Source organism: Cytobacillus horneckiae, from assembly GCF_002835735.1.
GTDB lineage: Bacteria > Bacillota > Bacilli > Bacillales > Cytobacillaceae > Cytobacillus > Cytobacillus horneckiae.
On sequence record NZ_PISD01000058.1, the window covers coordinates 1 to 51,222 of the forward strand.

Genomic DNA, 51,222 nt, shown 5'->3' on the forward strand with positions numbered 1-51,222 from the left:
TAAATGCGCGTTATTCACCTGAAGCACTTTCTTATTCTCTGGTTCAGAGGAATAAATGCGCGTTATCCACCTAAATCTTATACGAATGCTCCGCTTCCGGCTAATAAAAATAAATTTAATCATACTGAAGCAGAAGAAAAGTCACCAATGCAGCACATGTGCTTTGATTACTTCTGTAGATTTACATTCTTATAGCTTAATAGTATTAAAAAAATCCCCTGTAAGCTTGTAAATACCTTTATATTCATCAAAATGAGTGAACTTGCCTAAAAAGCAATGGGGTGCTCCTTTATCTTGCTCTCTTTCAAGTAGTTTAAAATAGTTATTATTAACTTAAAAACAATTTTTATAGAATTCCATATATAATATTGATTAATTTAATTCTAATTTAGCTTCATAACTTCAACATAAACTCCTCTCCATTTAATATTATTTCTCTTTAAAATTTTCATAAATATTGTTGAATTCCTATTCAGTTACAGCATAAAACTGCAACTTTTCATTAGTCGTCCAAAACGACAGGTCAAAACCACTGGCACCTTCATGAAAATTGCCTTCCAACTTAGTTTTTTTACCATCCACAGTAGTGAAGAGCTCTACCATAAGTCCATCTGTTATTCCGTTCAAATCATAACTGGTTTCTTCATACGAATTGTTTCCACGTCCTTTGTTAGTCATCATAAGAAGAGTACCTGCCACTTCACCCTCGAGAGTGGCTTCATTGATTGTCAGGAGCAACTGATAAGAATCGTTCGCTCTGGAGTATAGAAATCCATATATACTATTTAGGTCAGAGAAAAGCTTTTTTAAACGGTTTTTCTCTTTTTCTTCCATTTGATCGATGGCGATTTGCAGCTCTTGCTGCATCGTTTTTTCATTCTTATTGAGCTCTTCTTCATTAACCGCCTTGAATACTTTGTTACCCTCTTCTCCTTGTTTTTGTATGAAAAGATCTTCTCCAGAAATCCAAGCGTCTAACAAGATGATATCGCTACCCTTATTCACCTTAAACTCATACCCTTTTTCAGTTGATTTTCCAGTCAGGTAATATGTTTTTTCTTCTATAAACGGTATTTCTCCCCTCACTTCCATGATTTTCTGTCGATAAAATTTACCCTCCACCTTTCCATTTCGACTAGTTAGTTCGAACCAATTAAGGGTGCCTTTATCACTGTATACAAATGCGTCAAACTTGTTTAGCGGATTCTTTCTTTCTTTCATTTCTGATGCAGCCCACAAAAATGCTATACCAAGCAGCACCCCAATTACAGCTGCCACTCCCATATATGTTAATTTCTTCAATAGGTTTTCCTCCTATACTTTTATTCAAAGAATATAAGTGATTGTGGCTTGCTTCATGGGAATAAACGCTATTTATCCCGCTAGTTTAACCCCTTTGCAAAATAGGAAAAAGCAAAAATAATTCCAACTCGTGAGATAAAAATTTGTAAATGCTATACTAATAGTAATCCATACAGGAAGGAGCATTACACATGTGCTGCTCATGTTGTCCGGTTGTTGAAAAACACCTTATCTAAGAAGAAAAATATTAGATAAGGAGATTTAATATGCTTATTCAAAAGGAAATGATTAAAACTGTTAAAAATAAATGTTCTCATGATTATTCAATCTTAGCTTGCATGATGTATGGCTCCTTTACTAAAGGAGAAGGAGATCAGTATTCAGATGTTGAGTTTTATATATTTATTGCCGACGATGTCATCAATCATTTTAACTCAAGGCATTGGATATCTGAAATAGCGCCTATTGATATGCTGTTTTCCAATGAATATGGAACAGAAGTAGCAATTTTTTCTAATATCGTACGTGGAGAATTTCATTTCCTTCCTGTATCAGAAATAGGAATAATAAAAACCTTCAAATCTACAGGCGTTTTTCCAGATACTAAGTCTATGCATATTTATGATTCTACTGGACAGTTAAAACCTTTACTTGAATATTTAGGTGGAACTGGCCCTGATAGAATGACGAATGAAAATGTGAACTTCGCTTTTAATAATTTTGTAAATGCTTGGCTGATGGGTGTAAACGTAATGAAAAGAGGAGAGTTAGCACGCTCATTAGAGTTATTAACATCTGTTCAAAAGAATGTACTGCAATTAATAAGGGTAAAAGAAAAAACAGTTGAACGTTGGTTAAATAGCACGAAAAATCTTGAGCAGGATATAAGTAAGGAAGCTTATAATGACTATGTCTTATTAACGGCAAAATTAGATGCGAACGAAATAAGGCATGCTTATATCAATGCTTTAAAAGTAGTCGAAAAGCTGTACAATTTATTGGTTACATCATACGCAACCGATATAAATAAAGAGATGATAAGTAAACTTTACCACCATCTAAAGAGTTAACTTACGGATGAAGAAGTACACAGTATCTATGCTGTGTACTTCTTCCTATTAAATCTCACTCAGCTATCCCAGTATGCCAGCTAAATTTCATTTATTATATAGTTAACATAAACAAAAAGAGCGATTACTAAGCTTATTAATTAACATCTTACATATTTACGTTTGAAACCAAGCTTCCCTCTATCAATTTCTTTTTGGATACTTTCGAAAGCGTTTAGGAAACTGCTTTTTTTCTTGTCCCGTTTGACTTCTACGATACCTATTTCCTTTGCAGTCTCTGCTGCCTTATCATGCAGCGGTAAATAAGAAATCGCTACAGTATATAGAAAATTATTCATAGCAGATTTCGTACGTTCTGGAGAATCATGAATCGTATTTTTTACAAGATCAAGCATATTGGAGATCTTGCTTTCGGAAAATTCATTGTCTTTGCGATTTCCTAAAAGCCAGCAGTAGCAACTCCAGCCCGCTGACATTCTCAGCTCGTCACCGCTTGCAATCCATTTATCAGCCACGTCTTGTGCAATATCTGTCTCTGATAAAGTTACTGCCACCACATAATCGGAGAGCATATAAAAATACGCTCCATCCATCCAACGATCAAAATCCGACTCAGTCATCGCTTTTGGGTCTGCAATAATGCCGGCAAAGTACATTGCATCGTAGTTACCTGTTGCATAAAGCTCTTCGGCTAAAGGCTGATTTATTTTTATTTTCCTTGCGATTGGCTTCATCGCACCTGTAGCTACGCCAAAAAGCGGCTCATGCGCACCATTGGATATGTAGATTTTTTTAGTTCGTTCCTTACTGAGGGCTTCAAGCTCCTGCATTACTGTTTCGAAATCCATCGTTTTGCACTTCCTTCATTAATATTAAGACCCATTATTAATAACTAGTTTATATTCTTTATCCAAGCTTCCATATTTTCTCGTTTTTCTTTTTCGAGTTTATGTACCATAAGTATAAAATAAAAAATGTGACAGCTCAAATTGATTAAAGCATTGCACGAGTCGGTCAACTAAGAAATCTTGAACAAACTGCTATTAATATGCAGGCGATAACGGCAAAACTAAATCTTCGCTAAGTCAATGGAACCCTCTATCGTCTTATTTATCAGCGTTGTTTGTATGTGACTTTTTCAATATAAAAGGGAGGGTCCTAAATCCCCTCCCAAAATTCATCGTAATCGACCAAAATAATAGATATTTTTTCAAATTCATTTTAATTTTAACCACTAGCTAACCCAATGCGCTGATCAATGTCGATTCTATGATTGAATACGTAAAATCGGTTTAATCGCTTCACCTGTTTTCGAAGCTTCAAAAGCTGCGTTTATGTCGTTAAAGTCATAAAATGTGATCAATTTGTCGAAAGGAAATTGTCCCGCTTTGTAGTATTCTACTAATTGTGGGATGAAAACATTTGGAACAGCATCGCCTTCGATAACGCCCATCATTGTTTTTCCTTCTGCCATTAAATCGTTATGCACATCGAAACTCATTTCTGGAGTGACCCCAACTATTGCTGCAACTCCCAATGGTCGCAATGCTTGTAAACTTTGACGGACAACTTGCGGTACACCAGTTGTATCTACAGCATATTTTGTCCCGCCATTAGTTAATGATTTAATTTCATTTACGACATCGACTTTGGTACCGTTGAATATATGTGTGGCGCCTAATTCTAATGCTAATTGTAACCGTGAATCATGAACGTCTACTGCAATAATTGTTTTACAGCCGACAATTTTCGCAGCCATAATTGCACTTAACCCGACAGCTCCGGCACCATAAATAACAATAGTAGAACCGAATTCAGGTCTCATTTTATTTAGAACAGTGCCTGCACCAGTTTGGATACCGCATCCAAGTGGGCCAAGTAAGGCTAAATCTACATCTTTATCCACTTTCACAACATTTCTCTCATGAGCAATTGCAAATGTGCCAAATGAAGATTGGCCGAAGAATGTTGATAATTCTTGACCGTCTAATGATAAGCGGTGTGTATAATCATCATGTACACCGCCGAAGTTTAAGTCATTAAATGTATCACATACGGTTGGATGCCCAGTTAAACAATTTTCACATCGGCCACAATGAGCAAATGATAATACTACATGGTCGCCTTTTGTTAAATGCGTTACACTTGAACCTACCGCTTCGACAATCCCCGCTCCTTCATGGCCAAGTACAGCTGGCAGCGGTGCAATCGCTGCATCCCGAGCGACAGCATCTGTATGGCATACCCCTGTTGCCACGATTTTAATTCGTACTTCATTTGCCTTTGGCTCTGCTAAATCCACTTCCTTTATAACAAATTCTTGTCCTTGACCAAGCGTTACTGCTGCCTCAATCTTCATATAATCCTACCCCTTTGTGACATATTTACTAAGAACACCATAATCGTAATTCTTTTTAAAACGGGGTACAATATTGTAAAAAGAATATACTTATTCCTTTTTACACATAAGAAGTGTGGTGAATGAAGTGCAATTATTACAATTACAATATTTTTTAGCAGTGGCAAAGACAGAGCATATGTCTAAAGCGGCGCTTAGCCTCAATATTACGCAATCTTCATTAAGTAAAATGATTCGGCGTTTAGAGGACGAGCTTGGTGTACCTCTTTTTATTAGACGCGGCAAATCTATTCATTTAAGCGAATATGGGCGTTATTTTGCTAAAGAAGCTGAAAAAGTGATTCATATATTAGAAAATGCACATGAGACCATTCAAGAAATGGCAGGCATTGAAGGAGAACAAGTCACTGTAAGCGTGATGAGTTCAACGATCTTACCACCTGTATTTCGCAACTTTTATAAACGCCGACCAAATGCGCGCATTCACCAAACGATATTACCAGACGTGATTGCCAAAGAAAAATTAATAAAAGGTGAAATTGACTTGAGTATTTCCAATACACCAATCACTGGTGAAAATATTGAGTGGCTGCCCGTTGTCAAAGAAAATTTGGATTTAATTGTTCCAAAGAGTCATTGGCTTTCCCAATATGATGCAATAGACTTGATTGAGGCAAAAAACGAAAGATTTATAAGCTATAAATCCGGCTTAGAGTCCATAAGTAATTACGAACAATGCTGCCTGCTTGCAGGTTTCCAGCCCAATATCGTATTTGAAGGAACGGAATTATCGATCGTGCTACAGCTCGTCAATGAAGGGGAGGGCATTACATTTTATCCTCAGTTTTCTTTTCTTGGAGAACAACTACCCAATACAAAAAGAATCGAGATAATATCACCTGAATGCTATCAAATGGTAGGATTTGCATGGATGAAAAATCGCGAGTATCCATACGTTGTTAAACAATTCCGTCAGCATATGATTCAGCAATTTACAGAGATTCAACAATTGAATATAACCTCAGAACAGCACAAGTAATGATAGAAGCGGTCAAAGACCTAACTTCCTCGATAAAGGGAGTATGAAAAGAGTTGTTGAACAAAAAAATCACCTTTCAGCAAACTAAAAAGTGATTAATTAGTAGAACTATACTATATTACAGATTTAATTTAATTAATATTGTGCTTTCTGAAACTGCCGCCCTTCACTTCTGCTACATCATATACTGTAATAAAGGCTGCTTCGTCAATTTCATTGATGATTTCTTTAATTTTGCTTTCTTCTAACCGGTTAATAACACAGGTGATTTCCTTAAACTTTTGATGGGAGTATCCTCCGTATACTTCGTTATAGGTTGCACTTCTTCCTAAACGATCCCTTATCGTCTCTACCATTAATTCTGGTTCGGTTGTAATGATCTTAAAGGTTTTCGAGCCGCTTAATCCTTCTTCCACAATATGAATCACTTTAGAAGCAATAAAATATGCAATGGCAGAAAGGATAGCCCCTTGTAAGCCGAAAACAGTTGAGACAAATATGAATACAAACATGTTTAAAAATAGAATGAGATCACTTGTCCCAAAAGGTAATTTGCGAGATAACAATACGGCTAACATATCAATTCCATCTAATGCCCCGCCATTACGTAATGCTAAGCCCATCCCAAAGCCAAGGATAATCCCGCCAACAACTGTAACTAGCAAAGTATCTCCTTCAATAATCGTCGGAATATGGTGCATAAGGCTTGTACTAATGGCAAGGGAGGCTATTCCGATAATCGAATAAATTGCGAAGCTCTTACCAATTTGCCGGTAACCAAGCCAGACAAATGGTATGTTAATCACCGCAATTAAAACGCCGAGTGGTATGCCAAATAGCTGTGAACCTACGATGCTAATTCCTGTCACACCTCCATCAGATACATTGTTTGGAATTAATACTGCTTCTAATCCATATGCTGCTATAAATCCCCCAATAATAATCAATAACCCTCGTAAAATCATTTTCAATTTATTAGGCTTATACTTTTTGATTGTACTCATATTATTCCTCTCTTCAACCCTTTGTAAGATAGCTTTTGTTACTAATTGGATAATCAAATTTCTCCTTGTTGAATCCGGTTAATTAACTTTTCTAGCCAATAAATTTTATCATCTATACTTTTGGAAAAATAACTACCCAAAAATTTCATCAGCTTCTCATTATCTTTATCTTTCGCAATTTTACTTTCAAAGCGCTTTGCAGTACCCCAGCGAACTTTTATATTTTCCACCTTTCTTTCTAGTATTTCCACGACCTTATCACGATTCACATACTTGAGTGTCGCTATGCCTATTACCATCTCATTAATACTATCTGCATCTTCAAATAGCTGATAGATTTTATTAGATAGTTCTTGACGGCCTTCATCCGTAATCGCATATACTTGCTTATCAGGGCGGTTTTCTTCTTTTATGATTTCGACGGCCTCAATTAAACCTTTTTTTGCTAATGAATCAAAATGATAGTACAGTTTACTTTCTGTTAAACCGCCTAGCTCATCCAATGGAATCGGCTTTGAAAGCTGTTTTTTTAATTTATAGGGATAATTATTATCCTCCATTAGCTTGCTTAAAATAAAAATTTGAATGGACATTCTTTATGCTCCTTCAAGAAGAATTACTCCTTACGTATAGCAAAACTAAGCTGAGACTTCAGCTGCATTTTTAATACTTTCAGGATCTTTCTGGTGCCTAATCATCTACTTCAACTTCTGAAATGGGCCTATGCATAAAAGTGACAATTGAGATTAATGAATAATGCAGCTACCTTCATACTCAAAACAAAGTACTCAAATTTAACTATTTTATAGTTTATTTTATTGTTTTGTTGAAGTCAATTAATAAATTTTCAAAATGTGGCAGGCGGTATGCCTTAGGAGAGAAACAAAAGCCCCCTGTTAAGCAGATTAATAGGGAGCAATTTTACTATATTTCTCTAGCAATCATTACGCTCGTATAGGTTTATTATTCTAAGAAACCAAATAAAGGTAGCAATACGAACTGCTCGCTGAACCCGTTTCAGTTTGTTAAATTTACTGCTATTTAAAATTAAACATATTTTCTATTTCTTCACTTGCCTTTGGCAATTCCATCCCTTTTTCCCAAATCAGTATATTATCTTTTGGCGTCCCGTAATATATCTTTTTTATTTCCTCGTTACGACTTATTTCTTGGTCCTTAATATCAATAAAATCATACCCTTTTTCCAATGTATATGGCGGTTGAGACTCTTCCTTAATTATCGGCCGTAAAGGAGTAATAAAAAAGTTTCCTTCCTTGTCCATATCGTATTTCAATCTATTCAAACGATAACCATCAGTTAGTTCGGCATCATATACGATTTTCCCATCTTTCAATTCACTAACGTTCTTTATCTCCACCATCTCAGTTGGAACGGTAGTGATATTCCAATGGAATAAACCGAAATACCCCAAAACGATAAGAGAAATCGATAACGCACTAATGATTACTCCTTTTATAAAAGATTTGAATTTTGAACGTTTCCATAACTTAGACATACTTTTTATAACGTTACTATCTATTTTATTTTTTTCAAATTCCTTTTTCGGAATGTTCATATCAAGACTCATTCTATCCAATTCTTTTTTGCAGCTACCACACTCTTTAAGATGCTCGTCAACCATTTTCCTGGTCTCTCCGCTACATACATTATCATGATATAAAGGAAGCATATCTTTGATAATATTACATGATATTTTTTTCACTTCTATTCCCCCTCTAACATACTTAGTATTTTTTGTTTAGATCGGTGAAATGTGACTCTAGCCCAGCTCTCCGTCTTTCCGAATAGCTGGCTTATTTGTTTAAAGGATAATTCCCCAAATACTCTAAGTGTAAATACCTCTTTATACGGTTCATCTAAGCAATGCAAGACTTTATGAATACGGAAAGTTTCTTCTTTATTTAAAATCATTATTTCAATACTATTCTTACTTACTTGTTCTTCTATATCTTCTGTATCATAACGTCTTTGTTTATTTTGGTAGGTGAAGTATGTATTTTTGGCTATTTGGCAAAGCCATACATTTATCTTGCAATGCCCGTTAAATTTATCAATACTTTTTAAAGCTTTAAAGAACGTCTCCTGTGTTATTTCTTCTGCAATTCTTTCGTTTCGGCTTATCGATAATACAAAAGAATAAACTTCTCTAAAATATTGCTTGTATATACGCTCAAACTCTGCCACATTTCGACCTCCTTTCATATGTAAGACTAAGTTAAAGAGATTTCGTTACAAAAAATTTAACATTCACCTTGGAAAGTATCACTCATTTAATTATACTTCGTTCAAACAGCCTGTCTCGTTTCTTAAACATAATAAATAGGCATTCCTTATATAAAAGGAATGCCCCAGAGTGACTTCGAAAGTAATCATAAGAAAATGAAGTTAGATTTGGAGAGGTATCCGCTCGAACCGATAAAAAGCGAGCGGTAAGCCTCGGAAAATCCCAAACTTTTCTTTTATATTTTGAAAATGACCTAATACCTTACTTACTTCTGCGCTCAATGAGGTTAATCCCTACTCCCATCGCCACTACGCCAATCAACAGCATAAACAATAGAGACATCATAACATCTTGTAGGCCGGCATCATAGAATATTACAGACATGATTGCCTCCATGGCATGTGCTAATGGAAATAGATCGGCAACAAACAATAACACAGGATTTGTAATCGTTCCTGGCATCATATAAGCACCGCTGATGAGCGGAATGAGCGGAATTAATGAAGGATAGATGGCGTAAAATTGCTCTGGCGTCCTTACAAAGCCAGTAATTAACATGGCAATACTAATCATGCTAAATGTAAAGAAGGCAGCAATCATCATTACCAACCAAAGATTATCGCCTACTTCATAATTCATTACATACTTAAACAGCAGCAGTACGACTATAATTTGAAACATAGTTATTAGAAAGCTATATAACACATAACCGCAATACATGCTTGTTTTCTTCATTGGTGACAAAATCATCCGATCCCAAATACCAGAAACCTTGTCATTTGTTACATTGTTCACCTTTAGCCCAAGAATAAACATCGAAATCAAGAAGGTAAAAGCGAACAATAGCTGGGTGCTCATGTTATACTTAGGAACTTGTTCACTATCGAGTCCTTGCGTTTCTAGCTGAAAAGGTGCATCCGCTAAATAGCTCTCGATTTCGCTTCGAACATCTCCTTCTCCTCGTGTTTCCGCAATTGCACTAATTTGTGCCTCCCGTTGAAATACTTTTTCAACATGTTGTTGAACATACGAAACGCTCGGTAGTTCACTTGTGGCGACCAATCTGTAATCCGTTTCCATTAACATTACTGCCACATCCATATTCCCATCTTTTACATTTTCCCGTGCTTTCTCCGGATCAACAATTTCAAATTTAAAGGAGTTATCGACATTCAACAACGATTCCCACTTTTTCTCGATTTCTGACGCATTCTCTTCCTCACTAAAAATAGCCACAGTTGTTGGCGAATAAACACCTCCAGCAAATAAAAGGGTAGCGAGAATACTTCCAGCGATAAATAATAAAATAAATAACGGGCTTCGTTTATCTTTACAAAATTGCACCCATAATACTGAATTCACTTCGCTTTCCCCCTTTGCGGAAACAAGACGAAACCAATCAAAGTAAATAGTAAGAAAAACCCTGTCAATAAAATACTTGGCTTCGCTATAGATGATAGCTCCTCAAATTGTATCCATTCCGTTAACATCACTAAAAATAGACCATTTGGTGTCCATTCGCCAATCTGTTGCAGCCAATCGGGTAGCATATAAATTGGCACAAAATTCCCTCCGATAATTCCAAACAGTAAAATAACCAACATGAAAATACCATTAGCCGCATCAATATCAGTCACCCTTAGTGAGATGGCTGTAAAAACAGCAGCTAAGCCTGACAGCGCCAGCGACAGCAAGAGTACCATTGTTATGAGGCCAATCCAAAAGGTCATGGAACGATTCGGAAATACATCGAGGATAAAATGGGATACGATAATTACAAAAATAATCTGCAGCAAGACTAAACAAATCGTCGACACCATTTTCCCGATTAAAAATTGCATTGGATGACTATTCGTCAATAAGATTCGGTTGAATACTTGTTCCCTAATTTCTACACCTGTTTTCGTTGCAGCTGTAGCTACTAGAAATAAGGCAAACAACACCCCCATTGTAACCGTAAAATATTGGGTCATTGTAAAAGTTTCACCCGCGCCTATTTCTTCAAAACCGCCTTCAGGCAGCTTCACTTCTACCTCTGAAGTACCTGCTATTTCCTGTATTGCAAACTGATAATTTAAATGATCAATAAATCCGTGAATGATAGAGTATAACGTGCTGCTGTTATTCGTTTCTTTCTCCAGCTTATATTCCAATGAAGTAGCTGGCGATCCTCCGATAAAGGCCGCATATAAACTATCTGCAGTAAACCCATCAGGTATGATAAGAATAGCGTCCAGGTCTCCATCTTTGACTTTATCTACTGCCTCGGACTCTTCAAGCTTATGAACCGTCACCCAGTCTTTCAAATCTTCACTTTCTAAAAATTCGAACAATAGTTGAACCGGATGTACATCATTTGCTTGCTTAACTAATGCCTTTGCTTCCTGATCCCCTATTGAGGCTTCATTAACCAATTTTTCGTTCAACTGTACCATTGCCTCTGCTTCGTCATCCTGATTGACGACAGCTAACTGTAAATCCAAGGATGACTGCCCATCATTACTAAACAAACCAGCAAATGCAAAATTCAACACTAAGACTAAAATGATAGGCAGTATAAGTACGGTAGCAATCTCCTTCCGATCGCGCCAAAAAATTAACAAATCCTTTTTTATAAAGCTTCGCATCACTACACCTCCTTAATTTCGCAGCGTACGGCCGGTTAATTGAAGGAATACATCCTCCAAACTAGGCGTCTCAGTATGAAAATTAATCAATTGTAGATGATGCTGTTCAGCAAGATGAACGAGCTTACTAATCAAATTACTTCCTTTCGTCGCGATAATTTTCAATTGCAAATGAGATGCCTCTACCTTACGAACCCCTTCAATTGTCTTAACTTGCTCAACAAAGGTTTCGTCCAGCTTATTTAACTCCACTTTTATCGTATCCTCGGTTGACAAAATGCTAAGCAACTCAGCTTTTGTTCCTGCTGCAATAATTTTGCCGTGATCCATAATATATAATCGATCACAGAGCTGTTCAACCTCTTCCATATAGTGGCTAGTGTAAAGAATCGTCGTTCCATCCTTTTGATTTAACATGCGTACAGTTTCCAAAATATGATTTCTTGATTGCGGATCAATGCCGACAGTAGGCTCATCTAATATTAAAATTTTCGGCTGGTGCAATAAAGCTGCTGCAATATTAAGCCGTCGCTTCATACCGCCAGAATAGGTCTTTACTAAGTCCTTTTGGCGGGCTTCCAAGCCGACAAATTCTAAAGCTTGTTGGATGCCTTTTTCTAATTCCTTCCCTGTCATTTTATAAATCGCACCAAAAAATTTAAGGTTCTCATATGCAGATAGCTCCTGATATAGCGCTAATTCCTGCGGAACTACACCTGAAATCCTTCTAATTTCTCCAGGTTTATCGATTGTGTTAACGCCATTCAGTTTTATTTCACCGCTTGTAGGCTTTATCAACGTTGATATCATTGAAATTGTTGTAGATTTCCCTGCGCCATTTGGACCTAATAACCCGACTGATTCACCGTTGTTAAGATATAGATTAACATCCTGCACAACCTTCTTACCCTTGAATGACTTGCTTAAATTTATTGTTTCAAGCATATATTTGCCTCCTTTATTCTTCGATTTCTTATATGCATCTTAAAATAAAAAAACCAAAGTCACTACTGACAATGGTCACTCTGCAATCGCACTGTTATTACTTTAGTCATTTTTTTATTCTTATACGAGACGATGGCGTATCGCATAAATGGCTAATTGTGTCCGATCCCTTAATTCCAATTTATCTAAAATGTGGCTTGTTTGATTTTTGACAGTACCTACCGAAAGGCCTAATCGCTCTGCCACTTCCTTATTGTTCAGTCCTTCGCCAATACACTTTAATATCGCTCTTTCCCTTGGTGTTAACGTCGGGTTAATTTGCTTTTCTTCTTGGTTTTCCTTTTGAAGTAAAACCGGCATTACTTTCGCTGCCACCTGATCTTCCAGAGAAAGGCCGCCGCTCAATGCGCTTTTAATCGAACGTATAAGCGATTCTGTATCTCCATTCTTCAGCATATAACCACTTACACCTAACTTTAGCGCGTCAAGCACATATTGATTATCGTCAAAAGTTGTGAGCATAAGAATTCTCATATGAGGATAACGCGAGCGCAGTATTTTCGCTGCTTCAATTCCGTCCATTTCCGGCATGCGAATATCTAAAATTGCCACATCAAAAAACTGTTTCTCACATAAACTGACCGCTTTCTTACCATTATCAGCTTCGCCTGTTACTTTCATTTCATCATCAGTTTCAATCATTGCCTTTAAGCCTTGGCGGACCATCACCTGATCTTCTGCAAGCAACACCTTTATCATACTCCCCACTCCGATCTGTTAATACTATCATGCCTCGCACGACAAATTGGTGCTCATCATAATCGATTTCCAATAAACCGCCTACTTTTTCTAAACGATCTCGCATCGCTTTCAATCCATATCCTTCTTGAAAAAAGGAATCAACCTTAGTAAAGTTAATCACTTCAAAGCGAAAAATACTCCCGCCAGGCGATTCAAATATCACTTGCGCCTCTCTTGTAGCACTATGCTTCATAATATTCGTCAATGCCTCTTGTACCGCCCGATAGATTGCAAAGGATTGCTCGCCTGTTAAAGGAGCCGCAAACGCTCCATGCTTGACAGAAAAATTAACTTTCATAAAGCTTTCCATTTCTAATTTACGAATAAGCCGGATTACGCCTTGCAGTCCGCCTACTTCTCTTTGCTTAAAGGACTTCACTGCCTGCCTTGTTTCCTCTAAGCTTTGCTCGGCAAGCTCTTTTAGATTTTCAATCATTTCTTTGTCCTTCTCAGCTGCAGTTAAGCGAAAAGCCTCAAATTGCATGAGCAATGCTGTAAGTTTATGACCAACTGAATCATGGATTTCATGACCAATCAGCATCCTCTCATCCAGCCTTGCTTGTTCTTCCTCAATAACAAGCTGCCTTTTCATCCTTCTGTATTCGTCCAGCAAGATATCATTGTTTATTCGTGCAGCTTTCTCCCGCGTATATATGACTTGATAATGCAACAATGCGATAGTCAATAAAAGATAATAAAGACCGCACCAAGCTAATTGTGAAGCAGTAAGAGTCGTTGCCAACACAATTGCAGCAGCGGCTCCTAGCTGAACGCCTATCACAATCAAACTTTTTAATCGGGAAAGATAAAAAACTGCTTCAGCTATTATTAACGATTGGATTAAAATTACATATGGATTCAACAAATTGTCTATAGGATAAAAGATAATGGTTGTTATAAGCGCTTGTATACAAAATAAAATTGTTTGGATTAACGGTTTTTCTGTTAAAAGGGGAAGAAGAAACAATATGATAAAAAAGATACTCATACTAATCAGCCGGCTTTCGTTTAGCTCCGGCGGCAATTCAAAAAAAGCAAATGTCCAAATAATACATTGAATCCCAAGCCAAATAAAATACGTTTTTTTCATATATATACTCCTTATAATACTCAGGAAATAATATCCATCCTCTACTCAAAAATTATACTATGATTCACTGAGCCATGCACCTTGATTAGGCCCACTTAACAATTAAAGTCCGTTGTGATTTTTGAGATGGAATCTCGAATTTTCTCAAACCTAAATGGTAAAATTCATTAAATCAGTATGTAGAGATATTGGTCAATTTATTGTGGCCAAAAATATATGCTGTTTGTATGGATATGTGTCATCCTATTGGTAACACTTGTAGCCAATCCAATTGTTATTAGACTCGTTCAAAAATAATTAATTAAAAGCCCGTACAGCCGATTTTTTTTCAATCAGTCGGCTTTTTGTATGCAACGTTATACATATGTACACCACTCGAATAATTCTTTATTGGTCCCACTGCCCGTTAGTCCAATAAAAAGGCTGATCTTGCTGTTGATTGATCACTATTATTTCTACTCATAAGCCGAACAACAGTAGCTGATAGTAGAAGAAGGAGATTGCGCAAACTAAGTGGGTGGTTAAAATTCTTATAGATTGGATGGTTCATCAAATTAAAAATTACATTATAATAATTTTTGATAAGCTTAATCTAAAGCTTTAAAAATGTGACTATACGTAAACTAGTAACCAGAGATTATTACATAAGGAGTTGATGATATGACATGGACTGTTGTTTTTTCGTTAGTGATTGGAATTGTTATTAAAATGATAATGAGCCCTCCAAGTGCAGTTGTGGCATGGATTACAAGTAAATTTGCTCTTCATGCAAAACTAAATCCAACAGATGTTAAACTAACATATAACGGAAATCACTTAGATGAGGAAGAAAAAATAAAATTTATTGACTATTTTAATGAAGCTACGTTTTTAAGAAAAAATCATATATTTCCGGGGAATGAAAAATTATTTCTGCATCCAGAGACTAATGTGACTCCAGTTGTAATGAACGTAAGTAAAGGCAAAACAAATATTAATATCTATGTTTATCGTTACGATGACCACCTTGATATAGTCAAGCAGCATAAGAAGAAAGTTGTTTCTTATAGTGTTCGTTCGGATAAGCTTTCTACATCTACTAAAGTGTTTAGTGTAAACGCAATATAAGAAATGTATAAAAATGAAACAAACCTAATCCCCGGTTATTAAACCAAGGGGGTTTTTATTTTTAAAAACGGGGAATGTCTGTGAATCAGTGCCGGTTTAAGCAAATTCATGCAGCAATATCCCGATTCCATAAATCCTCTCTGATAAAACAAGACGAACGCCCTGTGTTCATTCCTATTCCGCTTAAGTTCTACACTTTTGTATATTCAAATAATGCTTCACTCCTTTTTTATCTTCTTTGAATGATTATTCCATTAAATTTCAATTAAGTCCTTCTTTAACTCTGTTTTTTTGTATTATAAAAAAACGATTTTTCCAATGAAAAATCGTCTACCGTTCTATATATTAGAAATTTGAAAAACATCGATAACCTATATGAGGAATCGCCATCTATTCACAAAAACCTCTACCTATTATTTGAGGGAATTTAGTGCATTACTAAACCTCCTAATACCTTCATTTATTGCATCTTCCTGCTCTCTGGCAAAAGTAAATCGCGCAAATAGTTTTTTCGAACCCATCATAGACCCTGGAACATAGATGACTCCTTGACTTATGGATTGTTCCAATAGTTTTATTTCATCAATATTGCTATTTATTTTACACCAAATATGGATTCCTCCTTGAGGAATATTAAACTCTACCTGATCATCTAGAAAATAATCAAGGCTCGAAACGATTTGATTTCTCCTCTTTTCTAATTCCCTTATAAGATTCTTTATATGTGAATCGAAATGTTTTGATTCTAAAAAATCATTAGCAATCCATTGAGTATAACTGGAATGCCCAAAATCGACTTGTTGCTTTGCATCCGATAATCTTTCTATTACCGAGATAGGGCCTATAATCCACCCAATTCTTAAACCTGAAGCAACTATCTTTGATAAAGAACTTATATATAATACATTGCCATTATTATCCATAGACTTTAATGTTGGCACTTCCTTTCCATTAAAGGAAGTTAAGCTATATGGATCATCTTCTACAACAGGAATTCCATTTTCCGATGATATTTCTAATATTGCTTTCAGCTGGTCCCTTCTTAGGGAATCACCTGTAGGATTTTGAAAAGCTGGGTTTAAAAAAATCATTTTTATGCGATGTTTTTTATGTAATTCCAGTAACTCACTTGGATTAACCCTCTTATTCCCTACTGATAAATAGAAAATTTTTAACCCTGCTGACTTAAATATTGGCAGGCTATAATGATAAGATGGATCTTCTATCACTACTGAATCACCAGGTCTTAATAAGCATTGAACAATCAGGTGTAAAGCTTGCTGAGCACCAGAAGTAATTAGAATAGACGAAGGGCTCGTTTTAATATTGCGAAATTCCTTAACATGCTTTGTAATAGAGATTCTTAATGCTTCACTTCCTTGAGGATGATCATAGCCTAGTCTACCAATAAAAGACTGTGTATTGGTAATCTCTCTTAGTACTTTAATAGGGAACAGGTCTTCGGATAACTCACCACTCGCTAAATTTATCATTTTTTGCTTTTCCATCTCTTTGCGTATTCTTTGTGCAACAGGTAAGTTAGGTAAAAAGGAACCTGCCTCAATATATCCGTTCCAACTAGGGATCCTCTTTTTAGTTATTCCCCATATATCTTTACTTATGGTAGTACCACTTCCCCGATCTTGTTGTATAAGGCCATTTGATTCTAGTTCGTCATAAGCTGCTACAACAGTACTCCTATTAACATTAAGTTCTTTAGCTAAGAATCTTTCAGAGGGGAGTTTTTTATCCGACGGAAAGGTACCATCAGCAATACCATTTTCAATATAATCCGCTATTTGTTTGTAAATAGGTTTTTTAGATTTACGATCAATACTCCAAGCCATTTTATACATTCCTTTTTAGCATTAATTTTATTAGCTACCCAAATTTCCTAATAATTACAATTTAAATAATATAATACTAAAAAAATACGGTACTCCTAATATAGGAAAACCGTATTTTTTGCTAAATAAATTTAAAAGATACTAATTTATATATAAAGTGTATTTAACAAAAATGATTAAATTTCAAGTGTTGTTAGAGGTTTATTTACGCCTTATCAACATTTATTTTAATTTCTGGTGAAGTCTTTGTTAAATCATCATCTTTTACTGTAGCCTTCAAATAATATTCCCCACTTTTTGGAAACATGGTTTGGATTCGATAGGTACCATTCTTCAGGTTCATAGCACTAGCTTCTGTATAATTCTTACTACCTTTTTGCTTAATTTCAAAGTAGACTTCATCTGCATCTTTTAACTCTTCATAATCCTTTGTAATATTAGCATCAATAAGAATAGCTCGCTCTGGTAACAATACATCTTGAACCGGTTTTATATCAAATTCAATTGAACCTTCATCGTAACTAACATCTTTCAATATATTTATTGAAAATGCAGAAATCATCAAAAAAGTCAATCCAATTATAAATACAATTTTCTTTTTCATTATTCATCCTCCTAAAAATTATTATATAAATAAAGGTATTTTTTTTATTTCCATTTTGTAATCTCTGGATTAGAGGCTACAATTTTATTGTAATAGTTTTTGATTTTAATCATCCATCCAATTACTGATTTTTTTAACCATCCAATTTTACCTTACACCAATCTGCTCCTTTAGTTACAAAAAAAGCTGCCTATTGGCAACTAGATTAACACAACCTTTAGCTTAGTTAGCAAGAACAGATTACTCAATCCTTAAACTTTTTCTCGCTTATAAAACCAAATATTAAACTATATTATTAATTGTAAATAACTTCCTTTTCTTTTTTCTCTTCATAATTACCTCTAGTACTTTTTTTGTATCTGAATGCAATTAATTAATCTGAAGAAAAAATAAAAGCTACATTTAGATTGACATATTTTCAAGGCTTTTATAATTGGATGGTTAAAAATTCAATAAATTGGACGGTTCCCTCACCTTCTATATCTTCTAATATAAAGGTAGCTCAATAGCTCTTTTATAAAAGGTTTAAATGGATTAAGTAAGCAAAATTTCCTTGGAAATTCACATAAGGTGTTTGCATGAATAGTGTTCTAAGAAAACAGAAAGATGAGAAGGATTACTTCTTCTTAGAAATCTAAATTATCGAAATATGTCAGTTGGAATAATTGCAACGTTATTCATTATAACAGGACCAACTGTTCTTATATTGGAAACATTATCAAACGGAAACTTTACTATTAAACAGTCTGATGAATAATTAGATTTTATTTAGTATTGTAATATATTAATAACAATTAGAAAGACATTAGCTTTTACTGACAGAAAGTATTTTTATTTTAATATCTGGAGGGATTTTCTATGAATCAATATTTTTTATTAAATAAAAGCTTTATTAATGGCGAGTGGGTTGAAGGAGAAACTGGTCGTATATTTAACGATTTAAACCCATTTGATGATACTGTAGTTGCCAAAATTTCAATTGCTTCAAAAGCACAATTAGATTCTGCATTCGAAGCAGCAAGTGAATCACAAAAAGAATGGGCAAAAAATGCCGAGCTTCGTAAATCTATTATTGAAAACGTAATTGTTTACTTTAAAAAGCACCAAGAAGAAATTGTTGATGTATTAGTTTCGGAAACTGGCAGTAGTGTACTAAAAGGTAATGTAGAGGTTAATTTTGTTATTGCTGATTTAGAAGAATCATTAAAAATAGTTGACAAAGTAGGCACAGTGAAAACAGTTGAGTCAGCTATTCCTGATAAATTGAATCATGTTTATCGCTTACCACTTGGCGTCATTGCATCTATTTCGCCTTTCAACTTCCCACTATATTTATCTATGCGTACTATTGCGCCAGCTTTAGCATTAGGGAACACTGTTGTGCATAAAGCAGATCTTCAAACTGGTATCTCAGGCGGCTCTATTATTGCAAAAGCTTTAGAAGAAGCTGGCGTTCCGGTAGGTGTGTTCAATTCTATTCTTACTGATATACGTGAAATCGGAGATACAATGATTACTAATCCGCATTCAAAACTAATTAGCTTCACAGGCTCAACTGGTGTTGGTAAACATATCGGGAAGGTTGCTGGTGAATTGTTGAAACGTACCGCATTAGAATTAGGTGGAAATAACCCATTCGTTGTCTTGAAAGATGCAGACGTTGACCAAGCAGTGAATGCAGCAATCATGGGTAAATACTTACACCAAGGTCAAATTTGTATGAGCATTAACCGTATAATCGTCCATGAAGATTTATATGAAGCGTTCGCTAGTAAGTTTGTAGAACGTGCAAAACAAATAACATATGGTAATCCAAAAGATCCATCCACAGTTATCGGCCCTCTTATTAACCATGCACAAATGCAAAAAGTATTAGGCTTTATCGAGGAAGCAAAAGCGGATGGTGTGGAAATGTTATTAGAGGGTAAACGTGAAGGCAATGTTCTAACACCATTCATCTTCGGTAATGTCGATAATGCAAGTAGTTTAGCACGAAGAGAATTCTTTTCACCAGTTGTGCCACTCATTAAAGCGTCCACTGATGAAGAAGCGATTCAAATTGCCAATGATACGGAATATGGTTTAAGTTCTGCTGTCTTCACAAGTGATTTAGCACTTGGTGAAGAAGTGGCAGTACAAATTGAAGCTGGTATGACACATGTAAATGACCAAACGGTTAATTGCTTGCCTAATATTCCATTTGGCGGTATGAAAGGCAGTGGAATCGGCCGTTTTGGTAATCCATGGATTGTCGATGAATTTACTCAGGCAAAATGGGTGTCCGTTCAAGTAAAACCAATGAAATATCCTTTCTAAATTGCTGGTCGCGGTCTTTTAAAACAATGTAAGTGAATAAACAAAAAGAAGCCACAAAAGTATAAATATTGGGGCTTCTTTTTGTTTTATTCCTTACTTTCGGTATTAAGATTATTGTAGTTTCCCAAACTCAGAGAATTATTGTTAACAGAATTGTAAATTTATCATTATTCATTACAGTCGCCAGCTCTCATCAAATTCGTAGAAATGATCATTTTCAAAAGAGAATAAAGGTATTTTTTCAGAGGATTATTTATTATTGCGATAGCTCATTACAGAGAATCAAAGAAGAGTTTTATGATTATTATTTAAAGAAATGAATGCGTGCTCCTGTATTCGTTCTTTGTAGGATGCAAATGTGATAAATAAAAGAAAGTCACAGTGCTATACCGTTAGATAGCGACGTGACTTTCGAAAGTATTAATTTCGGATTAGATAGTCGAATGCACCTAATGCTGCATTTGCACCTGATCCCATAGAAATGATGATTTGTTTATACGGACTATTCGTGCAGTCACCTGCAGCAAACACTCCTGGGATATTAGTTGCGCCGTGACTATCGACAACGATTTCTCCCATTCTAGTCCGTTTAATTGTTTCACCTAGCCAACTCGTATTTGGAACAAGACCGATTTGAATAAACACACCTTGTAATTCAACATGATGTTCTTCTTCTGTTTCACGATCTAGATAGGTAATCCCGTTAACTTTGTCAGTACCGGTAATTTCTTTTGTCTGAGCATTTTTGATAACCGTTACATTTGGCAGACTATAGAGGCGGTCCTGCAGAACTGAATCAGCTCTTAGCTGTGATCCAAACTCAAGAACTGTTACATGCTTCACAATGCCTGCTAGGTCAATGGCAGCTTCAACACCGGAATTACCGCCCCCGATAACTGCTATATCTTTTCCTTCAAACAATGGACCATCACAATGAGGACAGTAGGCTACACCTTTATTCTTAAACTCGTTTTCTCCAGGAACGCCAACATTACGCCATCGAGCACCAGTTGATAGAATGACAGTTTTGCTCTTTAGAACAGCACCGTTCTCCAGTTCAATTTCAATAAAGTCTTTCTTTTCTAAGCTCTTGGCCCGCTGTAGATTCATTACATCCACATCGTATTCTTTCACATGCTCTTCAAGGCTTGCTGCAAGCTTAGGACCTTCTGTATATTTCGTACCAATAAAGTTCTCGATGCCCAAAGTATCCATAATTTGACCACCAAAGCGTTCAGCTACAATACCAGTACGAATTCCTTTACGTGCCGAATAGATGGCTGCACTTGCACCAGCGGGCCCACCGCCAACAACAAGTACATCAAATGGTTCTTTACCAGAAAGCTCTGAAGCATCTGTCGTATTCCCCATTTTCGCGAGAATTTCTTCCATAGTCATGCGGCCGCTGCCAAATATTTCTCCATTAAGGAAAACAGTCGGTACAGCCATGATATTCTTGCTTTCGACTTCTTCTTTGAAAGCCGCACCATCAATCATCGTATGGGTAATGCCAGGGTTGAGAACACTCATTATGTTCAACGCCTGTACAACATCAGGACAGTTATGGCAAGTTAGGCTGACGAATGTTTCAAAGTGATACTCGCCTTGGATGCCTTTTACTTGACCGATAACCTTTTGATCAACTTTTGGAGCTCTGCCGCTCGCTTGGAGCAAGGCTAACACTAATGAAGTAAATTCATGTCCAAGAGGGATACCGGCAAAAGTGATGCCAGTTTCTTCACCGACACGATTCACACTAAAGCTTGGTGTTCTTTGTAATGAAGTTGTTTCTACTTTGATTTTAGATGACATGGTTGCTAGCTCATCAACTAGAGCTAGCATATCTTTAGATAAGTCATCAGTTCCTGTACTAACTTTAAGTAGGACATCATTCTCCATCAGTTGAAGATACTGATGAAGTTGTGCTTTAATATCTGCATCTAGTATCATGGATAGCACTCCTTAAATCTTCCCAACAAGATCAAGGTTTGGCTTAAGTGTAGCAGAACCTTCTTTCCATTTTGCAGGGCAAACTTCCCCTGGATTGTTGCGAACATATTGTGCTGCCTTAATTTTGTTAATTAGAGTGCTAGCGTCACGGCCAATACCATCTGCATTAATTTCAACAGCTTGGATAATTCCATCTGGATCAATGATAAAAGTACCGCGATCTGCTTGACCTAATTCTTCAATTAACACGTCGAAGTTGCGGGAAATGATATGAGAAGGGTCACCAATCATTGTATAAGTGATTTTACCAATTGCTTCTGATGTATCATGCCATGCTTTATGTGTGAAGTGGGAATCTCTTGAAACAGAAAATACTTCAACACCTAGTTCTTGAAGAGCGGGATATTGATCTTGAAGATCTTCAAGTTCAGTTGGGCAAACGAAGGTAAAGTCTGCTGGATAAAAACAAACTACACTCCAGTGACCTTTAAAATCTGCTTCTGATACTTCTAAAAAATCGCCATTTCTGTAAGCCTGTGCTTTGAATGGTTGTACTTCTTTTCCAATTAGAGACATGATGAAAATTCCTCCTGAATGATGATGTTTTTAATCATAGATGTGTATCCGGTGGAAACCGTCTTTATTTATCTATAATTATTACTAATTTACACTTATTATTATATAACTGTTATTATATTTGTCAAATGAAATATTATAATTATTTTAATTAAATAATAGATATTAAATTGTTTATATAATTATAAAAAGGGTCGGCTTTCTTTTGAAAATAATGATGTTAGATGGCGTAAATATTGAATAGTTAGAGGAAAGTGTATAAATAACTTTCGGCCTAAGACAGAAATGATCCAACCGAATGTAAATTGAGTAATTGAGAATTTGTGAGGTAATTGAAAAATATTTTAAATAGTAGCAACAATCTAAGCCTTGAAAGACAATAATATGGTTTGAAAAGGAACAACAGCAAGGAAACTAGGAGCGCAAAAGAAATACTAAAGCAACAGAAGGATTTACGGACTTTTCATGATGAGTGAAAGGAGCTTTCTCCGAGGAAAATTATAAAGAATCATTGGATGCTTGGTGAATTTTACATAGTCTCAAAATGTTGATATACCTCTTCCTGATAAGTTTTTTTATAATAAGCAACACCGTCGACACCCGCTTTTTTGACTTCTCTTGTCATTGCAATTGATGATTCTGTTTGAATATAGCCTGTACTTGCTATCACTTTACAACGACTTTTTACCCGTATAACAACAAATTTAATAAATGATCACTTTTCTTCTTTCGATAAAGTTGAAGAATCTCCAGTAGTTCCTCCGTTTACAAGAACTAAATATCTAACTACTTCCAAACAAAATTTTAAAATTAGCTATGTATATTAAAAGATACTGCATCTTTTATATAGTCTAGCGATCCACTTGTTTTATTTTTTTCACATCCACTGGAACGTACTAAACTTTTATAACTGGATGGTTAAAAATTCGATAGATTGGACGGTTCCCTCACCTACTATATCTTCTAATATAAAGATAGCTCAATAGTAATTTTAAAGGTTTTTAATAGCTTAAATTTCGAGAAATATCCCGGAAATTCACAATGGGTGTTTGCATGAATAATGTTCTAAAAAACGAGAAATGCGGGAAAGATTCTCTTCTTTTTAGAGATTTAAATTATAGAAATATGTCAGCTAGTATAATAGCAGCGATATTCTTTATAAAATGATCAACTGCTCTTATTTTGGAAACATCCTCAAACCGAAACTTTACTATTGAACAGTATGTTCTTTGGATATTTGCAGTTAATGTTTTTGGAGGTGGATCCGTAAGCGGTTATATTATTATGTTTTTTTACCAAATTTAGTATAAGTCGTATTCACAGATATTTTATTGCTATAAATAGGGAGGGTTTTTTAGATGTTATTTGAGGATCCAGTATTCATGAGTCGAATGCTTACATCACTTACATTATCTTTTCATATTTTTTATGCGACGGTCGGTGTCGGGATTCCTCTAATGATCATGATATTCCAGTGGGTTGGAATTAAAAAAAATGACGTGCATTATATGCTAATGGCTCGTAGAATTGCGAAGGGATTTGTCGTAACGGTTGCTGTCGGAGTAGTCACAGGTACAGCCATCGGTCTGCAATTATCCTTATTATGGCCGAACTTTATGAAGTTGGCAGGAAACATCATTGCCCTTCCACTTCTTATGGAAGTTTTTGCATTCTTTTTTGAAGCGATTTTTCTAGGAATTTACTTATATACTTGGGATCGTTTTGATAATCAGAAAAAACATTTATTACTTCTTATCCCAGTGGCAATTGGTGGTGCGATGTCCGCCACCTTTATTACGATGGTTAACTCATTTATGAATTCTCCAAGTGGTTTTGAGCTTATTAATGGCGAATTTGTCAATGTGAATCCTATTGCGGCAATGTTTACCGTTGCTATGCCTACAAAGGTTACTCATGTGTTAGCGACAGCATATATGACCGTGGCCTTTGTCCTTGCGGCGATTGCTGCTTTCCGTCTTTTACAGGGAGCCAATAAGACGTATCATAAAAAATCACTAACCTTATTAATGAAAATTGGATTTGTTTTTACCTTGGCTACCGCTTTGATTGGGGACTTATCTGGAAAATATTTAGCAGAGTATCAACCAGAAAAATTAGCGGCTGCTGAATGGCATTTTGAAACGACAACCGAAGCACCACTTAATTTCTGGGGCGTTCTTGATGAAAGTAACGAAGTGAAATATGCTTTAGAAATCCCATATGCCTTAAGCATTTTAGCACATGGGGATCCTTCGTCCGAGGTCATTGGATTGGACCAATTCACAGAAGAAGTTGAGCCACCACTTGTGATTCATTATTTCTTTGACACAATGGTCACGATTGGTGTCTTCATGTTAGGTCTCTCCTTTATTTATTGGGTAGCAACTTGGAGAAAATGGACCTTTATTCAACAAAAATGGTTTCGTTGGTTAATTGTGTCAGGTGGCCCTCTCTCCTTTCTTGCGATACAAGCTGGATGGTGGATGGCAGAAGTTGGTCGTCAACCATGGATATTAAGAGGGATCATGACCGTTGATCAAGCAGCTACTACAAGTGATTATGTAGGATTAATGTTTATTCTATTCGCTCTTCTCTATCTAGTTTTAGGAATTGGTACGATTGTCGTTTTAACAAAGATGTTCCGTCATAACCCGATTGAAAAAGACCTAGAGCGTTACTCAGGAGGTAAGTCATCATGAGCTTAGAGATTATTGGCATTTCCGTTCTTTGGTTGTTTTTATTTGGATACGTCATTGTTGGTTCAATTGATTACGGTGCAGGTTTCTTTAACGCCTATAGTATTTTAACCGGCAAACAGCATGTTGTTTCTAAAATCATACAGCGGTACTTATCACCGGTCTGGGAAGTAACGAATGTTTTCTTTGTCTTTTTCTTTGTAGGAATTGTCGGCTTTTTTCCAGAATCAGCTTACTACTTCGGAACAATCTTATTAATCCCTGCTAGCATCGCTATCATTTTGCTAGCAATCCGGGGATCGTATTATGCTTTTGAGGCCTATGGAAAAAAAGGGCACAGACGTTACGCGTTTATGTATGGGGCTTCAGGAATTCTGATCCCCGCTTCCCTTTCGATTGTTTTAACAATCTCAGAAGGTGGATTTGTTTCAATGGAAACGGGCAATCCCACACTAAATTATTCAGCGCTATTTACGAGTCCATTAACTTGGTCCATTGTTGTGTTGAGTATCATTTCCGTCCTGTATATTTCCGCCGTGTTCTTAACTTGGTATGCGAATGAAACAGGAGATAAAAAAGCCACTTCTCTTATGAGAAAATATGCTCTCATATGGACAATCCCATTAATTGTTGCTGCTTCTGGTATTATAATGGAGCTACGAGGACATAACGCAGATCACTTCACACGTATTCTCGACTTATGGTGGATGTTTGCCATTTCCTTTCTTTTTTGGCTCGGAACCGTTTGGTTGTTATGGAAAAAGAGAAATTATGCGATGGCTTTATGGTTATTAATTGGGCAATTTGCATTTGCATTCTTTGGATATGGTATTGCTCATTATCCTTATATCCTGTATCCGTATGTTACGATTTATGATGGCTTTACAAATGATGCAATGGCTATATCCTTAATTATTGCCTTTGTGCTTGGAATGATGCTACTCATCCCTTCCTTGTACTTGCTCTTACGCCTATTCTTATTTGATAAAAAATATATAAAAGGAAAAAGGGAGTGATTAAACGATGTTAAACGACTTTTTAATAATTGTTGCTCCGTTTTTAGTCCTATGCGCAGCGATAGGTGTATCGTTTTATATCGCTTTGAAATAACTCCTATCAAGAAATAACGAAGAAGCTGTACCAAACGGGTCATAAAGATGACACTGGCTGGTACAGCTTCTTTTTCCTATCTAATGGTCAAAGAGAAGGTATGGACTTTAACCCCTTTTCTCCATGGAGTGACCCAAAAAGTTAACACTGTAGACTGAGATTAATATTATCCTAGACTAGTCCTTTTAATTTTTGCTTCATTCGTTCGCTGCTATCGTATTATAAATAAGTATTTTCGATCTGTAACCTGCCTGTAGCTCTACTAGTTTTTCATCTGTATTTTTATTTCAGGTATTGTGGTTTAGCCTTTTTTTGGCAAACAAAGGCTTCTCCACCTATTTATTAAAATTGTTCTCCCAACGTTGTACAGTATAAGGAGAAGGTAAGTACAATGAATTGCAGTAGTAAAATAAGATGCCCCAGCAGCTTCTGTACGATATATTAATATCTCAATTCACATGAGTTCCTACCCCCTTCACCTGTCTATCCCCACAACAAATGCGGCAACCTCATGATAAGAGAAAAAATAGAGTTGATATGCTAATAACTTCTATTTCCTTGCCTTCATCAAAAAAGCACCCCAATCATTGAGGTGCCGTTCATCGCTATCGGGTCTCATTAGCCTGTTTGAGGTTGATGTTTTTTAGACCGTCCTTTTTTTGTTCTATTAAAACTACACCTAATATAGTCAGCTGTAGAAAAACTCATTTCAAAATAAAAATGGAAAGATTAGCGATTCTCCTAGGCTTCCCACTCGCCTTACCTCTCCAAATCCAACTAAATTTTCTGGATACAACCTAATATAGTGTCCTTGTTACGATGTAAAGATTTCCTTTTCTAAATCTTTCATTTGTTTAAAATAGCCATTTCTCTTCATTAATTCTTCATAACTTCCACGTTCAATCATTTTTCCATGGTCCATGACGATGATTTGATCCATTTTTTCTAAGCCGGTCAGTCGATGACTAATCAATACAATGGTCGCTGCTGCTGCTTTTTCAAAAATACGAGTAAACATTCTCTCTTCAGTAATTGCATCCATGGACGAGGTTGGTTCATCCAATAGCCAAATATGGGCTTCCTTTAACAATAAACGTGCAAGCGCCAATCGTTGTTTTTCTCCACCAGACAAGTTTGCTCCTTTTTCTTGAACCACGTCCTCTAACGTTAAATGTGACAGCTGTACGTTTTGTAAGGCTTGTATTAATTCTTTATCACTCGCATTTATATCTGCTATTTCTAAATTATCTCTAATCGTTCCAAAGAAAAAGTCATTGGATTGTAATGAAACATTAGCATTCTTCCATATGTCTTCTTCTTTGATTTGTTGAAAATCGATTCCATTAAAAGTCACGTTTCCTTTATTTATCGGCTGCAGTTTTAATAAAACTTGTAAAATCGTTGTTTTGCCTGAACCACTGGCCCCAACAATCGCTGTTTTTGAACCAGATGGCAAGTCAAAAGTAACTCCCTCAAGGGCTGGGCGCGCTTCTTCCATATGTTTAAAAGACACATCTGTCACTTGAATAGATGGTGCCCGATTAATATTCCAGTTAATGAATGTTTTTCCTTCTTGCACCTGCTCATGCTTCCACACATTGACTAACCGTTTAGCCGATTGGCTACTCTGTTGCAAAAAATGAGGTACGAGCGCCATAGGCGCCGTTTGTTCAAATACAGTTAATGCAATCATAAAGAGCATCGCTAATAATATTCCTTCTATATTCTCTTGAGTCACCTGGTAACCAGCATAAGCTAAAACCACAACAGAGGCCAATAAAGACAAAAAACCAAGAACCGATTCATTAAATAATTGTATTTTATGAGCCTTTTTCTGTTCCGTTTCATAGGTTTGTACCGTCTTTATGATTTCACTACGCCGATTTAAAGCTTGCTGATGCACTTTTAAATCTTTATAGCCATAGAGAAACTCTGTAAACTCAGAGGATAAATCCCCTCGAGTTTGACGAATTTTTTGATCGATAAGACTTTGACTCTGTAAAAATAAGCTAGGAATAATAATCGTCAAAAGTAACATTCCTACTAAAATAATCATCGCTGTACCGATAGAAAAAAACGTCGTAAAAATAATCGTGGCGATAAAAACTGTAGCTGTAACTATCGGTGGATAAAGAACACGTAAGAGAAAGTTTTGCAGGGATTCGACATCCCCGACAATTCGAGCTAACAAATCACCACTGCGGTAATGCTGCAATATCGTGGAGGCGAGTGGTTCGATTTTTTGATAAACATACTCTCGAATATTACTTAACATCGTAAAGGTAGCACGATGCGAAAAGTAACGTTCTCCATACCGACTAAGAGCAGAAGTAATCCCGAGTAACTTAACAATCGAAACAATAATCATTAGTGTATAAATAGGTGGTACAAAAGCGGCTTGTGATATCAAATAGCCACTAGCCGAAAAAAGCCCAACGGCTGTCATTCCAGCCAAAAATCCGAAGACAATCGATAAAAGGATATCTCGTTTTTCCTGAAGCATTAACAATATAACCGTACCTAATGGTCGCATCAAGCCGTCCCCCCTTGTTGCACTTCAACCATTTGCCGATACATCACATCTTGCTGCCACAACTCTTCATGAGTTCCGATAGCTCGGATTGCCCCTTGCTCTACTAAAACAATTTTATCGGCAGAACGAATCGTGTAGAGTCTGTGAGCAACGGTAATAATGGTTGATTGTTCTGATAGCTTTTCCATCGATGTTTGTAAGATTCTCTCTGTTTGTAAATCCAGTCCGGTAGTCGGTTCATCAAATATGACAATGGCTGGCTTTTTTAAAAAAGCTCGAGCCATTAAGACTCGTTGTTTTTCTCCACCAGAAAGACCACGTCCTCCTTCACCAATTTTTGTATCGAGACCATTTGGTAATGATTGAATCCATTCATCTATTCCAGCTTCCTTAACAGCCATTTTTATTTGTGCGTGCTCATGCTTTTGACCAGAGCCTAAAGCAATATTTTCTGCAATCGTCCCTGAAAATAAATAGGCATCTTGCGTAATATAACTTATTTTGTCAAACCATGATTTCTCTGACACCTGTTCTCTCGGTATTTCATCAATAACATATAATCCATTTTTCATTGGAAATAAGCCAGAAAGAACATTCAACAAAGTAGATTTTCCAGCTCCTGTAGGACCAATAATAGCCACTTTCTCAAAAGGAAGAATTGTAATAGACATAGGCTTTGACTGAAAAGCTCCACCCTCATAACCAAAGGTAGCCTCATGTAACTCCAGCTTCGGTGGTGAATCTTTTTCAATTATTTTGGATCCCCATTTCACTCGTTCTCGTTTTTCGTCTAATAGTTCTTCTAGTTTTTTTGCTGCACCCATACTTGCTTTTCCAGAATGAAAGGCTGAGCCGAGTTCTTTTAATTTATTAAAAAACTCAGGAGCTAATATGAGCATTAAAAAACCCGTAGTAAACGTTGTATCTTGAATGATAATCATTCTAATCGCTACTTCTAAAGCAATCAATCCAATACTGAGCATCGAGATAAACTCCAACGCTAATGAATTAGTGAAGGCAACTTTTAGTACTTCCATGGTCGCATCTCTAAAGCTTAAACTACTATTTTTAATTCGCTCTCTTTGTTTTTCCGCTCTTCCAAACAGCTTTAACGTTTGCAAACCTTGTAATGTATCTAAAAAAGCACCTGAAAAAGCAGCCATTTTAGTTAATTGTTCTTTTGATTTATCCCCTGTTCTCACTCCAATGATGATCATAAAAATCGGAATAAAGGGTGCGGTGATTAAAATGATCAGCCCAGTTGACCAATGCTCCATAAAAATAACCGTTAAAATGACAACTGGAATAATCAAAGATTGTATCATTTGAGGAATGTATTGGCTAAAATAACGATCGATTTCGTCTACGGTATCTAAAAAATAACTCGTTCTTTCACCAGATTGTATCTTTTCATTGGAAATGACAGGGCGATTTGTCAAATGATCCAATAACTGAGTACGTAGCTTTATTTTGACATCCGTCGCGATAGATAATCCTATTTTATTAATAAAGGAACGAAAAATGATTCGAATCCATAAGGCAAATACCAATATGCCTATTAAATAAATAACATCAGCAAATTGTACACCTTGCAAAAAAATCCCATCAATAATTGCCACAATTAAATAGGCTTGAGCAAGAATAGCAATAGACACCCCAAATGCTAATACAGACATGTGGAGGAGATTTTTTCTATATAATAAAATTATTTTCTTTAACATTATGAATCGCCTTCTTTTAAATTCACTATTTATTGTCATTTCCTATAATTAATTTGCAATTTACAGCTTCATATAAACTGCTGCAAAATAGTTAGAAAGCCGATTCCTCACGATGAAGAAACCAGCTTTTGTTTTAAATATAAAATAGTTTTTCCACTCAATGCTTTACTGCTTATCCCTGTATACATTCAGTAAATGAGGCTTATAGCTTTCTTTAGCGATGCATCCTTATCGATAGCTTGTATTACAGCAGCCTTGACTAATCCCAATAAGCTTTCTAGCAATAAGTCAGCGTTAATAAGTTGTTGCGTTGCCATTATTCTTAAAGATTTTAACTGCAGAACTAGTACCAATTCTTGATGCCCCTGCTTCGATCATAGCTTTTATATCAGCAACATTCCGGACACCTCCGGATGCTTTAACTCCAACAGATTCGCCAACCGTCTTTCTCATTAAGGCTACATCTTCAACCGTTGCTCCGTATAAAGAAAAACCTGTTGAAGTCTTGACAAAATCTGCACCGGCTTTGACTGATAACTCACATGCTCGAATCTTTTCACCTTCCGTTAAAAGACTGGTCTCAATTATTACCTTTACTAAAGCCTTTCCTTTGGCTGCTTCCACAACACTGCGAATGTCCTGCTCTACTAGAAGGTCATTTCTATCTCTTAAAGCACCTATATTAATAACAGTGTCCACCTCTACTGCACCATTTTCAATCGCATTTTTTGTTTCAAATGCTTTTGTTTCAGGTGTATTCGCACCTAATGGAAAACCGATGACTGTACAAACATTAACCCCCGAACTTTGTAATTGCTTTGCTGAGAGCCGTACCCATGTAGGATTTACACACACTGAGGCAAATCCATACTGCTTTGCCTCATCACATAATTTTATCATTTCTTTTTCCTTAGTAATTTGTGAAAGTAAGGTATGATCAATCAATTTAGTCAATTCCATTGGTTTATCTCCTTTAAATTTTTTGGATAAATTAATGAGGTATTCCTATTGGCTCCTCATAAAAAAGTGAGGCTTTATCATCTTGTAATCTGCAACTTGCATACCAAGTAATTTGCCTGCTATATTCTTCCCAAGTTGTTGAAATGCAGCATCTTTAGATGTTAAAAATCAAAGTTGTAATAGATGATTAAAGCCTTCCTTAGATAGATTTTTGCCTATAAAAAAGGAACCAAACTCGCCAAATCGGGCACTCACTTCATCAAAGCGCATTTCATAAATTAGTTTTTTAAAATGAACAGGATTGTTTGCAAATAGTGCCACTCCCCATTCAAAATCGTCGAACCCAACCGATCCCAAGATGATTTGTTTAACTTTCCCAGCATATTTCCGTCCTATCAAACTATGACTTCTCATCATTTGATTACGTTCATCAGGCGGCAACATATACCAGTTATCTTCACCTTCTCGAAGTTTATTCATAGGATAAAAACATAGATAATCAGCATCAGGAACATTTGGATACAGCCGGCTCCTTATCTCTGGCCGGCTATACGGATCTTCTCCCTTTGGCAGATAGTTACTAAGCTCCACTATAGAAATGTAAGATGTTGATGGAATGGTGTATTCTGCGAATTTCGTTTTATTAAAAGCCATTTCAATTTGAATTAGCTCATGCATGTTTGGACGAAGAAACATGAACATTAAATCAGCTTTATGCCCGATAATTTGAAAAAGAGCATGACTTCCTTCCGACTTAGCTTCAATGTCTGCCCATTTTCTCCACAAAGCAAATATCTCTTCCAGAGATTCCTCGCGCTCATTGGGAGATAAGGTTTTCCATCCTTTCCAATCAATCTTGTAAAAAACATTTAAACAGTACCATCCTTCAAGGGTTTCTGCTGCATAGGTCATCATGTCACTCTCCTATTTTTAAGTCTTGTACACCCCGGTAAATATATTCAAATAAACCATCTAAATCTTCTTTCTCAATACTGGAAAAGGCCACTCTTAAATCAGTTGAATTCATTGCAATTGTTCCTACCCCATACTGAGTTAACAAATGTATCCTAAGTGCTTCTGCGTCCACATCTTTAAGCTTTAAACACATAAAGTAACCAGAATTAAAAGGATAATAGGTCCAGGCATTATTGTACTTTTCTTGAGAAAGAATTGCTTTTACCTTCAATGCCCTCTCTTTAATTAATTCAAATTTATTTTGTTTTTCATTAATATACTCCTCAGATTTTAATGAACGTAAAATGATTGTTTGAGACAAATTAGAACAGCTAGAGATTGTGCTTCTAATAAGAGCTGCTGCTTTTTGCTCCAATGCCTCTAAAAGTTCTGCATTTTCTGATGCAAAGGTTAGAAACCCTACCCTCAGCCCCCATCCATAGTTTTCTTTTGTGGCGCCATCCACTTTAATGGGGAGTATTTGAGGGTGAATTCCCGCCAATCTTCCAAATAAAGATTCTTTAATAGAATCTCCATAAAACAGACCAAAATAGGCATCATCCAAAATCACATTTATATTTATATTTGATTCAGCCGCTTCCAATAAAGTTGAAATTATTCCATGTACCTCCTCTTCACAAGGGGTATATCCAGATGGGTTATTAGGGAAGTTGAGTAAAACAACTGCCTTTCCTGCACTCTTTTGTTGCATTAAACTTTTTCTGAATTCAGGAACATTAAACTTGCCCTTCTGGTCGAAAAACTCAAACCTTTGGAGATTGGCACCTCTACGAACATGGAAAATAGAGTGGTAATTCTCCCAATAATGATTAGGTAGAATGATGGTATCGTTACGATCTATAAACAGATCTGCGACAATACTTAACCCATTAGTAAGACCATTAGTTACAATAGGCATACCTATCGTTTTACCTTGCAAAGATGGATTTTCCTCTAACATTTTCCTCTGCCACTCTTCTCGCAACTCATACTTACCAAGTGGAGGTGCATAAGGATAAACATCCAAAGGATTATATGCATTTAAAGTCTCTTGGATATGCTTATAATACATAGGTGAATCCCTTTCAGTTGCAATTCCAATAGTTGCATTAAAACGTCTTGAAGCTTTCCCAGCTTCATCACTTTGGCTCAAAATACCTTTAGGATAATATAATCTTTTTCCAAAATCGGACAATAAGTAATAAACATGAGGGTTATTTTTGAGTATGGTGCTATTTAACCTTGCTAGTTCGTTCATTTTATATCCCCCTTTAAATACTTGACTATGTTTTTTTATAAATGATTGGATTTTTTCTATTAAAATATTATTCTCTTCCTATGTTCCTATACATATTCAGAAATGCTTTGGAAGTCCTCAAATTACCCCATATCGAATAATCACTCATTGAGACAGTAGGTATCGTAACACTTTCTTGCCTGTTGTCCATTTTCCACGAGCATGAAATTAGACATGCTTTCTGTATAGGAAATAACTAGTTCGTTTAAAGCATTGTAGATTTGTTCTTTATCTGCATTATTAACTTGTATCAACTTCTTAACACGATCTCAATCCTGAAGGGCAGCTGCTGCTACCTGTCCAAGGGACTATTTGGGTCCTTTCACACGTTTGATACATTATTACCTTTGCCGCTCCCAGGAATGTAGGGCTTTATTTTTTCCAATACAGTACGATGCTTTATTTGATCTTGATCTTGATCCATCCTATTCATTCCTCACTCTCCCATTCGTTAATTTATTAATTATTTGACCAAAACATATTAAGAAACCGTGCTGTTTTCTAGACAAATAACTCCAAGTGAAACATTATTTGTGAATCAGTTCACATGAATGGTGTTAGTTCATTGATATGCTACAAGTATAAACTGGAGTTCGAAAGCACACTTTTATAATAATCGATTTAAAAATTTTATAATCATCCATTTCAACACTTTTTAAACCATCCACTTTTCACAAAAAAAAATCATGAATAAATTCATGACTCGAATGTATCTATTATAATCACAACAAATGTAGTGCTTGTGCAAATCTTTTTATCCCTTCGTTAATCACTTCTTCCTTCTCCCTCGCATATGTGAAACGGACATGGCCTTGATCTGAACCCATAGTTGAACCTGGCACGTATATAACCCCTCTTTTAATTGCCTCTTCAAGTAAATGTATTTCATTAAATTCTTTATTTATCCTGCACCATATGTGGATTCCACCTTGTGGTGTGAAAAAATCAACCTGATCCTTTAAATAATATTGAAGACTTTTTACAATTTGATTTCTACGACTTTCTAGTTTTTTCACCAAATCCTTCATATGTGAATGAAAAGCCTCCGATTCTAGAAAATCATTTGCTATCCATTGTGTGAAACTTGCATGTCCAAAATCAACTTGTTGTTTTGCATCCGCCAACCTTTCAATTACTGCTCTAGGTCCTATAATCCAACCTATACGTAATCCCGACGCTACAATTTTTGATAAAGAGCTAATATATAATACGTTCCCGTTTAGATCCATAGATTTCAAAGTTGAAATCTCTTCCCCCGAAAAGGAGGTTAAACTGTATGGATCATCCTCAATAACTGGGATTCCTAGTTCAGATGATATTTCGAGAAGCTTTTTTCTACGATTTTTATGCATTAAAACACCCGTAGGATTTTGAAAAACTGGATTTAAAAAGATAATTTTAATGCGATGTTTCTTGTGTAAACTCACAAGATCATCAGGGTTAATTCCATCCTTATCTACCGGCAAAAAATATGTTTTCAGCCCTGTAGACCTGAATATTGGGAGGTTATAATGATATGATGGATCTTCTATTACGACTGAATCACCAGGACTTAATAAGCACTGAACAATCAGGTGTAAAGCTTGCTGAGCACCAGATGTAATTAGAATAGACGAAGGGTCCGTTTTAATATTGCGAAACTCCTTAACATGCTTTGTAATAGAAGTTCTTAATGCTTCACTTCCTTGAGGATGATCATAGCCTAGTCTCCCAATAAAAGACTGTGTATTGGTAATCTCTCTTAGTACTTTAATAGGGAACAGGTCTTCGGATAGCTCACCACTCGCTAAATTTATTATTGTTTGCTTTTCCATCTCTTTGCGTATTCTTTGTGAAACAGGTAAATTAGGTAAAAAAGGACCTGCCTCAATATATCTATTCCAACTAGGGATTCTCTTTTTAGTTATTCCCCATATATCTTTACTTATAGTAGTACCGCTTCCCCGATTTCGTTGTATTAGACCATTTGATTCTAGTTCGTCATAAGCTGCTACAACAGTACTTCTATTAACATCCAGTTCTTTAGCTAAGTCTCTTTCAGAGGGGAGTTTTTTATCCGACGGAAAGGTACCATCAGCAATACCATTTTCAATATAATCAGCTATTTGTTTGTAAATAGGTTTTTTAGATTTACGATCAATATTCCAAACCATTCTATACATTCCTTTTTTAGAACTTGTTTTAAATAATGTATCCAAATTTGCTTTTATTTATTTACATTTTTCGCTACTTAAGCTTTTTAATATGCACTAGCTATTTGAGAATTTTCATAGTGATTTAATATATTTATTAATCCAAGTATCCCTTTTTAGAAATCATGGAATATTAGCGGCTGAATTAAAAAAGACTGCCTATTTGACAGTCTGGATTCTCGGCTACGTATGCATTAGGAATTTGTTAAGCCAATTTCACTTAATGGATATAATTGAAATTTAACTTCTCCGATAACAGATTCAGCTGGCACAAATCCAAAAATTCTGCTATCTTTACTAGCTAACCGGTTATCTCCTAATACAAAAAACATTCCTTTAGGTACCTTTGATTGATCTGTAACTTCGTTTAAGGTGAAATCACCTGTAAATTTATCGAGTAGGATACTCTCTTTATTTGCTTCTAAATAAGGTTCCTCTACCTCTTTACCATTTATATATAACACATCATCTTTCATTTCTACTGTGTCTCCTGGAACGCCTATTACTCTTTTTATATATTGTTCATTAGCGTCTGGTGCATGAAATACAACCATATCAAATCGATTGATTTCAGATATTTTACTAATTAATACCCTATCCTTATCCTGAAATGTAGGTGACATTGACTCTCCATAAACTGTGCTCGGCGAGAATAAAAAGCTGCGACAAAGAAAAGCGATAATTAAAGCAAAAACCAGAGTTTTAATCCAAGAATATACTTCATTTTTTATACTCTCCTGCATAATATATCCCACCTCACTTTTGATAAGTAAACAAAAATCATATAATCACTTACTTTACTAAACTGCTTCTTTAAAATAGAACTACTTAAACTCTAACATATATCGTTTATTTTGGTCTATATTTCCACACATTTCAACCGTTGATTGAAATTAACACTAAGATAAAAAGGACTCAAGGAGAAAATGATAAATGGAATTTTTCTCTCTGCAAATGAAAGGAAGCACAAAAATTCATCCAGAATTAGCCACGAACAATATAATATGCTCATTAATTCTCCCCCAAAAAAAATCAATCACCCTTTTCCAACAAATGAAGGAACGGATGATTGTACTTCAATCAAAACCAAAACACGAAAGTAAACTAGCCTAAATTTGTTTCGCTTCCAATCGTCTTGATAGAATCGATAAAGAATAATTAATGACAAAATATATGAGTGCAACAAGAATTAACGTTGGGACCATATAGCTTGTTTGTGATGCATAAACAACACGTGCAGCATACATTAATTCAGTCGCACCGATGGCAATTGTTAAGGAAGTATCTTTTAATAATGCAATGCATTGACTTACAGTCGGCGGCACCATTCTTCTTAATCCTTGCGGCAAAATAATATGCCGTAGCGCTTGTGTATAGGATAGCCCTGAAGATCGTGCAGCTTCCATTTGTCCTTTTGAAATTGAGTTTAGCCCGCTTCGCACGATTTCAGAAATCATTGCTGCTTCAAAAATGGTTAATGCCAGTATTGCAGCTGAAAACACATCAAGCTGTATACCAAAATCCCGTAAACCAAAATAAGAAACCATAATGATGAGAACTAATGGAAGGTTACGAAGAATATCAACAATAATGGCAACAATCTGTGTAATGACAGGGATTCTCGCAAAACGAAGTACACCTAGAATAATCCCAAAAATTAAACTTAAAATGATTGCCAGCCCAGCCATCTTTAGTGTTTCAAGTAAACTTTCAAATAAAAATGATAAATTAGCTCCTGAATAAGCACCTACAAAGTCCATACTTTATGTCCCTCCCTCAACCACTTAATGCAAAACGCTTTTCTAAATATTTTACTAAGAAACTTAGTGGGATCGTTAGAATCAAATAGAACCCTGCGATAAATACGTACGTATCCATTGTCTTAAATGTTATTGAACTAATTAAATCTGCTTGATACATCAAATCCCCTCCAGCAACCATCGCTAATAAAGAGGAATTTTTCACTAAATTTAAAAACTGATTGCCTAATGGAGGAATAACAACCTTAATTGCTTGCGGTAAAATGATTAAAATCATGGCTTGACCATATGTTAAGCCTGTTGACCTTGCCGCTTCCATCTGACCTTTTGGAATGGATTGAATCCCAGCTCTAATTGCTTCTGCAATAAAGGCTGTCGTATAAATCGTGAGGCCAATCGTTCCAGCAATCCATCCTTTTGGTGTAAAAATAAAAAACACACTGAGGATAATCAATAACAATGGAATATTCCTAAAAAATTCTACATAAGCTGAGCCAAGCCAATTCAACGATTTAAAAGGTGAAATCCTCATTACAGCAACAAGAGTACCGAAGAATAAACTCGCAAGCAATGCAATGACACTTGCCAGCATCGTAACTTGCAAGCCTTCTATAATCATATCGCTATAAGCCCAAACTCTTGCAAAATCCATAAACAAAACCTCCTTCACCTAATCAGGATGAGCAAAATGCTCATCCTGAAGTACTGCTACTGTAAAAATAATTTACAACTATATTACTCTCGCGTTTATTCATTTCAGGATGCTTTACCGACGCTTATAGATCCTCCAACCTTGGCTAACCTATAAACGAGTAAAATTAATTGGCTTTAATCCATTTATCTTTGATTTCGTCATACTCTCCAGAATCTTTTAAAGCTTTAAGTGCTTCATTCACTTTTTCAACAAAGTCTTCATTGCCTTTTTTAATGGCAATTCCATATGGTTCTTCTGTAAATTGACCGCCAACTAATTCAAAGCTTGGATCTTCATCTGCCATCCCATAAAGAATGGAATCATCTGTAGTTAAAGCATCGCCATTGCCTTGTTTAAGTGCAGTAAATGCTTCTGCATAGTTTTCAAATTCTAATACTTCTGCTTCTGGCGCTTTTTCGCGAATATTAATCGCTGAAGTTGACCCTTTTACAGCTAATACTGTTTTTCCTCCCAATGAATCTACACCAGTAATATCACTGCCTTTTTTTACAAGTAGTGATTGGCCTGCATCAAAATACACATCACTGAAATCTACTTCTTTTTTCCTTTCATCTGTAATCGTCATTGTCGCGATAATCGCATCAATATCGCTGCCATTTAGTAATTGAATCCGCGTTTTCGAGGTTACTTCTTTAAGTTTTACTTCTGTATCTTCGCCAAACATTTCCTTCGTTAAGGCACGGGCTAAATCAATGTCAAAGCCTTCCACTTCATTTGTTTCTGTATTCATTAGTCCAAATAAACGAGTGTCATTTTTAACACCCCATGTAATAACTTTTTCCTCTTCAATTTTTTCTAGTACATTTTCTTTGCTTCCGCTTGCACTGTCTGAACTGCCGCAACCTGCTAACATAAAGGCCGCTGTTACTGGTAAAATCGCTCTCTTTAAAAATGTAGATACTTTCATTTCATTTCCCCCTTAATATGATTAATGGTTTAGAATACGACTTAAGAATAATTTGGCACGCTCTTCTCTTGGATTTTCGTAAAATTCAGACGGTTTAGATTCCTCTAATACTCTACCTTCATCCATAAATACAATGCGGTCGGCTACTTCTTTTGCAAAGCCCATTTCATGTGTTACAACGACCATTGTCATTCCTTCATGAGCGAGCGTTTTCATTACATCAAGTACTTCCCCGATCATTTCTGGATCAAGTGCTGATGTTGGTTCATCAAAAAGCATAATCTCAGGACTCATCGCTAAACCACGAGCAATCGCAACACGCTGCTGCTGTCCTCCTGAAAGTTGAGATGGATAGGAATCAGCCTTTTCGAGAATCCCAACTTTCTCTAGATATTTTTTAGCTGTTTCTTTTGCTTCTGCTTCTGATTTCCCTAACACTTTCATTGGTGCCAAAATAATATTCTCTAAAACTGTTTTATGTGGATATAAATGGAAATGTTGAAACACCATTCCTATATTTCTGCGAAGTTTATTAATATCTGTCTTTTTATCATTAACAGGGATATCGTTGACTGTTAATGAACCATCTGAAATCGTTTCGAGGTGATTGATGCATCGCAGCAATGTACTTTTTCCTGAACCGGAAGGCCCAATCACGACAACTACCTCACCCTTTGTGATTGTCAAATCAATATCTTTAAGGACGTGAAAGTCGCCAAAATATTTATTTACTTTATTAAAGACTATCATTCTATTCCCCCTTTTCTCGTATTTCGTTTAACAAGCACCAATCATATCAAACACAAAATACTGAATATAAAGATTATATTCACAAATAGATAAATTAGTCATATTCCTTTTTCATTCAAAATACCATGTTCATCAAAACCCACTCTTTATGGAATTTTGCTGTTATGACAAATTGAGGATGTATAAAATACTATAAATGGAAAAAGGCGGAAGAATCTCATTTCTTTTTCAGATGAGTAAACCAATCGTTTCCTTCAACAAACGCGCCTGGTCGTTAAATTTGATAATAGCCGATACCGCATGACGCCTCCCCTCAGTTGAAACAAAGAAAAACCCTTTGATTTAATCAAAGGGTTCAGCTTATAAACAAAGTGAAACTATATTCAATACAGTTTCCCACAATTCTTAATTCATCATCACTCTTCTCAATTTTTGTAATCCATCTCAGTAGCTCCTTTTATAGAAATTTGAAAGGAGATTTTGGATAGGCTTCTAACCTTCATTTCGGGCTTTCTCTGTACAGAGGCGTCTGATACATTTTTTAATTTCAATCCGTTTTATTCTATTGTCATTTTGCTTTCCCTTCTTCCGATAACCACGAACGTATTGACTTCATCAAGTAAATTTTTAGCCTTATATTATAGAATTGAACCTGATAACTTATTTATCCATAGTTTTTGAAAAAAGTGAATCTATGAACCAAAAGACAACTGAACTGCACAGTATCATGCTATAAAAAATTGAACTCTGTAAAGGATTAGAATTTCCATAAAATACAAAAACTATCGTATGTATGATTCCGGAGAATGCTGTATAAATAATTAAGTTTATAAGAATAAATTTCTTATTATTTTTGTTTAATATGATTTGTATTGGTGTAGCTATAAACAAATAGCATACAAAAAAAACTATAAAAAATAATAAAAATCCAATGATGGAAAAATAATTATAATCAGCAATCAGAAACCAAAAAATTAAACTTAAACAAAGTGCTGATAAGAAAGAACTCATTATGGATTTATTCATGTTATACTGTATTGAATTTAATTCGATAACATTCAACTCCTTAGTTGTTATTTCAAAATAATAAAAGAATTAGATTCCATTCAGTTTACTGCTTTGGTTGTCTATCCACAATTTCTATAATGCTTTGAAAAAGCATAACCAATTACACGGTTTGGTTCATTCAGTTTTTCGTTAATGCCTATATTGCAAAATCCAATAAATTCCCCGGTTTCTTTTAATATTATTCCTAGCTTTAAGTAATTTTGACCGCCGATAGGAGGCACTGCACCCTTGTAGAACGCCAATCTGGCAATAATTTATAAACTTCAGGCTGTGAAGTAAGTTCATATATAGCATCAACATCTTCCGTTCCAAACTCTCTCAGTAAATAATTCATGCTTTTGCCTGATAAATGATCCTGGCTTTGATTAAGGAATGATAATGTTCCTTTTCCACCCTGAATATATTCTTTACTCCTGTGAATATTTCCTTCCCTGTAGTTGTACTATTCTATACTTAGCCGAAAATTGTATAATTATAAAAATTAACAGTTCCGTCTTGCTATTATCCTTTTCAATATCAATCGTGGAATGGTTATGTAAGATCATGAGAAGAACCATTTTATAATTCGCTATTAAAAATTAAAATTCAAATAAAACACCAAGATATATTTATTCTTAAGGGCAAAAATAAAAAGGAAGATATCAACTATAGCCTTCCGCAACTATTAGTTTACACGCTGCTATTATGCGGTTCTTTACTATTTCAATAACCAGCAATATATTAAACTTAGAGGAGTTGAAATAATGCATTTCCCAAAAAAAATAAAGGAAGAAAGAACAAAAAATAATATGTCTCAACAAGAACTTGGAGAACATCTTAATATTAGCAGACAATCTGTATCAAAATGGGAGCGCGGGGAAGGGTATCCAAACATCGAAACTTTAATAAAATTAAGCGAGATTTTTAACATAACAATCGATGAATTATTAAAGGGCGATCATTCATTGAAAGAAAAAATAATTGAAGATGGAAAGCAATTAGCTCACCCTAAAACAAAACTCTTTTTTGATCTTTTATTAATTGTAGGATTGCTTCTGATCATAGCAAAGATTCTTTTACTTATTGCTAACAAGTTCTTTGGACTAGACACTTCCTTCTTGCAAAGCTCAATTTTATATAATCTAATACCTTTTGCATCTTCCATTGTAGGTGCCATTGGCAGTGAAATTTTTGGAAAGAAATATAAATAACATAAGAGGCACTTTATCCAGAACGTATAAGGTATTCTGGTTGCATTTCGTAAATTGATACCACTTTTTTATGTGATTCCAAGATTTCTGGTAGCATTTCATGAATTGATGCTGCATTTTCATAAGGATTTTAGCTACACTAAAAGAAGACCGCATGTTACTTTCAATGCGGTTTCTTTTTTCCTTTGCAGTTCACATCTTATCGAACTTCAATAACAGAAGCATATTCGCCTTTCTCTTTTGGCAAAATGAAAGTGTTATCTGTTAATTACACATCTCCAGCTTCTTGAATACTAAGCCACCCTCGTTACTGCCAATGTATTTTTTAGGCTCGTTTTTAGCAATAGGTGATAAAACTACAGGTTTCATGCAATGACTACTAATAAGATCTGGAGGTGAGATAGGATCAGCACATGCACTTTTTATTAATCCACCCCAGCAATATGTTCCTTGAACAGCTGACACCTCTTTGCCATCTGCAACGATAGCTGGTGAAGGCAGTTTTACACTGACTGCTGAGTAGATCCCCGTACTTAATACAACTCATCCGAACAAAAACACTAACATTCCCTCATACCCGTCCTCCCGTTTGATTCACTATCCAATAAATATAGTGCAAGTAAAGTTAAATTCTAAATGCTATTACTAAATTCCTTGTGAACTAAAAAAAGGCTGCCACAGCAACCTTTTTTAACTAAACGCCCTTGCTTTATTACCATTTGAGGGAATTCAAAAAATGCGCAATCTCCTCGTATACTTTCTCCCTTTCCTTTCCGAGAGCAATGATATGACCAGAATGTTCATAATACCTGAATAATTTCGTTTTAGCGGACACATTTTCATATATGAATTGTGCACTCTCCTTATATAAAGGGTCATCGAGGCAACCTTGGATAACAAACGTTGGCGAAGCGATTTGATGAAGTTTGTCCCTCATGCTGAGAATGTAATATTGCAGGCTCTTTAAAGAGCGCATTGGTTTTTGCTCAAGTTCATTAAGCTCAGAAGTAATTTGTTCCTTGGTCTTTCCTTCAAATCTTTTATATCCCTCGGCATAATTTCTTACACGGTAAAATAATGCTTCTGTATTTTTCACGTTCATTGGAGCACACAGATTTATTAAGCCGAAAATTGCTTGTTAGTGTAAGCGGATTTGGTGATATTTATAAGACATATGGCAAGTATTAACGTTAGAATTAAAAAAGTCACAACCATCGTAATGAGCCCTCCCCAGCCTAATGAAGACCAAAAAATCCCGCCTAATGTCCCGCCAATACTTGATCCCCCGTAATAAAGGAAAAGATATAATGAAGAAGCTTGAGCTTTATTGCGCGATGCGCGCTGTCCTACCCAGCTGCTGGCAATGGAATGCGCGCCAAAGAAACCAAAGATAAATAAACCAAGGCCAATAATGATAATAAATAATGATGGGTATAGAGTTAATAACACGCCTAAAATTGAAACTAGTAAATTAATCATTAACATTTTAGATCTTCCATGATGATCTATTAACTTTCCAGTAAAGGCAGAACTGAAGGAGCCTATAAGGTAAATCAAAAATATCCAGCTTATAAACGATTGGCTTAATGAAAAAGGCTCTTTCACTAATAAATATCCAATATAGTTAAATAGTGCAACATTGCTGCCTAGCAAGAAAAAACCTATGAAAAATAAACAGACGAGTCCAGGGTCTTTAAGATTTTTAATTAAAGATACTGATAATCCTTTTAGTTCTAATTTACGCGGCTTAAAATTCTTTGATGGTGACAAGCTTACCAAAAAAATAAATGTAGCTATTAAGCTGGTGACTCCGATTCCAATCACTGCATACTGCCAGCCATAATGGTCCGTAATCATTCCGGTGAACATCCGGCCAAATACTGCACCCATCGCATTGCCACTTATATATAATCCCATTGCCTTACCTAGACTTTTTGGGTCTACCTCTTCTCCCAGGTAGGCCATGGCTATTGACGGCAGACCAGCAAGCGATACCCCCACCATTGTTCGGAGCAATAGTAAAAAGTGGAAATTTGGACTGAGTGCAGTCAAAATACATAGGACAGATGAAATGAACATAGAGATGACCATGATTTTTTTTCTTCCCAAGGATTCAGACAAAGATCCTAAAAATAGCATGCTTACTGCTAACGCTATCGTGGACACAGAGAGAGATAAACTTGCAGTCGTTGGAGAAATGCCAAAGTCCCTAGAGAACACTGGCATTAAGGGCTGAACACAATATAGGATTGAAAATGTATTGAAGCCTGCTGAAAAAAAGGCAAAGTTTGTTTTGTTGAAAGCATGTGTACCTTGTTGGATATAATTCATAAATAACTCAATCCTATAATATAATTCGATTCCTCTTGCAACATAATAAATAATCGCTTCCTTCTAAAAGATGTTCATTCTTTGTAGTTTTTTATTCCTTGCAAGCAATTCTAAATTTATATTAACACCGAGTATTTATAATGTATAATGCATTATAATAATGATTTTAATGCAAAAATGTAATTAATTAATAGTCTTTATGATGAAGGAGGCCCACTAATGGATTTGCAGCAGTTGGAATACTTCCGAACACTCGCACAAACACAACATGTTACCCGTTCGGCAGAAGTCCTCTCGATTTCTCAATCTGCACTTAGTCGTTCAATTGCCAGATTAGAGGATGAAATGGGTGTTCCATTATTTGATCGTCAAGGGCGCACGATTAGACTAAATCAATTTGGTCAGATTTTTTTAGAGCGAGTGGAAAATATAATGAAAGAGTTCAACGAAGGAAAGAAGGAAATACAAGATTTGCTAGAGCCTGAATCAGGAACGATATCACTTGGTTTTTTGCATACACTCAGTACTAATCTCATACCAGATCTAATTTCCAGCTTTCGTATGGATTATCCCAAGATAAAATTTAAACTTGGGCAAGGTCCTTCACATATACTGCTTGACCAGTTGCAATCTGGAGAAATAGACCTTTGCCTCATTGCCCCGAATGATGTTAAGCATCCAGTCCGATGGGAAGAACTATGGAGTGAGGAGCTTTTTGTTATAGTTCCAAAAAATCATAAATTCGCTAATTATCAAAGCATAAAGTTAGAACAATTAGCAAATGAACCGTTTATTCATTTAAAAAAAGGTTTTTCCCTTAGAATTACTGTAGAGCAATTATTTCAGGAGGTAGAAATAACACCGGATATAACCTTTGAAGGAGAGGAAGCAGATACGGTGGCAGCGCTTGTCGCTGCTGGATTAGGGATATCTATTTTACCGGATTTAAAAGGAATAGATAAAAGCAAATTATTACAAATCCCATTAAGTTGGCCGATGAGCCAAAGGAGAATTGGCTTAGCCTGGGTTGAAGGGAGATATATTTCACCTGCAAATGATAAATTTAAATCGTTTGTATTTGAGAAATATAATCAAACAAAATAAGGCATTAACTTACTCACTTTCTATATTGCTTTGCCTTGACTGTTTCATCAACACTTATATTCCCATTGATTATCTTCTTCTCCAATTATCTCGCTGTTGGGCGTTTTGCAGTCATCTTATCTACCTTTCAATGCTATTTGCTTGCTTTTGAGCGCTTTTTCCAAGCCCGCAAGCCCCTTGTCATATGCGGAGGCTGTTTTCGGTAAGTTGCATTAACCATATCTTTAGACATATCTTCTGAGTGTCTCATCTGAAAGCTTCAATTGCTGCTGGTTATTTATGCATTCCTCCCCCCAAAAAACACTAATTGCTCAATGTCTATAAATCTTGTCTGCGCAAATTTTTTCTTACATAGCTAAAAGGCATTCCTTGTTTTAAAGGAATGCCTTCATTTGATAAGTATCTAGCTAGCTCCAAAAGGGTATAAGACAGCCACTCTTTAGATTTAACCTTCAAGTGATTGCGATGGGCGCTCATTGAACCGATACATACACCGCAGCTGTTCCTTGTACGGCTAATTTTATGAATTCATCTAAAATGTAGGCTGTTCCTAAGGAATTCACTTTTGTAATACGTTTCCAATCAGCCATTGTGGGAGAAAGCAATTATCAAGATGATACTTTTGCTTCCTTTTCAAGCTATGGCACTATTGGTTTTTACGCTAAATGGATTCAGTCAGATTGCAGCAAAGAGGCAGAAGATGTAGCCATATCACTTAAAAACATGGCGGTAAATTATAACTGGCTACCTATTAAAGATAAGCCAGTCCTTCAAGCTCAAAGGCTAAATAAGAAAAAAACCTTTGATCCAAAGCTGGATAAAAGGTTTTATGTTTTATATTTATCTTTTGTTTAGAAGTTAAAACTTCGGCTAAACTTTTAGATTTAGCTAACGATCGGCTTCTTCTCGCTTAGTTCAAGCTCTTGCGCTGTTGAAATATGAATATTGTTCAGAAGATCTGGATTCCCCATTAATGATAGCCCATAAGAAGGAATCATTTCTTTAATTTTCGGTTCCCATTCATCCATATGGTCAGGGAAACATTTTCTCATTACTTCAAGCATGACATGAACGGCAGTAGAAGCACCCGGTGAAGCGCCGAGCAATGCTGCTATCGAACCATCAGCTCCGCTAACAACCTCAGTACCAAATTGAAGCGTCCCTTTGCCGCCAGCTTCAGTATCTTTTATCACTTGTACACGTTGTCCTGCTACGACTAAATCCCAATCTTCGCTTTTGGCGTTCGGGATGAATTCGCGTAATTCTTCCATACGCTTTTCTTTCGAAAGCATCACTTGCTGAATCAAGTACTTTGTTAAAGACATGCTTTTTACACCGGCAGACAGCATAGTTAATAGATTATCCGGTTTTACAGAGGTGATTAAATCAAACATTGAACCGGTTTTTAAGAACTTTGGTGAGAAACCGGCAAAAGGTCCAAATAGTAATGATTTTTTATTGTCTATAAATCGCGTATCAAGATGCGGAACAGACATTGGTGGAGCGCCAACCTTCGCTTTTCCGTATACTTTTCCATGATGCTCTGCTATAACATTCGGATTATTGCACACCATAAATATTCCGCTTACCGGGAATCCGCCAATATGTTTCCCTTCAGGAATGCCGGATTTTTGCAGTAAATGCAAGCTTCCTCCTCCGCCTCCAATAAAGACGAATTTAGCAGTATGGCGTTCAACCTCTCCGCTTTCGATATTGCGCACCTTTAATTCCCATAAGCCGTCGTTCGTACGCTTAATATCATTCACACTATGTTTGTAATTAATATCGACAGTTTTGCTCTGTAAGTGGTCAAACAATATACGCGTTAAAGCTCCAAAGTTGACATCAGTTCCAGAGTCGATTTTCGTTGCCGCGATAGGTTCATTTGAAGTGCGGCCATTCATAATAAGCGGAATCCATTCTTTCAGCTTTTCCGGATTATCGGAAAATTCCATCCCCTGAAATAACGGATTTTTTGAAAGGGCTTCAAAACGTTTCTTTAAAAAAGTTACATTTTGTTGTCCTTCTACCATACTCATGTGAGGCAATGGCATGATAAAATCCTGTGGATTTTTTATCAGCTTGGACTTTACCAGATAAGACCAAAACTGCATTGAAACCTGGAACTGTTCATTAATATTTATCGCTTTACTAATATCGACAGTTCCATCCGGTTTTTCGACTGTGTAGTTAAGCTCGCACAGTGCTGCATGTCCCGTTCCTGCATTATTCCATTCGTTAGAGCTTTCCTCTCCTGCGCTTGAGAGTTTCTCAAATACTGTAATTTTCCATTCAGGTACTAATTCTTTCAGAAGTGTCCCCAATGTTGCACTCATGATTCCAGCACCAATTAAGATAACGTCTGTTTTAGTTTCTCTGTGGCTCATACTAACCTTCCTTATACCCCTAGTATTGCAGAAAGGATGTAGGCGTCGTTCAGGCGTCACACCTTTTCTACCTAAAATAAAAACCCATATAATAGTGTATCATAATTATTTAAAGATTAAGCATATATACTATTATATGATAATTATAAGTTATTTTAAAGCTCCTAAACTATTCCATTGGACCATTGTCGATTATTTTTTCAAAAGACTGTTTTCTAAAGAATGGTTTTTTATCATCGTGCTTAATACAGAGCAGCCATAAAAATCCCTAGGGAAAGCAGTTATGAAAAAACAACCTTTCTAATTTGTTAAAAAAGTAAGTATTATCTCTGCACCCACTAACGATCATACACCTCTTCGCTATTTTTCGCACACATTTCTTCCAACAAAAAAAGCTGCCGAAGCAACCTTTAGTTTTAACATTTTTCCATTATTCATGATGTCTTAGTTTATAGCCTTGTTTTTCCGCATAGCCATTGATCACTTTTGTTAATCGCTTTTTAGGAATGGAAAATGAAATACCGATGCTCTTTTTCCCATCTATCTCATATTCATCAAAAATGATGAAGTTATAAAGGTCCATCTTTTTAATAATAAATCGATTGCCTTCATATTCTCCATTCCTAATGTTAGAAGAAATGATAAAATCAATAATACCCTCATAAATTACTTGGTCAAATATTTCATCGGCTAAAAATGAATCGAGCATTTCATTCCTCCCACAATCCATTTAATTGAATGATATCAATATAAAAGCATATACCCAATGTCAGCAAGATAATAAAAATAGAAAAAGTTGTGATAATATATTCCTTTTTGCTTCTTTCAAATTTCCATTCCATTACAGCGCGGAAGCTCGTTAAAATTAGAATAAAAGCTATTAATACTAGAGGAGCGTTATCAACAAACATTATTGCAATAAGAAAGGCTACAAATAACAATCCCTCTATCCACCTCTGAAATGTGTTAACCCCTTTGTAAATAATCCCCTTCCGCTTATCAATCTTATATTTCTTTCTCAGCCAGCGTTCTGCAACAATGGCCAAAATAAGGATAAATATAAAAATCAGAATCACTCGCAACAAATAGATCCCCCGCTATGCATTTCACTAAATTTACCAATTAATTTCATCTTAACATAATAACCTTATATAACCATTTTTATCTACTATAAGAAACTTTTCCTAAAAGGATTATGGCTTTAGAGCTGCAAGAAGCTGGCATAAAAACGATTACCTCTTTATCTTATTCTCTATTTCGAGGATTCAAATATTTTAATGCGTTCTGCATGGATATTAATCAAATCAGTTTCCAAATCATTTTTCTGCCCTATAATTTGCTGCAAGATTTTTGAAACATAAGACTTTGCCTTTTCGGTTTGCTGAAAGCAATCATTTATTTTTCCATGTACAATCCAATCAGCAATGATGCCATCGAAGAAATAGTCTGCGAAGGTTAACAATTCACCTGTCTCAAAGTTAGAATGGAAATGTTTGTCTATATCTAGCAGCTCCTCTTGAAACTGTCTGAGCAAACTTTGGGCATGATGTATATGAGATTTGGCCGCATCAAAACGATTATGCTTCACCGATGTTGAAATGATTCCTCCGCCAAACATATCAAATGTTGACCAATTCTGTGCTGATGTGAGCGAATCTAATGCTTCCTTCAAAGACTGAACCGCCTGCTTACCAACTGAAATAGCCTCATCATATTCTGTTAGACTGGCATAAATATCAGCTTCTTTATCTGTAAGCGCGTAAAGGGTTTCACTCCAAAACGAATGATTATCATGGATTAACCGTTCTTTCTCTTTAAGGATTTCCTCATACTCGTTTTCTGCATTTGCTACAAGCAACAATTTTTCATGAAACTGGTTAATCTCCCCCTCAATATCTTCAATGGTCTCTAATGCTTCCGTATATTTTAACTTCGCAGCAAGTAATTCCTGCTGCTCGTTGTCTAGCTTTTCGAGTTTTTTTCCTATTATCGTAAAGAAAATATTTGTCAACGAAAAATTTTCTAAACGCGTAACATCTTCTTTTTTCTTTATCAATTGCTGTTCCAATTTGTCTTTTTTCATTTCTCCTTGATACAAATTCGCGTTTAACCGCTCTAAATGATCCTTATACTTTGCTTTTTTCCTTATATCGTCTTTTACTTTTATCAATCTTGTATTTAAGTCGGTAAATATGGCAATCCTCTCCTTCACATCCAGGTTATTAATAATACGAATAACGTCTTGTAGAGTTTCAAGTTATGAAGATTTATGATTTCCTACTCTCTTAAAATGTCAAAATGGTTGCCAATTTGCTAACTAAATATTACAATAATATGGTATTTATAATAAATTTTGGAGGTTTTTATGCAAACTAAACAAGTAAAATTAGCAGATGAGTGGAATCTAATTTTTCATGAAAAGTACACTTTATTCGTCGATACTGAAGCTCAAAATAAATATTCAATTATCGATGGAGAAAATGACCATGTCGGCATGTTCACAGTTAATGAATCATCACTAGAGTTTCATCACAGCGTGTATAATTTGCAGCATAAAGTAGATTTCTCAACTCGCACCATTGAGATTAAGCACCAACCATATGATGAGGAAGGAGAATAAGGGTAGTTTATTACTCTGAACATGCTGCAAGCGAGCTGCTTCAG

At 35.7% G+C, this 51,222-nt stretch carries 47 protein-coding genes; 11 read left to right on the top strand and 36 right to left on the bottom strand.

The features are described from left to right. Positions 1-468: 468 nt before the first annotated feature. Positions 469-1,302, bottom strand: a complete 834-nt coding sequence (locus CWS20_RS22055) for a hypothetical protein (RefSeq protein WP_066193969.1) — start codon at positions 1,300-1,302, stop codon at positions 469-471. A 266-nt stretch (positions 1,303-1,568) separates the two neighbouring features. Here CWS20_RS22055 and CWS20_RS22060 point away from each other — a divergent pair, with 266 nt between their 5' ends. Beyond that, positions 1,569-2,372: a nucleotidyltransferase gene (locus CWS20_RS22060; RefSeq protein WP_066193966.1), complete on the top strand. Its 804-nt coding sequence runs from the start codon at positions 1,569-1,571 to the stop codon at positions 2,370-2,372. 140 nt (positions 2,373-2,512) lie between these two features. Here CWS20_RS22060 and CWS20_RS22065 read toward each other — a convergent pair whose 3' ends face one another. Continuing rightward, complete coding sequence (locus CWS20_RS22065; RefSeq protein ID WP_066193963.1) at positions 2,513-3,220, bottom strand: DNA alkylation repair protein; 708 nt, start codon at positions 3,218-3,220, stop codon at positions 2,513-2,515. Positions 3,221-3,639: 419 nt separating this feature from the next. Continuing rightward, on the bottom strand, positions 3,640-4,731 hold the full coding sequence (locus CWS20_RS22070; RefSeq protein ID WP_066193960.1) for an NAD(P)-dependent alcohol dehydrogenase: 1,092 nt from the start codon (positions 4,729-4,731) through the stop codon (positions 3,640-3,642). Positions 4,732-4,858: 127 nt separating this feature from the next. Between CWS20_RS22070 and CWS20_RS22075 the strand changes: the two genes are divergently transcribed. After that, a complete protein-coding gene (locus CWS20_RS22075; RefSeq protein ID WP_066193957.1) occupies positions 4,859-5,770 on the top strand; it encodes a LysR family transcriptional regulator in 912 nt (303 codons plus the stop codon). Positions 5,771-5,901: 131 nt separating this feature from the next. On the opposite strand, the gene CWS20_RS22080 is transcribed toward CWS20_RS22075, so the two are convergent. The 9 genes from CWS20_RS22080 to CWS20_RS22120 form a co-directional block, all read right to left on the bottom strand. After that, positions 5,902-6,774, bottom strand: a complete 873-nt coding sequence (locus CWS20_RS22080) for a YitT family protein (protein ID WP_066194340.1) — start codon at positions 6,772-6,774, stop codon at positions 5,902-5,904. 53 nt (positions 6,775-6,827) lie between these two features. Then, the gene (locus CWS20_RS22085; RefSeq protein ID WP_066193954.1) at positions 6,828-7,367 is read right to left on the bottom strand and encodes a PadR family transcriptional regulator; all 540 of its coding nucleotides are present in this window, start codon (positions 7,365-7,367) and stop codon (positions 6,828-6,830) included. A gap of 444 nt (positions 7,368-7,811) precedes the next feature. After that, positions 7,812-8,498, bottom strand: coding sequence for a zf-HC2 domain-containing protein (locus CWS20_RS22090; protein ID WP_083957277.1), 687 nt, complete (start codon positions 8,496-8,498; stop codon positions 7,812-7,814). Positions 8,499-8,500: 2 nt separating this feature from the next. Next, on the bottom strand, positions 8,501-8,980 hold the full coding sequence (locus tag CWS20_RS22095) for an RNA polymerase sigma factor (RefSeq protein WP_101226393.1): 480 nt from the start codon (positions 8,978-8,980) through the stop codon (positions 8,501-8,503). Between the two features lie 301 nt (positions 8,981-9,281). Further along, on the bottom strand, positions 9,282-10,382 hold the full coding sequence (locus tag CWS20_RS22100) for an ABC transporter permease (protein ID WP_066193945.1): 1,101 nt from the start codon (positions 10,380-10,382) through the stop codon (positions 9,282-9,284). Continuing rightward, entirely contained in the window at positions 10,379-11,647 is a 1,269-nt protein-coding gene (locus CWS20_RS22105) for an ABC transporter permease (protein WP_066193942.1), read from the bottom strand. Before CWS20_RS22105 ends, CWS20_RS22100 begins: the two co-directional genes overlap by 4 nt. A gap of 12 nt (positions 11,648-11,659) precedes the next feature. After that, a complete protein-coding gene (locus tag CWS20_RS22110) occupies positions 11,660-12,592 on the bottom strand; it encodes an ABC transporter ATP-binding protein (protein ID WP_066193939.1) in 933 nt (310 codons plus the stop codon). Between the two features lie 120 nt (positions 12,593-12,712). Continuing rightward, positions 12,713-13,351 (bottom strand): response regulator, encoded by a 639-nt coding sequence (locus tag CWS20_RS22115; protein ID WP_066193934.1) that lies wholly within the window; start codon positions 13,349-13,351, stop codon positions 12,713-12,715. Further along, entirely contained in the window at positions 13,287-14,483 is a 1,197-nt protein-coding gene (locus CWS20_RS22120; RefSeq protein WP_066193932.1) for a sensor histidine kinase, read from the bottom strand. Before CWS20_RS22120 ends, CWS20_RS22115 begins: the two co-directional genes overlap by 65 nt. A 660-nt stretch (positions 14,484-15,143) precedes the next feature. Here CWS20_RS22120 and CWS20_RS22125 point away from each other — a divergent pair. Continuing rightward, the gene (locus CWS20_RS22125) at positions 15,144-15,590 is read left to right on the top strand and encodes a YfmQ family protein (protein ID WP_066193930.1); all 447 of its coding nucleotides are present in this window, start codon (positions 15,144-15,146) and stop codon (positions 15,588-15,590) included. Positions 15,591-16,003: 413 nt separating this feature from the next. On the opposite strand, the gene pdxR (CWS20_RS22130) is transcribed toward CWS20_RS22125, so the two are convergent. Beyond that, positions 16,004-17,437 carry a MocR-like pyridoxine biosynthesis transcription factor PdxR gene (gene pdxR / locus CWS20_RS22130; RefSeq protein WP_066193928.1) on the bottom strand — a complete coding sequence of 478 codons (1,434 nt, stop codon included), beginning with the start codon at positions 17,435-17,437 and terminating at the stop codon, positions 16,004-16,006. Between the two features lie 205 nt (positions 17,438-17,642). After that, complete coding sequence (locus CWS20_RS22135; RefSeq protein WP_066193925.1) at positions 17,643-18,041, bottom strand: FixH family protein; 399 nt, start codon at positions 18,039-18,041, stop codon at positions 17,643-17,645. 858 nt (positions 18,042-18,899) lie between these two features. Between CWS20_RS22135 and CWS20_RS22140 the strand changes: the two genes are divergently transcribed. Beyond that, complete coding sequence (locus CWS20_RS22140) at positions 18,900-20,357, top strand: aldehyde dehydrogenase family protein (protein ID WP_066193923.1); 1,458 nt, start codon at positions 18,900-18,902, stop codon at positions 20,355-20,357. A gap of 420 nt (positions 20,358-20,777) precedes the next feature. Here the strand turns inward: CWS20_RS22140 and ahpF are convergent, their stop codons facing one another. From ahpF to CWS20_RS22155, 3 genes are all read right to left on the bottom strand, one after another. Next, positions 20,778-22,307, bottom strand: coding sequence for an alkyl hydroperoxide reductase subunit F (gene ahpF / locus CWS20_RS22145; protein WP_066193920.1), 1,530 nt, complete (start codon positions 22,305-22,307; stop codon positions 20,778-20,780). Positions 22,308-22,319: 12 nt separating this feature from the next. After that, positions 22,320-22,883, bottom strand: coding sequence for an alkyl hydroperoxide reductase subunit C (ahpC, locus tag CWS20_RS22150; protein WP_066193918.1), 564 nt, complete (start codon positions 22,881-22,883; stop codon positions 22,320-22,322). A gap of 529 nt (positions 22,884-23,412) precedes the next feature. Further along, positions 23,413-23,592 carry a dihydrodipicolinate synthase family protein gene (locus tag CWS20_RS22155; RefSeq protein WP_083957276.1) on the bottom strand — a complete coding sequence of 60 codons (180 nt, stop codon included), beginning with the start codon at positions 23,590-23,592 and terminating at the stop codon, positions 23,413-23,415. A 649-nt stretch (positions 23,593-24,241) separates the two neighbouring features. Here CWS20_RS22155 and CWS20_RS22160 point away from each other — a divergent pair. The 3 genes from CWS20_RS22160 to cydS are packed head-to-tail and all read left to right on the top strand — an operon-like array spanning position 24,242 to position 26,689. Beyond that, entirely contained in the window at positions 24,242-25,582 is a 1,341-nt protein-coding gene (locus CWS20_RS22160) for a cytochrome ubiquinol oxidase subunit I (protein ID WP_066193915.1), read from the top strand. Next, entirely contained in the window at positions 25,579-26,595 is a 1,017-nt protein-coding gene (locus CWS20_RS22165) for a cytochrome d ubiquinol oxidase subunit II (RefSeq protein ID WP_066193913.1), read from the top strand. The genes CWS20_RS22160 and CWS20_RS22165 overlap by 4 nt, the downstream gene beginning before the upstream one ends. Before the next feature lie 7 nt (positions 26,596-26,602). After that, a complete protein-coding gene (cydS, locus tag CWS20_RS29455) occupies positions 26,603-26,689 on the top strand; it encodes a cytochrome bd oxidase small subunit CydS family protein (protein WP_411814296.1) in 87 nt (28 codons plus the stop codon). A gap of 814 nt (positions 26,690-27,503) precedes the next feature. On the opposite strand, the gene cydC is transcribed toward cydS, so the two are convergent. The 13 genes from cydC to CWS20_RS28175 form a co-directional block, all read right to left on the bottom strand. Then, positions 27,504-29,222, bottom strand: a complete 1,719-nt coding sequence (gene cydC / locus CWS20_RS22170; protein WP_066193911.1) for a thiol reductant ABC exporter subunit CydC — start codon at positions 29,220-29,222, stop codon at positions 27,504-27,506. Beyond that, positions 29,222-30,943 (bottom strand): thiol reductant ABC exporter subunit CydD, encoded by a 1,722-nt coding sequence (gene cydD, locus CWS20_RS22175; RefSeq protein WP_066193909.1) that lies wholly within the window; start codon positions 30,941-30,943, stop codon positions 29,222-29,224. Before cydD ends, cydC begins: the two co-directional genes overlap by 1 nt. 294 nt (positions 30,944-31,237) lie before the next feature. After that, positions 31,238-31,903 (bottom strand): deoxyribose-phosphate aldolase, encoded by a 666-nt coding sequence (gene deoC / locus CWS20_RS22180; RefSeq protein WP_066193906.1) that lies wholly within the window; start codon positions 31,901-31,903, stop codon positions 31,238-31,240. 168 nt (positions 31,904-32,071) lie between these two features. Next, positions 32,072-32,815, bottom strand: a complete 744-nt coding sequence (gene hemQ, locus CWS20_RS22185; protein ID WP_066194333.1) for a hydrogen peroxide-dependent heme synthase — start codon at positions 32,813-32,815, stop codon at positions 32,072-32,074. A 4-nt stretch (positions 32,816-32,819) separates the two neighbouring features. Continuing rightward, positions 32,820-34,115: an aminotransferase class I/II-fold pyridoxal phosphate-dependent enzyme gene (locus CWS20_RS22190; protein ID WP_066193903.1), complete on the bottom strand. Its 1,296-nt coding sequence runs from the start codon at positions 34,113-34,115 to the stop codon at positions 32,820-32,822. Positions 34,116-34,876: 761 nt separating this feature from the next. Further along, the gene (gene pdxR / locus CWS20_RS22195; protein WP_066193900.1) at positions 34,877-36,307 is read right to left on the bottom strand and encodes a MocR-like pyridoxine biosynthesis transcription factor PdxR; all 1,431 of its coding nucleotides are present in this window, start codon (positions 36,305-36,307) and stop codon (positions 34,877-34,879) included. Between the two features lie 233 nt (positions 36,308-36,540). Continuing rightward, positions 36,541-37,089 (bottom strand): signal peptidase I, encoded by a 549-nt coding sequence (gene lepB / locus CWS20_RS22200; RefSeq protein WP_066193896.1) that lies wholly within the window; start codon positions 37,087-37,089, stop codon positions 36,541-36,543. Positions 37,090-37,455: 366 nt separating this feature from the next. Continuing rightward, positions 37,456-38,106, bottom strand: coding sequence for an amino acid ABC transporter permease (locus tag CWS20_RS22210; RefSeq protein WP_066193890.1), 651 nt, complete (start codon positions 38,104-38,106; stop codon positions 37,456-37,458). 16 nt (positions 38,107-38,122) lie between these two features. Then, the gene (locus CWS20_RS22215) at positions 38,123-38,758 is read right to left on the bottom strand and encodes an amino acid ABC transporter permease (RefSeq protein ID WP_066193888.1); all 636 of its coding nucleotides are present in this window, start codon (positions 38,756-38,758) and stop codon (positions 38,123-38,125) included. Positions 38,759-38,924: 166 nt separating this feature from the next. After that, positions 38,925-39,728: a transporter substrate-binding domain-containing protein gene (locus CWS20_RS22220; protein WP_066193885.1), complete on the bottom strand. Its 804-nt coding sequence runs from the start codon at positions 39,726-39,728 to the stop codon at positions 38,925-38,927. Between the two features lie 21 nt (positions 39,729-39,749). Next, entirely contained in the window at positions 39,750-40,478 is a 729-nt protein-coding gene (locus CWS20_RS22225; RefSeq protein WP_066193884.1) for an amino acid ABC transporter ATP-binding protein, read from the bottom strand. A 660-nt stretch (positions 40,479-41,138) separates the two neighbouring features. Next, positions 41,139-41,504 (bottom strand): UPF0715 family protein, encoded by a 366-nt coding sequence (locus CWS20_RS29370; protein WP_083957275.1) that lies wholly within the window; start codon positions 41,502-41,504, stop codon positions 41,139-41,141. 232 nt (positions 41,505-41,736) lie between these two features. Continuing rightward, positions 41,737-41,880 (bottom strand): GNAT family protein, encoded by a 144-nt coding sequence (locus CWS20_RS28175; RefSeq protein WP_157090507.1) that lies wholly within the window; start codon positions 41,878-41,880, stop codon positions 41,737-41,739. 409 nt (positions 41,881-42,289) lie between these two features. On the opposite strand from CWS20_RS28175, the gene CWS20_RS22235 reads away from it, so the two are divergent. After that, on the top strand, positions 42,290-42,736 hold the full coding sequence (locus CWS20_RS22235) for a helix-turn-helix domain-containing protein (RefSeq protein ID WP_066193880.1): 447 nt from the start codon (positions 42,290-42,292) through the stop codon (positions 42,734-42,736). 712 nt (positions 42,737-43,448) lie between these two features. On the opposite strand, the gene CWS20_RS22245 is transcribed toward CWS20_RS22235, so the two are convergent. Beyond that, positions 43,449-43,838: an alpha/beta hydrolase gene (locus CWS20_RS22245; protein ID WP_066193874.1), complete on the bottom strand. Its 390-nt coding sequence runs from the start codon at positions 43,836-43,838 to the stop codon at positions 43,449-43,451. Between the two features lie 17 nt (positions 43,839-43,855). Further along, on the bottom strand, positions 43,856-45,067 hold the full coding sequence (locus CWS20_RS22250; RefSeq protein ID WP_066193872.1) for an MFS transporter: 1,212 nt from the start codon (positions 45,065-45,067) through the stop codon (positions 43,856-43,858). A gap of 219 nt (positions 45,068-45,286) precedes the next feature. On the opposite strand from CWS20_RS22250, the gene CWS20_RS22255 reads away from it, so the two are divergent. Next, complete coding sequence (locus tag CWS20_RS22255) at positions 45,287-46,171, top strand: LysR family transcriptional regulator (RefSeq protein WP_066193867.1); 885 nt, start codon at positions 45,287-45,289, stop codon at positions 46,169-46,171. 591 nt (positions 46,172-46,762) lie between these two features. Beyond that, a complete protein-coding gene (locus tag CWS20_RS22260; RefSeq protein ID WP_066193864.1) occupies positions 46,763-47,026 on the top strand; it encodes a hypothetical protein in 264 nt (87 codons plus the stop codon). A gap of 29 nt (positions 47,027-47,055) precedes the next feature. On the opposite strand, the gene CWS20_RS22265 is transcribed toward CWS20_RS22260, so the two are convergent. The 4 genes from CWS20_RS22265 to CWS20_RS22280 form a co-directional block, all read right to left on the bottom strand. Further along, complete coding sequence (locus CWS20_RS22265) at positions 47,056-48,558, bottom strand: malate:quinone oxidoreductase (RefSeq protein WP_066193861.1); 1,503 nt, start codon at positions 48,556-48,558, stop codon at positions 47,056-47,058. Between the two features lie 430 nt (positions 48,559-48,988). Then, positions 48,989-49,267, bottom strand: coding sequence for a hypothetical protein (locus tag CWS20_RS22270; protein ID WP_241198681.1), 279 nt, complete (start codon positions 49,265-49,267; stop codon positions 48,989-48,991). 1 nt (position 49,268) lies between these two features. Next, positions 49,269-49,634: a DUF4181 domain-containing protein gene (locus CWS20_RS22275; RefSeq protein WP_241504245.1), complete on the bottom strand. Its 366-nt coding sequence runs from the start codon at positions 49,632-49,634 to the stop codon at positions 49,269-49,271. A 176-nt stretch (positions 49,635-49,810) separates the two neighbouring features. Then, positions 49,811-50,641, bottom strand: coding sequence for a hypothetical protein (locus CWS20_RS22280; protein ID WP_241504244.1), 831 nt, complete (start codon positions 50,639-50,641; stop codon positions 49,811-49,813). A 282-nt stretch (positions 50,642-50,923) separates the two neighbouring features. Between CWS20_RS22280 and CWS20_RS22285 the strand changes: the two genes are divergently transcribed. Next, positions 50,924-51,178: a hypothetical protein gene (locus tag CWS20_RS22285; RefSeq protein WP_066193853.1), complete on the top strand. Its 255-nt coding sequence runs from the start codon at positions 50,924-50,926 to the stop codon at positions 51,176-51,178. Positions 51,179-51,222 lie beyond the last annotated feature (44 nt).

Coding starts and splice junctions, on each gene's coding strand:
- CWS20_RS22060 (WP_066193966.1), top strand. CDS start 1,569: ATGCTTATTCAAAAGGAAATGATTAAAACTGTTAAAAATAAATGTTCT.
- CWS20_RS22065 (WP_066193963.1), bottom strand. CDS start 3,220: ATGGATTTCGAAACAGTAATGCAGGAGCTTGAAGCCCTCAGTAAGGAA.
- CWS20_RS22070 (WP_066193960.1), bottom strand. CDS start 4,731: ATGAAGATTGAGGCAGCAGTAACGCTTGGTCAAGGACAAGAATTTGTT.
- CWS20_RS22080 (WP_066194340.1), bottom strand. CDS start 6,774: ATGAGTACAATCAAAAAGTATAAGCCTAATAAATTGAAAATGATTTTA.
- CWS20_RS22085 (WP_066193954.1), bottom strand. CDS start 7,367: ATGTCCATTCAAATTTTTATTTTAAGCAAGCTAATGGAGGATAATAAT.
- CWS20_RS22105 (WP_066193942.1), bottom strand. CDS start 11,647: ATGCGAAGCTTTATAAAAAAGGATTTGTTAATTTTTTGGCGCGATCGG.
- CWS20_RS22110 (WP_066193939.1), bottom strand. CDS start 12,592: ATGCTTGAAACAATAAATTTAAGCAAGTCATTCAAGGGTAAGAAGGTT.
- CWS20_RS22115 (WP_066193934.1), bottom strand. CDS start 13,351: ATGATAAAGGTGTTGCTTGCAGAAGATCAGGTGATGGTCCGCCAAGGC.
- CWS20_RS22120 (WP_066193932.1), bottom strand. CDS start 14,483: ATGAAAAAAACGTATTTTATTTGGCTTGGGATTCAATGTATTATTTGG.
- CWS20_RS22125 (WP_066193930.1), top strand. CDS start 15,144: ATGACATGGACTGTTGTTTTTTCGTTAGTGATTGGAATTGTTATTAAA.
- pdxR (WP_066193928.1), bottom strand. CDS start 17,437: ATGGCTTGGAGTATTGATCGTAAATCTAAAAAACCTATTTACAAACAA.
- CWS20_RS22135 (WP_066193925.1), bottom strand. CDS start 18,041: ATGAAAAAGAAAATTGTATTTATAATTGGATTGACTTTTTTGATGATT.
- CWS20_RS22140 (WP_066193923.1), top strand. CDS start 18,900: ATGAATCAATATTTTTTATTAAATAAAAGCTTTATTAATGGCGAGTGG.
- ahpF (WP_066193920.1), bottom strand. CDS start 22,307: ATGATACTAGATGCAGATATTAAAGCACAACTTCATCAGTATCTTCAA.
- ahpC (WP_066193918.1), bottom strand. CDS start 22,883: ATGTCTCTAATTGGAAAAGAAGTACAACCATTCAAAGCACAGGCTTAC.
- CWS20_RS22160 (WP_066193915.1), top strand. CDS start 24,242: ATGTTATTTGAGGATCCAGTATTCATGAGTCGAATGCTTACATCACTT.
- CWS20_RS22165 (WP_066193913.1), top strand. CDS start 25,579: ATGAGCTTAGAGATTATTGGCATTTCCGTTCTTTGGTTGTTTTTATTT.
- cydS (WP_411814296.1), top strand. CDS start 26,603: ATGTTAAACGACTTTTTAATAATTGTTGCTCCGTTTTTAGTCCTATGC.
- cydC (WP_066193911.1), bottom strand. CDS start 29,222: ATGCGACCATTAGGTACGGTTATATTGTTAATGCTTCAGGAAAAACGA.
- cydD (WP_066193909.1), bottom strand. CDS start 30,943: ATGTTAAAGAAAATAATTTTATTATATAGAAAAAATCTCCTCCACATG.
- deoC (WP_066193906.1), bottom strand. CDS start 31,903: ATGGAATTGACTAAATTGATTGATCATACCTTACTTTCACAAATTACT.
- hemQ (WP_066194333.1), bottom strand. CDS start 32,815: ATGACCTATGCAGCAGAAACCCTTGAAGGATGGTACTGTTTAAATGTT.
- CWS20_RS22190 (WP_066193903.1), bottom strand. CDS start 34,115: ATGAACGAACTAGCAAGGTTAAATAGCACCATACTCAAAAATAACCCT.
- pdxR (WP_066193900.1), bottom strand. CDS start 36,307: ATGGTTTGGAATATTGATCGTAAATCTAAAAAACCTATTTACAAACAA.
- lepB (WP_066193896.1), bottom strand. CDS start 37,089: ATGCAGGAGAGTATAAAAAATGAAGTATATTCTTGGATTAAAACTCTG.
- CWS20_RS22210 (WP_066193890.1), bottom strand. CDS start 38,106: ATGGACTTTGTAGGTGCTTATTCAGGAGCTAATTTATCATTTTTATTT.
- CWS20_RS22215 (WP_066193888.1), bottom strand. CDS start 38,758: ATGGATTTTGCAAGAGTTTGGGCTTATAGCGATATGATTATAGAAGGC.
- CWS20_RS22220 (WP_066193885.1), bottom strand. CDS start 39,728: ATGAAAGTATCTACATTTTTAAAGAGAGCGATTTTACCAGTAACAGCG.
- CWS20_RS22225 (WP_066193884.1), bottom strand. CDS start 40,478: ATGATAGTCTTTAATAAAGTAAATAAATATTTTGGCGACTTTCACGTC.
- CWS20_RS29370 (WP_083957275.1), bottom strand. CDS start 41,504: ATGAATAAATCCATAATGAGTTCTTTCTTATCAGCACTTTGTTTAAGT.
- CWS20_RS28175 (WP_157090507.1), bottom strand. CDS start 41,880: ATGAATTATTTACTGAGAGAGTTTGGAACGGAAGATGTTGATGCTATA.
- CWS20_RS22235 (WP_066193880.1), top strand. CDS start 42,290: ATGCATTTCCCAAAAAAAATAAAGGAAGAAAGAACAAAAAATAATATG.
- CWS20_RS22245 (WP_066193874.1), bottom strand. CDS start 43,838: ATGAACGTGAAAAATACAGAAGCATTATTTTACCGTGTAAGAAATTAT.
- CWS20_RS22250 (WP_066193872.1), bottom strand. CDS start 45,067: ATGAATTATATCCAACAAGGTACACATGCTTTCAACAAAACAAACTTT.
- CWS20_RS22255 (WP_066193867.1), top strand. CDS start 45,287: ATGGATTTGCAGCAGTTGGAATACTTCCGAACACTCGCACAAACACAA.
- CWS20_RS22265 (WP_066193861.1), bottom strand. CDS start 48,558: ATGAGCCACAGAGAAACTAAAACAGACGTTATCTTAATTGGTGCTGGA.
- CWS20_RS22270 (WP_241198681.1), bottom strand. CDS start 49,267: ATGCTCGATTCATTTTTAGCCGATGAAATATTTGACCAAGTAATTTAT.
- CWS20_RS22280 (WP_241504244.1), bottom strand. CDS start 50,641: ATGAAAAAAGACAAATTGGAACAGCAATTGATAAAGAAAAAAGAAGAT.
- CWS20_RS22285 (WP_066193853.1), top strand. CDS start 50,924: ATGCAAACTAAACAAGTAAAATTAGCAGATGAGTGGAATCTAATTTTT.